The sequence below is a fragment of the Providencia sp. PROV116 genome, from assembly GCF_028482485.1.
GTDB classification, from domain to species: domain Bacteria; phylum Pseudomonadota; class Gammaproteobacteria; order Enterobacterales; family Enterobacteriaceae; genus Providencia; species Providencia rettgeri.
In genome coordinates this window covers 1-57671 of sequence record NZ_JAMPQO010000008.1, presented here as the reverse complement: position 1 = coordinate 57671, position 57671 = coordinate 1, and the positions used below count along the sequence as shown (strand labels likewise).

At 41.3% G+C, this 57671-nt stretch carries 47 protein-coding genes and 1 pseudogene (1 of these 48 running past the window's edge); 21 read left to right on the top strand and 27 right to left on the bottom strand.

Annotated elements, in window-relative coordinates; all coding sequences use genetic code 11:
• Both PSE72_RS06625 and PSE72_RS06620 read right to left on the bottom strand, forming a co-directional pair.
• Positions 1-79, bottom strand: partial view of a hypothetical protein gene (locus PSE72_RS06625; RefSeq protein ID WP_115166769.1) — the beginning only. The gene continues 818 nt to the left of window position 1, outside the view; 79 of the gene's 897 nt are visible here — the first part of the coding sequence; its start codon is at positions 77-79; its stop codon lies off the left edge, out of view.
• A gap of 164 nt (positions 80-243) precedes the next feature.
• Positions 244-1170: a LysR family transcriptional regulator gene (locus PSE72_RS06620; RefSeq protein ID WP_109912026.1), complete on the bottom strand. Its 927-nt coding sequence runs from the start codon at positions 1168-1170 to the stop codon at positions 244-246.
• 144 nt (positions 1171-1314) lie between these two features.
• On the opposite strand from PSE72_RS06620, the gene PSE72_RS06615 reads away from it, so the two are divergent.
• Positions 1315-3090: an adenine deaminase gene (locus tag PSE72_RS06615; protein WP_272690929.1), complete on the top strand. Its 1776-nt coding sequence runs from the start codon at positions 1315-1317 to the stop codon at positions 3088-3090.
• 32 nt (positions 3091-3122) lie between these two features.
• Complete coding sequence (locus tag PSE72_RS06610; RefSeq protein WP_004913815.1) at positions 3123-4466, top strand: NCS2 family permease; 1344 nt, start codon at positions 3123-3125, stop codon at positions 4464-4466.
• A gap of 158 nt (positions 4467-4624) precedes the next feature.
• Here the strand turns inward: PSE72_RS06610 and PSE72_RS06605 are convergent.
• Positions 4625-4798: pseudogene (locus PSE72_RS06605) on the bottom strand (aminoglycoside adenylyltransferase domain-containing protein); the annotation flags it as partial.
• Between the two features lie 48 nt (positions 4799-4846).
• Positions 4847-6475 carry a benzoylformate decarboxylase gene (gene mdlC, locus PSE72_RS06600; protein WP_115166767.1) on the bottom strand — a complete coding sequence of 543 codons (1629 nt, stop codon included), beginning with the start codon at positions 6473-6475 and terminating at the stop codon, positions 4847-4849.
• A gap of 857 nt (positions 6476-7332) precedes the next feature.
• On the opposite strand from mdlC, the gene gltS reads away from it, so the two are divergent.
• From gltS to PSE72_RS06575, 5 genes are all read left to right on the top strand, one after another.
• On the top strand, positions 7333-8538 hold the full coding sequence (gltS, locus tag PSE72_RS06595; RefSeq protein ID WP_004913824.1) for a sodium/glutamate symporter: 1206 nt from the start codon (positions 7333-7335) through the stop codon (positions 8536-8538).
• Between the two features lie 211 nt (positions 8539-8749).
• Entirely contained in the window at positions 8750-9658 is a 909-nt protein-coding gene (locus tag PSE72_RS06590; RefSeq protein WP_102140089.1) for a LysR family transcriptional regulator, read from the top strand.
• A 56-nt stretch (positions 9659-9714) separates the two neighbouring features.
• Positions 9715-10956 (top strand): D-amino acid dehydrogenase, encoded by a 1242-nt coding sequence (locus PSE72_RS06585; protein ID WP_198641358.1) that lies wholly within the window; start codon positions 9715-9717, stop codon positions 10954-10956.
• Positions 10957-10958: 2 nt separating this feature from the next.
• Positions 10959-11312: a RidA family protein gene (locus PSE72_RS06580; RefSeq protein ID WP_115166765.1), complete on the top strand. Its 354-nt coding sequence runs from the start codon at positions 10959-10961 to the stop codon at positions 11310-11312.
• Between the two features lie 237 nt (positions 11313-11549).
• Entirely contained in the window at positions 11550-13211 is a 1662-nt protein-coding gene (locus PSE72_RS06575; protein ID WP_115166764.1) for an alpha-keto acid decarboxylase family protein, read from the top strand.
• Positions 13212-13280: 69 nt separating this feature from the next.
• On the opposite strand, the gene PSE72_RS06570 is transcribed toward PSE72_RS06575, so the two are convergent.
• Complete coding sequence (locus tag PSE72_RS06570) at positions 13281-14291, bottom strand: XdhC family protein (RefSeq protein WP_109912020.1); 1011 nt, start codon at positions 14289-14291, stop codon at positions 13281-13283.
• A gap of 9 nt (positions 14292-14300) precedes the next feature.
• On the bottom strand, positions 14301-14864 hold the full coding sequence (locus PSE72_RS06565) for a nucleotidyltransferase family protein (protein ID WP_004913840.1): 564 nt from the start codon (positions 14862-14864) through the stop codon (positions 14301-14303).
• Between the two features lie 195 nt (positions 14865-15059).
• On the opposite strand from PSE72_RS06565, the gene PSE72_RS06560 reads away from it, so the two are divergent.
• The 11 genes from PSE72_RS06560 (at position 15060) to miaE (ending at position 33054) form a co-directional block, all read left to right on the top strand.
• Complete coding sequence (locus PSE72_RS06560; protein ID WP_004913845.1) at positions 15060-17855, top strand: xanthine dehydrogenase family protein molybdopterin-binding subunit; 2796 nt, start codon at positions 15060-15062, stop codon at positions 17853-17855.
• The gene (locus PSE72_RS06555) at positions 17852-18403 is read left to right on the top strand and encodes a (2Fe-2S)-binding protein (protein WP_109912018.1); all 552 of its coding nucleotides are present in this window, start codon (positions 17852-17854) and stop codon (positions 18401-18403) included. The genes PSE72_RS06560 and PSE72_RS06555 overlap by 4 nt, the downstream gene beginning before the upstream one ends.
• A complete protein-coding gene (locus PSE72_RS06550) occupies positions 18400-19635 on the top strand; it encodes a c-type cytochrome (RefSeq protein ID WP_115166763.1) in 1236 nt (411 codons plus the stop codon). The genes PSE72_RS06555 and PSE72_RS06550 overlap by 4 nt, the downstream gene beginning before the upstream one ends.
• Positions 19636-20062: 427 nt before the next feature.
• Positions 20063-22981 carry a xanthine dehydrogenase family protein molybdopterin-binding subunit gene (locus tag PSE72_RS06545; protein WP_115166762.1) on the top strand — a complete coding sequence of 973 codons (2919 nt, stop codon included), beginning with the start codon at positions 20063-20065 and terminating at the stop codon, positions 22979-22981.
• Entirely contained in the window at positions 22978-23544 is a 567-nt protein-coding gene (locus tag PSE72_RS06540) for a (2Fe-2S)-binding protein (RefSeq protein WP_004260707.1), read from the top strand. The genes PSE72_RS06545 and PSE72_RS06540 overlap by 4 nt, the downstream gene beginning before the upstream one ends.
• Positions 23545-23555: 11 nt before the next feature.
• Complete coding sequence (locus PSE72_RS06535) at positions 23556-24875, top strand: cytochrome c (protein ID WP_115166761.1); 1320 nt, start codon at positions 23556-23558, stop codon at positions 24873-24875.
• Between the two features lie 381 nt (positions 24876-25256).
• Positions 25257-25730, top strand: coding sequence for a (2Fe-2S)-binding protein (locus PSE72_RS06530; RefSeq protein WP_115166760.1), 474 nt, complete (start codon positions 25257-25259; stop codon positions 25728-25730).
• Positions 25727-28003 (top strand): xanthine dehydrogenase family protein molybdopterin-binding subunit, encoded by a 2277-nt coding sequence (locus PSE72_RS06525; RefSeq protein ID WP_267690400.1) that lies wholly within the window; start codon positions 25727-25729, stop codon positions 28001-28003. The genes PSE72_RS06530 and PSE72_RS06525 overlap by 4 nt, the downstream gene beginning before the upstream one ends.
• A complete protein-coding gene (locus tag PSE72_RS06520; protein WP_115166758.1) occupies positions 27996-29294 on the top strand; it encodes a c-type cytochrome in 1299 nt (432 codons plus the stop codon). Before PSE72_RS06525 ends, PSE72_RS06520 begins: the two co-directional genes overlap by 8 nt.
• A 426-nt stretch (positions 29295-29720) precedes the next feature.
• Entirely contained in the window at positions 29721-32288 is a 2568-nt protein-coding gene (mutS, locus tag PSE72_RS06515; RefSeq protein ID WP_198641351.1) for a DNA mismatch repair protein MutS, read from the top strand.
• Position 32289: 1 nt separating this feature from the next.
• Positions 32290-33054, top strand: coding sequence for a tRNA isopentenyl-2-thiomethyl-A-37 hydroxylase MiaE (gene miaE, locus PSE72_RS06510; RefSeq protein WP_115166736.1), 765 nt, complete (start codon positions 32290-32292; stop codon positions 33052-33054).
• Positions 33055-33136: 82 nt separating this feature from the next.
• Here miaE and rpoS read toward each other — a convergent pair whose 3' ends face one another.
• From rpoS to cysJ, 15 genes are all read right to left on the bottom strand, one after another.
• Complete coding sequence (rpoS, locus tag PSE72_RS06505) at positions 33137-34123, bottom strand: RNA polymerase sigma factor RpoS (RefSeq protein WP_102140104.1); 987 nt, start codon at positions 34121-34123, stop codon at positions 33137-33139.
• Positions 34124-34177: 54 nt separating this feature from the next.
• Entirely contained in the window at positions 34178-35248 is a 1071-nt protein-coding gene (nlpD, locus tag PSE72_RS06500; protein ID WP_115166735.1) for a murein hydrolase activator NlpD, read from the bottom strand.
• A gap of 307 nt (positions 35249-35555) precedes the next feature.
• Complete coding sequence (locus PSE72_RS06495) at positions 35556-36182, bottom strand: protein-L-isoaspartate(D-aspartate) O-methyltransferase (RefSeq protein ID WP_004913875.1); 627 nt, start codon at positions 36180-36182, stop codon at positions 35556-35558.
• Entirely contained in the window at positions 36179-36940 is a 762-nt protein-coding gene (surE, locus tag PSE72_RS06490; RefSeq protein WP_198641350.1) for a 5'/3'-nucleotidase SurE, read from the bottom strand. The genes PSE72_RS06495 and surE overlap by 4 nt, the downstream gene beginning before the upstream one ends.
• Complete coding sequence (gene truD, locus PSE72_RS06485) at positions 36918-37976, bottom strand: tRNA pseudouridine(13) synthase TruD (RefSeq protein WP_115166733.1); 1059 nt, start codon at positions 37974-37976, stop codon at positions 36918-36920. The genes surE and truD overlap by 23 nt, the downstream gene beginning before the upstream one ends.
• Positions 37942-38454: a 2-C-methyl-D-erythritol 2,4-cyclodiphosphate synthase gene (gene ispF, locus PSE72_RS06480; protein WP_004260732.1), complete on the bottom strand. Its 513-nt coding sequence runs from the start codon at positions 38452-38454 to the stop codon at positions 37942-37944. The genes truD and ispF overlap by 35 nt, the downstream gene beginning before the upstream one ends.
• Positions 38455-38463: 9 nt before the next feature.
• Positions 38464-39201 carry a 2-C-methyl-D-erythritol 4-phosphate cytidylyltransferase gene (gene ispD, locus PSE72_RS06475; RefSeq protein ID WP_115166732.1) on the bottom strand — a complete coding sequence of 246 codons (738 nt, stop codon included), beginning with the start codon at positions 39199-39201 and terminating at the stop codon, positions 38464-38466.
• Positions 39202-39268: 67 nt separating this feature from the next.
• Positions 39269-39556 carry a cell division protein FtsB gene (gene ftsB / locus PSE72_RS06470; RefSeq protein ID WP_115166731.1) on the bottom strand — a complete coding sequence of 96 codons (288 nt, stop codon included), beginning with the start codon at positions 39554-39556 and terminating at the stop codon, positions 39269-39271.
• A 160-nt stretch (positions 39557-39716) separates the two neighbouring features.
• On the bottom strand, positions 39717-40325 hold the full coding sequence (gene cysC, locus PSE72_RS06465) for an adenylyl-sulfate kinase (protein WP_115166730.1): 609 nt from the start codon (positions 40323-40325) through the stop codon (positions 39717-39719).
• 5 nt (positions 40326-40330) lie between these two features.
• A complete protein-coding gene (gene cysN / locus PSE72_RS06460) occupies positions 40331-41773 on the bottom strand; it encodes a sulfate adenylyltransferase subunit CysN (RefSeq protein WP_198641348.1) in 1443 nt (480 codons plus the stop codon).
• A gap of 36 nt (positions 41774-41809) precedes the next feature.
• Positions 41810-42718 carry a sulfate adenylyltransferase subunit CysD gene (gene cysD, locus PSE72_RS06455; protein WP_004913887.1) on the bottom strand — a complete coding sequence of 303 codons (909 nt, stop codon included), beginning with the start codon at positions 42716-42718 and terminating at the stop codon, positions 41810-41812.
• 13 nt (positions 42719-42731) lie between these two features.
• Positions 42732-44144, bottom strand: coding sequence for a siroheme synthase CysG (cysG, locus tag PSE72_RS06450; RefSeq protein ID WP_115166728.1), 1413 nt, complete (start codon positions 44142-44144; stop codon positions 42732-42734).
• Between the two features lie 499 nt (positions 44145-44643).
• Positions 44644-45378: a phosphoadenosine phosphosulfate reductase gene (cysH, locus tag PSE72_RS06445; RefSeq protein ID WP_217007904.1), complete on the bottom strand. Its 735-nt coding sequence runs from the start codon at positions 45376-45378 to the stop codon at positions 44644-44646.
• Positions 45375-47108, bottom strand: a complete 1734-nt coding sequence (gene cysI / locus PSE72_RS06440; RefSeq protein ID WP_115166727.1) for an assimilatory sulfite reductase (NADPH) hemoprotein subunit — start codon at positions 47106-47108, stop codon at positions 45375-45377. Before cysI ends, cysH begins: the two co-directional genes overlap by 4 nt.
• Entirely contained in the window at positions 47108-48913 is a 1806-nt protein-coding gene (gene cysJ, locus PSE72_RS06435; protein WP_272690928.1) for an NADPH-dependent assimilatory sulfite reductase flavoprotein subunit, read from the bottom strand. Before cysJ ends, cysI begins: the two co-directional genes overlap by 1 nt.
• 344 nt (positions 48914-49257) lie before the next feature.
• Between cysJ and queD the strand changes: the two genes are divergently transcribed.
• Together queD and PSE72_RS06425 are read left to right on the top strand one after the other, a co-directional pair.
• Positions 49258-49623 (top strand): 6-carboxytetrahydropterin synthase QueD, encoded by a 366-nt coding sequence (queD, locus tag PSE72_RS06430; RefSeq protein WP_004913900.1) that lies wholly within the window; start codon positions 49258-49260, stop codon positions 49621-49623.
• A 360-nt stretch (positions 49624-49983) separates the two neighbouring features.
• Positions 49984-50601 carry a YagU family protein gene (locus tag PSE72_RS06425; protein ID WP_115166725.1) on the top strand — a complete coding sequence of 206 codons (618 nt, stop codon included), beginning with the start codon at positions 49984-49986 and terminating at the stop codon, positions 50599-50601.
• A 65-nt stretch (positions 50602-50666) separates the two neighbouring features.
• On the opposite strand, the gene queE is transcribed toward PSE72_RS06425, so the two are convergent.
• A complete protein-coding gene (queE, locus tag PSE72_RS06420) occupies positions 50667-51338 on the bottom strand; it encodes a 7-carboxy-7-deazaguanine synthase QueE (RefSeq protein ID WP_004913907.1) in 672 nt (223 codons plus the stop codon).
• 178 nt (positions 51339-51516) lie between these two features.
• On the opposite strand from queE, the gene PSE72_RS06415 reads away from it, so the two are divergent.
• Positions 51517-52884, top strand: a complete 1368-nt coding sequence (locus PSE72_RS06415) for an amino acid permease (protein ID WP_109911998.1) — start codon at positions 51517-51519, stop codon at positions 52882-52884.
• Positions 52885-52960: 76 nt separating this feature from the next.
• On the opposite strand, the gene megL is transcribed toward PSE72_RS06415, so the two are convergent.
• From megL to PSE72_RS06390, 5 genes are all read right to left on the bottom strand, one after another.
• A complete protein-coding gene (megL, locus tag PSE72_RS06410) occupies positions 52961-54163 on the bottom strand; it encodes a methionine gamma-lyase (protein WP_115166724.1) in 1203 nt (400 codons plus the stop codon).
• A 15-nt stretch (positions 54164-54178) separates the two neighbouring features.
• Positions 54179-54571: a hypothetical protein gene (locus tag PSE72_RS06405; RefSeq protein ID WP_217007903.1), complete on the bottom strand. Its 393-nt coding sequence runs from the start codon at positions 54569-54571 to the stop codon at positions 54179-54181.
• Positions 54572-54584: 13 nt separating this feature from the next.
• A complete protein-coding gene (locus PSE72_RS06400) occupies positions 54585-55772 on the bottom strand; it encodes an NAD(P)/FAD-dependent oxidoreductase (RefSeq protein WP_115166722.1) in 1188 nt (395 codons plus the stop codon).
• A 215-nt stretch (positions 55773-55987) separates the two neighbouring features.
• Positions 55988-56533 carry a DUF1287 domain-containing protein gene (locus PSE72_RS06395; RefSeq protein ID WP_375372867.1) on the bottom strand — a complete coding sequence of 182 codons (546 nt, stop codon included), beginning with the start codon at positions 56531-56533 and terminating at the stop codon, positions 55988-55990.
• A 95-nt stretch (positions 56534-56628) separates the two neighbouring features.
• Positions 56629-57420 (bottom strand): endonuclease/exonuclease/phosphatase family protein, encoded by a 792-nt coding sequence (locus tag PSE72_RS06390; protein WP_004913919.1) that lies wholly within the window; start codon positions 57418-57420, stop codon positions 56629-56631.
• Positions 57421-57671: the final 251 nt, after the last annotated feature.

Here is a 57671-nt window from a genome sequence, read left to right as displayed (position 1 = left end):
TTAAAAGTTCCATATCGTCACAAGCGGAAAGTAATATAGTTACAGTTATAAAACAGCTATATTTTAGTATAGTATTCATAATGTTATTCCAAAAATCATTAACCCTGACTTATTAACTAAAAATTAGAGCTATTGTATGACGCTCTTTAAAATATTATTTTCGATATTAGAAACCATTATTCAGTTATTCGAATAAAATAACTTTACGATAAATGCGGTAGTTACCAATTTAATGGATATAACTTATGCGTTATTATCACGCAATACTTTTAACAATACCTGAAAAACCTCATCCATTAACGGCGTCGTTTGTTGGCTATTGCGAATTAAGGCTACTGTACGAGTTAACTCGGGTTGTTGTAATTGTAAAACTTTCAATTCTGGATCACGTAAATGTACAGTATAAAGCTGTGGTAAAATCGCAATCGCGAGTTTTGAGCGAACTAAGCCATATAGCGTTTCAATGTAATCCACTTGATAGCGAATCTTTAATTTTAAACGGTGACTTTCCACTGTCGCAGCGACCAAGCGTTGAATATTACCCTTCGAAAATACAGCCACATCACGGTTATTGAGTAGCTTCCATGGCATATGAAATCTATTATCCGCTACTGCGTCATCATTATGGATAACAGCCACAAAAGGGTCATCTTGTAGTGGAAAAATAGCTAAATTCTGAGGTACTGAACTATCTAACACCCCAATACCGAAATCAATTTCATGATTGATAAGTTTATTAATCAAAGCGTCATTCGTTTGGTCATAAAACTCAATATTAAGCCTCGGAAAATATTGATTTAATAGTTCAGGCACAGCAGGAAATAACAGAGAACTTACGGAAGGAACTAAGCCAATACGTAATGTTCCATCCCCTCCTTCCGCGATTATTTTTTGAATTTCACTAAATGCGCGATGAGAAACACTCAGTATTTGCTGTGCATGTGGCAAAATTGCAGCACCTAGCTCCGTTAATGTTACGGATGAAGCTGTGCGATTAATTAGCTTTCCTCCGATAACCGTCTCTATTTGCCGCAAAGCACTACTCAAAGCAGGTTGACTTACCGCTAGACGATTAGCGGTCTCGGTAAAATGACGAAGTTTCGCTAACGTCACAAAATACTGTAGCTGTTTGAGCGTGAGTGCAGGCAGCCTCTGCCAAGGTTCTATCATAATAATGTTCTTTTACTTCTATTGGATTAGCCAATATCTCGATTCATTATAACCATTTCTTATCACATGATAAATTTTATCATCTTGGCAAACGTTTGCGTTGCTCATAAAGTAACAATCATAAATTGTAGGAATGGTATCTTTATGTGCATAACAGAACAAAATAGGCGTCACGTCATTCAATCTGCTAAAGGCGAAAAGCCTTTTGACCTTTTACTCGCTAATGCCAATATTGTTGATATGGTAACCGGTGAAGTTCGCCTTGCAGATATCGGGATCACCGGCAACCTAATTGCTAGCGTTCATCCTACTGGAACCCGTACGGACGCAAATGAAACCCATGATTTATCAGGCTATTTCATTTCACCTGGCTTAATAGACACTCATGTCCATTTAGAAAGCTCACACTTACCCCCTGTACGTTATGCCGAAATAGTTCTAGCTCAAGGAACAACGGCTGTATTTTGGGATCCCCATGAGCTTGCCAATGTATTAGGCCTAGAAGGTGTACGTTATGCTATTGATTCTAGCCGAAATTTACCGCTAGATGTCATGGTTGCAGCCCCTTCGTCAGTGCCATCAACACCTGGCTTAGAAATGTCTGGAGCAGACTTTGCTGGGAATGAAATGTCAACCATGCTGAGTTGGCCGGAAGTTCGTGGCGTAGCCGAGGTCATGGATATGTTTGGTGTGCTCCATGGCAGTGACAGAATGGAAGAAATTCTAAATGCAGGAATTACATCAGGCAAGCTTATAGAAGGCCATGCAAGAGGTTTAAAAGGAGCTGATCTCCAAGCATATCTGGCTGCCGGCGTCACCTCTGATCACGAGTTAACCTCGGCTGAAGATGCCCTTGAAAAGCTACGTGCGGGCCTTACATTACAAATTCGTGGCTCACATCCTTACCTCCTTCCTGATATTGTTGCCACATTAAAATCCTTACCGCATTTGTCATCACAAATCACAGTATGCACGGATGACGTGCCTCCCGACATATTAATTGAAAAAGGTGGCATTATTGCGTTATTAAACCTGTTAATTGAGCATGGAATGCCAGCAACGGACGTACTACGCTTTGCTACATTTAATGCTGCAATACGCATGCAACGCCATGACCTTGGCCTAATTGCTGCAGGGAGAAAAGCAAATTTAGTCATCTTCGATTCATTGGAAACGTTGAAAGCACAAGCCGTGTATGTATCCGGCCAAAAAATTGCAGAAAATAACCAACTTATCAATGCATTAAGTGCACATAATGATATTTTACCACCGCGAGACACCATGCAACTCTCGCCAATCACCCCAAATGATTGCACGTTAAAAATTGATGGAATCAATAATGGTAGTGCGCGTTTACGTCATATTCGTGGGGCACGTTTTACCCAATGGGGCGAAATTGACGTACAAATCAAAAATAGCGTGGTACAAGTGCCGAATAATTTCAGCCTTATTCGAGTTCAACACCGTCACGGCCGCCACGATGCTTTACCTCAGATAGCCTTACTTGAGGGTTGGGGGGAATTACGCGGAGCCATTGCGACTAGCTATTCACACGATTCACATAACCTCGTTGTCCTTGGTCGTGACCCTGATGATATGGCCATCGCCGCTAATTTATTAATCGAGAGTGGCGGAGGTATGGCGTTAGTACAAAATGGTCAGGTTTTAGCTCATGTCGCTATGCCAATTGCCGGTATGCTATCAGATTTACCCGCAACTGAGCTGGCTGCTCAATTTCGCCAATTGCGTGAATTAAGCAGTGAAATCGCTGATTGGGAGCCACCTTATCGAGTCTTTAAGGCTATTGAAGGAACCTGTCTTGCTTGCAATGCAGGCCCACATTTAACCGATTTAGGATTAACGGATGGAACAACACGTCAAATCGTTGACGCTGTCATCCATACTGCTAAGCACGCATAGAAAATTAATAATAATGATAGGAGAGCCAATTAATGGCTGACAATTCAATAAATACGCCAACATCAGGGAGTTGGCTAGAAAGGCGCTTTGCTTTACGTGAGCGCGGCAGTTCAGTAAAAACAGAGTGTTTAGCTGGGGTGACCGGTTTTTTAGCCGCAGCTTACTTGCTCGTGGTGATCCCCGGTTTACTTGCCGTTGGAGGGATGGATAAAGGAGCCGCAACCACGGGAACAATTATTGTCTTCGTCATTGCCAGTTTATTAATGGCATTCTATGCAAACTTACCTTTTATTGTTGGCCCTGGTATTGGAGGCTCAGTCCTTGTCGGTATTACACTTGCAGGCAGTGAAGGTATTGACTGGCAAATAGGGCTCGGCATTGCTTGTTGGTCAGGGATCTTATTTTTTCTATTAACTAAATTTGGTTTGCGTGAAGTTGTTACGCGCTCTGTCCCACAATCAATTAAACTCGGATTAACTGCATCAATTGGCCTTTTCGTTGCCGTATTAGGCTTTCGAAATGCAGGATTAGTACTCGCTAACCCAAAAACAAATGCATTAATGCTTGGTGATTTTCTTTCCCCCGGAGCATTAGTTGCACTTGCTGGCTTTTTCGTTGCAATTGCACTACAAGCTCGCAAAATACCGGGCGGAATTTTATGGGCTATTTTATTTGCAACCCTCTTAGGCATTCCTTTTGGTGTCACAAAATTACCTGAAAGCTTTATTGGTATTCCACACTCTGTAGCTCCTGTATTAGGGCATGTAGACTTAATTGGCGCATTAAATATCGCGTTTCTTCCTTTCTTATTTGTCTTTTTTGCTGCTGAGTTTTTCTCAACCATGGGGACAACATTAGCGGTTGGCGGAGAAGCTGGTTTATTAGATAAAGAAGGTAATATGCCCAATATTAACCGTCCCTTTATCGTTGACTCAATTGCTGCAGCACTAGGCCCATGGGTCGGTATTCCAGCCGCAACCGCACTTATTGAGTCCTCAGCGGCGGCAGAGGCTGGAGGTAAAACAGGCATGACAGCTCTTGCTGCAGCCTTTATGTTTTTATTAATGCTGTTATTTACACCAATCGCATTAATGATCCCAGCACAAGCCACGGCTCCTGCTCTGATTTTAATTGGACTAAATATGTTCAGTGGTTTACGAAAAGTAGACTTAGGCAATTTTACCGATGGCTTACCCGTATTAATGATGGTGATGATTACGCTAATCGCTAATAGCTTTGGTACGGGTATCGCCGGTGGGTTGTTATTCTATATCTTAATTAAAGCCGTTGCTGGCAAGTGGAGAGAAATTCCAATTAGCTTGTGGATACTTGCGGTACCTCTTGTTTATTATTTCTCAACACTAGTGAAACACTAAACCATTAGTGCCAGAAAAGCCGATTTTTCCACTGTCGGCTTTTCTATTCTAATTAATAATGCAGTATAAGCCATTTGCTTTTTGATTCATTAAACATCAAGCAAACGTCATTTGATTGGTATTAAGAAAGCATCAAAAGACACATTGATTTAAGCTACCTAAGAATAAATACGAATACGCTCAGCTAAATAATTCGCGCATTGCGTGACACTCATCAACTGATTTTCCCAATCAACAGAATCCCCTGTTAAATAGGCGTTTTTTGCTACCACTAGGATCGAAGTCAGTTCCACTGGCATTAATTCAGCTGCCCAAATAGCGGCCTCACTCTTTGAAGTAAATAGCCCCTAATTAGGAGCCATTTAATCAACGATACATAGTTAAATCAGTGGAGGAATTGACGGTAAAATAGGCACTTCAATCACTGTCGGCCCATTACGCCTAAATGCCTCTTCACAGGCTTGCTTAATGTCTTCTATCGTTTCGGCTCTCACCGCAGCACAACCATATCCTTTTCCTAAAGCCACGATATCTAAATTTGGAATATCAAGCCCCGGAACCCCTGGTGTTTCCTCCAATACTGCAAATGATTTTAAAATGCCATATTCATTGTTTTTTGGAATGATAAACACAATAGGTAAGTTCTGCTGCGCTGCACTCCATAAGCCTTGAATTGAATACTGCATAGAGCCATCACCAATAATTGCCATCACTGGACGATGGCGCCCGCTGTCCCTTTCGGCTAATGCAATTCCCACACTTGCTGGTAAATTCCAGCCTAATGAACCACTTGCAAAAGTATAGAATGAATCAGGAAATTCAATTGGCCATTCACGATGAAGTTCACCGAGGTTTGAAGGGGACTCTTCCACCAAGACGGTTTCTTTTGGTGAAACTTCCCTCAAGGTGCGAAATAATTGCGTTGCACTCAGTGTTGGGCTATTACTGCTTTGTTCAGCTGCAGCTGGGTACGGTGCCATTCCATGAGGTTGTTTTTCCACCGTTTTTGTCCCAGTACGAGGCGCAACCAAGTTAATTAACCCTTCTAGTGCGAGTACAGCATCACTTAACAAGCTATCTCCAATAGGAGCTCTAGCCACTTCGATTGGGTCATCTGTAATGTGTAGTAATTTCAGTCCTTCAGGGATATAACTGCCTGCAACATAAGGGTAATACCTAAATACAGGAGCTCCAATAACAATGGCTAAATCATGTCCTTCGAGTTTTTCAGATAACGGTTTTGTCGCAAAAGGTAACCCACCTGCATACAGAGGATGAGTTTCTGGGAATGGCGGCCGTTCAGATGCAGGCGCAGCCCACACTGGAGCATTTAATTTTTCAGCAAGTTTAATGCCGATATCCCAACCTTCCCCTCTTGCAATGGCGGAACCATAAATAAGTACAGGATTCTTCGCATTCGATAGTGCTGAAGCAAACTCTTGTAGTCGAGCTGGATCATAACCAATGCGCTGCGGCACAGAACGAACAACAGCTTCTTGTGCTAGTGCGGGCTTATCCCAATCATCCAGTGGGATAGATAAAAATACTGGCCCAGCAGGTGGTTGCAGAGCCATTGCATACGCTCGCATAAAAGCAGCGGGGACGTCTTCCGCACGCACTGGTTGATAGCTCCATTTTACCCAGGGTTTTGGCAACGTTTCAGGCTCAATGTTGGTTAGCCAAGGCTCCATCAATAACATTTCTCGTGTTTGATTTCCCGCCGTAATAATTAATGGTGTTCGGTTCATATAGGCAGTCAAAATATTACTCATGGCATTACTTAACCCTGCGGAAGTATGCACATTCACCATCGCAACTTTACGCATTCCCTGCGCGTAACCATCTGCGGCGGCAACAGCAGAGGCTTCCTGTAATGTTTGGATATAACGAAAATCACTCGGAAAATCTTTTAAAAATGTTTCTTCTGTCGAACCTGGATTGCCAAAAATGGTTGTAATACCCAATTTACGTAATAAATCATAGGTGACTTGACGGATCGTTTTTTGCATTTAAAACACTCCATAAATAATCTTCAAATTATCTAATAAATAAAAAATTTAGATTTGAAACACCCTGTTAAACTTACATGCCATCTTATTATTAAATAATCAAAATATAATCTAACCCATTGTAATTAGGTACTATAGCAAAAAATTAATTAACGATATATTCAGGTGAATTTTTCTTTTATATTTCTCAAAAAGAAAGGTAATGACAATATACTTATGAAAACAAGCTATTAAATAACATCCAAATTAGACAATCTCAATAAGATGGTAAAAAAAACCAAATATAAACCTAAAACAAAATTATCAAATAGCGTTTAATGATTATATTTGTACTTATTATATTCAAAAGTAACCATCAACGATTTGCTATTGATAAAAGGTCGTATATTTAACGCTAACGGCAACGCCGTCCCCTGATCTCTGAAGATTGTCCTATCTATAGGCTAGACAATATTTTCACTCATTATCCAATAATGGATTATTTACCTCATTTTTCACTCTAATCTGTCCATTTTCTTTTATGTTGTACATCACACTTCTTATAATTACTTGGTAGCATAAGCCTTCAGTTACATGAGTTCCCAAAAAAAACAATTTTATCCTTACATGCCATCTTCAAAATGATCCCTTTCAACAAAAACCTGCTGTTCATGCTGTCTCTCGCTATTTTTAGCCAAGAAAATTTGCATATAAGACCTCGTTGTCACCCATTTAATACTCAGGCTAGGGTTAACTAAAAGTTATAGATACCCAAACAAAACTCATTGTTAAATAAAAGTTGCACAAAGTAACTTAATTTATCGCTAATGTTAAATAACAACAGTGAAAGTTCTGGTAAACTAACTTGAGGTAAAATAATGATCCTAGATGCCAGCTACACTTTATTAGTCGCTTGTTTGGCGCTGTTGATTGGTATGTTTGTTGTCAAATACACACCTTTTCTACAAAAAAACCATATCCCTGAAGCCGTTGTTGGCGGCTTTATTGTTGCTATCATTCTATTAATTGTTGATAAAACTGCAGGGTATTCATTTACTTTTGATGCTTCACTACAAAGCATTTTGATGATTACGTTCTTTTCATCAATTGGATTAAGCTCAGATTTTTCGCGTTTAATAAAAGGTGGTAAGCCACTTGTCTTATTAACGATAGCAGTGACTATATTAATTGCTATTCAAAATACCGTTGGTATGGGAATGGCTGTCATGCTTAATGAAAGTCCATTTATTGGTTTAATTGCGGGTTCAATCACACTTACGGGTGGCCACGGTAATGCAGGGGCTTGGGGACCAATATTAGCTGATAAATATGGTGTGACAGGTGCTGTTGAATTAGCTATGGCGTGTGCAACCTTAGGCTTAGTCCTCGGTGGGTTAATTGGTGGCCCTGTTGCTCGCCATTTATTGAAAAAAGTTGCGATCCCTAAAAGTACTGAACTCGAAAAAGAAACCATCGTTGAAGCTTTCGAACAACCGAGTGTTAAACGTAAAATTAATGCCAATAATGTTATTGAAACCATCTCAATGCTAATTATCTGTATTGTTGTTGGTGGCTATATTAGCGAATATTTTAAAGATACCGTCATGCAATTGCCAACCTTTGTTTGGTGCTTATTTGTCGGTATTATTATTCGCAATGTCTTAACACATATATTTAAACATGAAGTTTTTGAACCAACCGTTGATGTATTAGGTAGCGTAGCCTTGTCATTATTCTTAGCAATGGCGCTAATGTCCTTAAAATTCGGTCAACTCGCTAGTATGGCAGGCCCTGTTCTGATTATTATTGCAGTACAAACGGTGGTTATGGTTTTATTTGCAACATTTGTTACCTTTAAAATGATGGGCAAAGATTATGACGCCGTTGTTATTAGTGCCGGGCACTGTGGATTTGGAATGGGTGCAACACCAACCGCTATCGCTAACATGCAGACCGTCACTAAAGCATTCAGCCCTTCCCATAAAGCCTTTTTAGTGGTGCCTATGGTGGGTGCATTTATTGTCGATATTTCAAATAGTATCTTAATTAAAATCTTTATCGAAATCGGCACGTATTTTACCTAGTACACAACCATAAAGGCTGGGCTATAACCCAAGTATATAGTCTGGCCTTCACTTTTTATCTCTATTTAATTTAAACCACCTAATTTCCTTTCACCATTTTCAGCACAAAATGAATAGTTGTTCAGATTAATTTGTATTATTTCGGTAGAATATGCGAATTAATACCAATAGTCGGTTTCTATGAATAAAGGCAAATAATAGGTTTCTGAAAATGAAGTTAAGGCATCTCGATATTTTTTATGCGGTCATGACCTGCGGTTCTCTAACTCGTGCAGCTGAGGTTTTACATATCTCACAACCTGCTGCCAGCAAGGCCTTAAAACATGCAGAACAACAACTTGGCTTAGTATTATTCCAACGGATAAGGGGGAAGTTAATTCCTACAGCTGAGGCAAACCTACTATTTGAAGAAGCGAAGGAAGTTTATCATAATTTAGATAAACTCAGAATTTTAGCGCAAAACTTATCACGTGATCCGCAAGGCAAATTAGCCATTGGTTGCTTACCTAGCTTAGGGCTAAACTTAGTACCTGAAGTGACAGCTCAATTTATTAAAAAGCACCCCAATATCAAACTTACGATCGGTACACATCATACAACCGATATTCTGCAGTTATTAACCCAACAAGATCTCGATATTGGTATTGGCTTTAATCTTGAAATTGAAGGTGGTATTACCGTTTTACCTATTGCAGATATCCCATTAGTTTATGTGGATAGCAAATTACCATTACACTCACCTGTCTCGCTCACTGATATTGACCAAGAGCGTTGGATCCACCCTGGTTCTGATTCTTTATCTCAGCTATTACAAAAACGTCATGAGTTTGCAGAATCGAATATTAGTGTGCATACCTATCATATGGCTGCAGAATTTGTCCAGGCAGGTTTAGGTTGCAGTATTACCGATATTTTTTCAGCCGAACACACATTACCTGAATCGATGATTTACCCATTACAAGAAGGTTTACACCTTGCCGTATCCGTTTTTCATCGCGCAGATAAACCATTAACCAAAGCTGCACAGAATTATGTTAATACCTTGGCATCCACACTTGAGAAAAGAAACAAAGTAGTTAACCAAAAGTTATACTCTAGTAATGAAAACTCAATTGTTTAGTTAGCTTATTCACCGTTAAATAATAATATCTTGGTAATTATAGGTTACGGATTATTATGACTAAACATGTAGTGGTTATTGGAGCTGGTGTGATTGGTTTAAGCACCGCCTATGCATTAATTAAAGCAGGCCAAACCGTAACATTAGTTGAATCAGATACAGATGTCGGTATGCACACCAGTTTTGCTAACGGTGGGCAACTCAGCTATCGCTATGTTTCTCCCCTTGCTGATGCAGGCGTTCCTTTACAAGGCCTACGTTGGATGGGGAAAAATGACTCCCCCTTAAATTTAAAAATAACGCCTTCATTACAACAGTGGTCTTGGCTAGCGCAATTTACATTAGCTTGTAACCGTAATACCAATAAAATTAATGGTACCCATCTTTTACGTTTATCACTCCTGAGCCAAGAAATAATGAATAAATGGCGTAACAATGGTGATATTGCCGATTTTGCTTGGGAAAAATCAGGGAAATTAATTATCCATCGTGATAATAAAAGTTTTCATAAAGCCAGTGAAACGGTTGATAAACAATTTCAAAAAGTATTAACACCCACTGAAATTATTGAACTAGAGCCTTCTTTAAAAAATATACAGTCTCAACTAGTCGGGGCAATATATGCTCCTGATGATGAGAGTGCAGATTGCTATTTATTCTGCAAAAATCTATTGCAATATTTACTCATGCAACCGCAATTTAAGCTTTGTTTGCAGCACAGTGTTGAATCTTTCATTACACAAGATAACGACATTACAGGAATAGCCACTCACCAGGGAACTATCCAAGCTGATGATTTTATTGTTTGCGCAGGTAATGGTAGCCGCGAGTTATTAAAACCACTGAATATTAATGTCCCTATTTTAGGGTTAAAGGGATATAGTCTAAGTGTCGAATACCCGCAAGCTGAGCATATTGTTCCGAAAATTAACGTGACTGATTACGGCAATAAAATTGTCTATGCCAAACTTAATGAGCAATTACGCATTGCTGCGATGGTTGATATTGGTTATGACAAGCATGGTTTACGTGAAAATAGAATACAAGCTCTTAAGAAGATTATTAAACATACCTTTCCTGAACTACCTAAAATTGACGATGCTGAAAGCTGGTGTGGGTTACGTCCTTCAACACCAAAAGGCCCACCGATATTAGGAAAAACAACCTATAAAAATTTATGGCTTAATGTTGGACATGGCAGTTTAGGGTTTACTCTTGCCGCAGGCAGTGCGGAAATATTGACTCAATTAATTACAGAACAAAAAACGCCAATTTCTTTAACTGGATTAACGAGGTAATCATGTCCATCAAACGTAACAATCCGAAACCACGCTTAGCTGACAGTGTTGAATATGCAGGGATAGTTTATTTATCAGGGCAAGTACCTAATGACCTAACAGGTGATATTACCCAGCAAACTGAAGATGTTTTAGCTAAAATTGATACGTTATTAGCAGCCAGCAACAGTAATAAAACACAAATTTTATCTGCTCAAGTTTGGATTAAAAATATGGCGAGAGATTTCTCGGCCTTTAATGCAGTATGGGAAAATTGGATGCCTGTGGAAAATAGCCCAGCTCGTGCAGCAGTTGAAGCAAATATGGCTCGTGAGCAAGTTCTTGTTGAAATTATGGTGATTGCGGCTCAATTTTAATTATATGCATATTCTAAAAAGCAGTTAAACCTTAAAATAAGGCCAGCTGTTTTTTTTTGCTCTGCTATTTGTTTATTCCTAAATCTCATTATTAAAAAAACACCAGTTTAATAAAATTAATTAATCTTATTATAATTAATAACCTTTTACTCTTTACCCACTTGAATAATATTATTTCAATGAACTTTAAAATATACACATAAATATTATTACTAAATAATTTACAAGAGGTATTAAATGAAAGAAAGAGTGGTTGATTATATTTTATCAAAGTTATATGACTTAGGTATTGAAGATATTTTTGGTGTTCCTGGTGATTATTCATTTCCTATTAATGACGCTATTTGTGTTAGTTCTCAACAACGTTGGATTGGTAACTGTAACGAACTTAATGCAGCCTATGCCGCTGACGGATATGCACGAATAAAAGGCGTCGCTGCATTATCAACTACATTTGGCGTTGGCGAATTAAGCGCACTCAACGCAATAGCGGGTTCCTATGCAGAAAGGTTACCGATATTTCATCTTGTCGGAATGCCACCAAGCCAATCAAAGAAAAAACGTCTAATTAACCATCATTCTTTAGGTGATGGTGATTATGATGTTTTCTATAAAATGAGCCAGCATATTGTCTGCGCCCATGCCATTATAACCCCAGAAAATTGTATTGAAGAAACAGAGCGATTAATCACTTGTGCCTTACACGAGCGTCGCCCAGTTTATTTTGGATTACCTGCTGATTATGCTGTAAAAACTGTAGTTAAGTCACCTCATAATATGGTTCCATTAATACCAAAAACCAATCCAGAAATACTAAAAAACATTATCCATCTCATCTTAAATAAATTAATAAATAGCCAGCAACCCTGTTTATTAGCAGGGTCAATATCTCTACGTTTAGGATTACAAAAAAGCTTACAAACTATTATCGAAAAAACCAATATTCCCTATACAACCTTTTATATGGATAAGAGTGTTTTAGATGAAACTAATACACAATATATTGGAATGTATGCGGGGGAGTTCATCAATCCACAAGTGACTTCATTTGTAGAAAACTGTGATTGTGTTTTAAATATCGGCACTATAATGTCAGATTTTAATACTGCTTGTTACACCTCTAATATTGAAGAGGGAAACATAATACACATTATGGATAATTACGTTGTGATTAGTGGCCAACGCTACGATGAGATTTATATGAAGGATGTCATCTCATCGTTAAAAGATAAATTGACATCAACTTCTAATTATTATTTTTATCATAATAATTACCCTAAAGCACAATCACTTGGTACACCAATAAGTTCAAAAACACAAGAAATAACGGAAACATTCTTATACCCTCGTTTAGAAAAAATGCTCAAGCCTAACGATATTATATTTGGTGATACAGGAACATTTACCATGGGCTTATCATTTGCACTTTTACCTAAGGGGGCATCATTTCATTCTCAATCTTTATGGGGATCAATTGGCTGGGCCACTCCTGCTGCATTAGGAGCAGCTTTAGCATCTCCCTCCAGCCGTCTTATTTTAATAACTGGTGAAGGTGCTCACCAATTAACAATACAAGAAATTAGTCAATTTTCACGATTTGGGCTTAAGCCTATTATTTTTGTTCTAAATAACGACGGCTACCTTATCGAACGACTATTTTGTAAAGAACCTGAATATTATTATAACGATGTTACTCAATGGAATTATGCACAACTGCCTTCGGCATTTGGGTGCGATGATTGGTATTGCCAAAAAGTAGCAACCTGCGATGAACTCAATGATGCCTTACAACATATTGAAACTCTCGATAGCGCAGCTTACATTGAAATAATGACAGACAGGTATGACGCATCAAAGTATTTAGTAAAAATGGGAGAAGCTATTACTTCTACATACTAACTATATTGTTTGTAGCTAGCTCCGCCATCTAAAATGGCGTGAGCTATTAGAAATAAAATTACATTGTATTTAATTTATACTCACTAACTTTTTCGTTTTACATGTGATCTCTGATGAGATCACGCCATTTTTATAAGCAACAATGTCGGCCATTATCGCTAAAGCAATTTCTGGCGGTGTTTTACTACCAATTGGAATACCAATCGGAGCATGAATGCGTTCTATTTCCTCTTCCGTCATCCCACCGGATGCTATAAGCCGTTCACGACGGCGAGCACTAGTTCTTACTGACCCCATTGCACCAATGTAAAAAGCATCTGTATTAACCGACTCCATCAGTGTTAAATCATCAATACGGGGATCATGGGTTAAGGAAACAATGGCAGTATTTGGAGAGCACCCCTGTTCTTCTAAATAGCGGGCGGGAAATAAAGAAATAACCTCAACTTGAGATGGAATTTGTGGTGCAAACCGCGCTATTTCTTCTTCTCGGTGATCGCAAATAATGACCTCAAAACCCAATGTTAACGCAAAATTAGCGCAATAAGCCCCCACAGTGGAAATACCTGCAATGATTAGGCGAGGAGGAGCCGCAATGTATAACTGAATTTTATCGCCATCACGTTCTATCTGTGTTGGTTGTTCTGACTTATTAGCTATATGAATTTCACCACTCTGCGGCAATAGAACTTTTTTGATAATGGCAGAATAACCTAATAACGCATTTTGGATCTCAACGAGATAATTAAGTGATTTTTCATTATTTGGTAGATATTCAATCAAAACATCTAAACTACCATCACACGGTAAATTAACTTTAGTCTCAATCCCGCCTCTTCCATAGCGAACAACTTGGCTACTACTCACATAATTATTATTTTTTATGCGCTGAATAAAATCCTCTTCAATACATCCACCAGAAAGTGAACCTATATATTGACCGTCCTGTTTTGCAACCAACAAAGAACCCGGGCTTCTCGGCGAAGAACCATAGGTATTTAATACGGTACATAACCAAATTGGTTGCTCTTTTATCCAAGCAACGGCTTGAGAGATAACAAAAACATCTTCACGCAACATATTCATCCCTTATTCGTTATCAACACTTGGATAATCAATATCTTTCACAACATTTTCATCATTTATGTCCAGTTTATAGACAAAATTATCCTGTAATATTGATTTTGCCCCTTCATCGCCGGACAATTTAATTAAATCTGAATAATATTTTGCAGATATTCCCACTGGATGCCCCGGTAAACTATTATATACTGGCCGTACTAACGTATGTTGTTTTAATTCATTTGCTATACGTATAAATAATCTACTATTGATGTATGGCATATCTGCTAAATGAATTATCCACCCATCTAAATTTGAAGTATTTTTAACACCAAATGCGATTGAATCACCTAACCCAGTACTATTTATCAATGAGTATGGAATATTAAATTGTAAACAATTATTAATGACGCCTTCATTCTCAGGCCGAGTTACTACATGAATAGGAATTCCGCTATCTATTGAATTAAAAAGTGTTTTTTCAAATACCGTGCTTTTCCCTAGCCCAAAATTTAATTTACTGCCTTTACCTCCAGCGTTTTGAAAACGCTCACTTTTTCCTGCTGCCAATATCAAAATACAAATATTCATGGTTTTTATTCTAAATCGATATACTGATTGCGTATCTCATAAATAAAGTATATTCAGTAAGATCACAAGAACTACCTATCATTAATTTGAAAATTATTAAGAGAAGTATAATATTAACGTGATACAAATAATTTTTTCGATATGACTATAAAAATAAAAATACCGATGTAATAAAAATAAGTGTAAGGGTGTATTATGAGCAAAAGCAATGTCGAACTCTCCCGCAGACACTTTCTAAAATGTGCCGTTATAGCGGGAATATCTGTTTATTTAGCCCCTTTGTATAGCCGTGCTTTTGATGTGCTATTCGAAGAAAAAATCCTTCAATCTCCTGACTGGAATCCAGTCGATAAACAAATCAAATTTCGTATTGATGGGTTTGCCAAAGTCCAAGGGGAGAAAGTCTTTGCCAGAGACATTCGCGCACGCGATATTCCTCACTGGCCAAAACAGCAAGGTCATGCATTTTTACTACGCGTAACTCAAGCCGATAAAATTTACCAAGGCTTTAATCTTGATCTGCTGAAAGATGGCCTCATGCCTGACCGCATCGTAACCGCGAGCGACTTAGAAAAAGATGGTGTCGCTTTCCCTGAATTTTATGGCGATGATTTATTGCTTCCGGAAGGGAAAACCCCCGCTTACCTTGGCCAAGCCGTTGCATTATTGATTTACCATGATTTTGCTAAATTCCGCTTTGCCAAAGAAACCCTAAAATTCCGTGACGATGTTATCCAATACGGTGCATTTACCGGCCCACTGGAACGGGACCCATGGGGAAGCTACCGTGGCGTGCGAATTGGCAGTGAAAATCCTTATGATCCTGATATTTACTCAAGCCTAAAAGATATGCCAATCTCCCCTATTGGCATGAAAAAACACTTGCCCGTTTGGCCAGAAGGCCGTGAAGGTGGGAAATTAGATCAACAAGGCATGCTATATGCTGATGAACTCGCCAAACAGTTGGAAAATCCGCCAGAAGACTGGCTCGTAATCAAACGAAAATACTTTTCTCAATCGATTGATACTGCTGCCTTAGAGCCTGATAACGCTAACGGTTGGTACGACGCTAAAACACAGTCATTCCATCTGGTTATTCCTACGCAGTCCCCTCAGGAAGTGGCGGAATCATTACCCGAGATGCTGGCAAAATCGCATTTCCCAATTAAACAAATTTTCCTACACCCTTGTTTTACCGTTGGTTATGGTTCTAAAGACCATACCCCATTCCCGTATTATGGTGCGATGGCAACGTTATATGGTGACGGAGTTCCTATTCGTCTGGCTAATGACCGCTATGAACAATTTCAATCCACCATCAAACGCCATGCTTTTGATATGGATTACACCTTAGCGGTGAATAAGAAAACACAGAAAATCGAAGCCCTTTCAGCGTCTTTTATTGGTGATGGCGGTGGTCGCTGTAATTTCACACCTTCCGTTGTCATGGTTGGCGCAACAGGCGCCCAAGCTATCTATTACATTCCGCGTAGTGATTTATCTGCGGTCGGTATTGCATCACGAGCCGTGGATGCGGGTTCAGCCCGCGGTTATGGCACCTTACAAGCCATGGCAGCAACCGATATGTTGATGGAAGAAGCTGCAAAACTACTCAAAGCCGACCCCATTGAGTTCCGTCTTAAAAATATCATAAAGTCTGGGATGAAAAATACCCAAGGGGCAATCCCTGGCGGTGCAATTCGTGCCGATGAAGTGTTAACCCGCTGCGCTGCCCATCCAATGTGGACTGACAGAACCAAGCGTAAAGCTGATTTTGAAGCAAAAAATAGCGGTAAACTATTCGGTACTGGGATTTCTTGTGTGCAAAAAGACTTCGGGACAGGTGCGGAATCCTCCTTTGCTCGTGTAGAACTTACCCCTGAGGGTAAAATTGCTATTTACCATAGTGGTGCAGAAATTGGTACGGGCATGTCCACGTCCCAATCGGTGGTTTGCGCTAAATGGTTAGGAAAACCTGCGGAACAAGCTCATTTTTCGGTTGTAGATTGGTCAATTTTACCTATGGTGTCGACAGGTAACCCGTTTGCCATGTCACAAGATGAGCAAAACCACCTCGCGCAAAACCCATTATGGACACCGAATTACTGCTCACCGGCAAGCGCCAGTAATTCAGCCTATTATTTCACTCACAGTACAGACGCAGCCGCACGCCTTATATTTGAGCATGGGTTATGGCCCGCTGCCATGTCAATTTGGCAAGAAGGCATTGGTGGCGGACAAGCTGCCCCTCTAGTTGTTCGCCGTGAAGATGCACGTTGGGTTGCTGAAGGCTTAACGGCTGATGGGCTTGAGGTGCTTAGCTTACCGCGCTTAATTGAACGTACTTTTGCAATGGGCGGGGTAACTGGCGCAGTGTGCCACGTATTTAACCGCTGGCAATGGGCTGAAGCCGATTTCCCTATTCAAGGTGAAACTCGCCGTTTACCGATTGACGGGCTATCACTACGATTTGCCGATAAAGAATACCAAGTTTGCCACCGTGAAAAAGCCTATTACCCTGATACCCAAAGAAATAATGCCGGAGTCACTTACTACAGTGCAGTCGCTACCGTGAGTGAACTATCCATTGATAAGGCAACTGGACAAGTCGAATTGCTGAATCACCATAGCGTAGTGGAGTGCGGTAATCTTATCGTGCCACAACTGGTTTCAGGGCAAATTCAAGGTGGTTTAGCAATGGGGATAGGTCATGCCCTCCATGAATATTTACCTCTCTACGAAGATGGTCCCGGTAATGGGACGTGGAACTTCAACCGTTATCATCTCCCTCTAGCCAGCGACGTTGCCGTTTGGCAGCAAACCAATGAAGTCCTACCAGGACTTTCGGATACAGACCCGCCAAAAGGCGTTGCTGAGGTTGTTATGATCCCGGTGGTTTCATCCATCGTCAATGCCATTGCAGATGCAACTGGTCATCATTTCTTGCATTTGCCTGTACGCGCAAAAGACATTTTAGAGGTAATATCATGAGCCTAAATTTCCTTCCCCTCACTTTAACCATTAATGGCCAACAGTATGGACCAATGGACGTGCCTGAAGGCCTCATGATGATCGACTTCCTTCATGAATATGTTGACCTAACGGGTTCTCGTCTAGGCTGTGGCCAAGGGATCTGCCATGCTTGCGTCGTTATCTTAGATAACCCATCCGGTACCAGCGAAGAGATCCGCACCTGTATTACTGGCGCGCATTTTTTCAATAATAAAAGTATTCGAACTATCGAAGGGGCTGCCACCAAAGAAGAAAACGGGGAAGTAAAATTATCCCCAGTTCAGCAAGCTTTTGTTGAACATTTTAGTTTTCAGTGTGGCTACTGTACCCCAGGGTTTGTGAATGCGGCTACCGTGTTTATTGAAGAACTTCAGCGAAACCCCATTGCAGAAGCGGACTTAGAAGATGCTATCAAGCAAGCCCTAAATAACCATATTTGCCGCTGCACAGGCTATGTACGCTATTATGAAGCGGTACGTGACGTTGTTCTGGCGACTCCTGGTCTTATCAAGGAGGCAATAAAATGATCAAACGAATTATTTTATGGTTGATAGCCATCGCTATCATCGTTTGGGCGGTGCTGTATTGGTATGAAAGCCGTACCTTAGATGGTCCGGTACAAAAAGTGACAGCAACATCTCAGGAAATTGAGCGAGGCCGTTATCTCACCCTTGCCAGTGACTGCGCTGCGTGCCACACCAGTGCTGATGGCGCGCCATTAGCCGGTGGTTTTCCACTCGATACCCCATTTGGTACTATCTACAGCAGTAACTTAACCCCTTCAGCCGACTTTGGTATCGGTCGCTGGACAAAAGATGATTTTTATAAAGCACTGACCCAAGGTATCTCTCCACCGAGTAAAAATCTTTATCCGGCAATGCCTTATACGTCTTACAAAGGGATCACTCGTGAAGATTCTGACGCTATTTACAGTTATTTGATGAGCCAACCAGCGGTTGATGTCGCACCACCTGAAAATTCATTGCCATTCCCACTAAACCAACGTATGGCCATGATTGGCTGGAATTTATTGTTTTTTAATGATAAACCACTCCCAAATAGCTCACAAGGTAGCTCTCCTGAATGGTTACGTGGTCGGTATTTAGTTAACGTATTAGAGCATTGTGCTGAATGCCATACGCCAAGAGGAAAACTGGGTGAAATGGATTTAGATAACTTTATGCAAGGCGGTGCTTTAGGTCGTTTTGTGGCGCCGGATATTACCCCAAAAGCGCTTGCAGAACGAGGATGGACAAAAGAAGATTTACAGCAGTTTTTCATGACTGGGCTCGCACCACAAGGTTCCGCCTACAGTGATATGCACCCTGTAATTTATCTGAGTTCACAACATTTAACCCCAGAGGATAATAGCGCTATAGCCACCTATTTAATGGGCGATAACCCACCAGCAACTTCGCCATTAAGAATGGGGGAAGGTAACGCTCAAGGACGCCAAATTTATTTAGAAACCTGCTCAGGTTGCCACTCCTATGATGGCAGTGGTAAACCGAATGTGGCGGTGGCAATGAAAGGAAATTCGACATTGCGTGATGCGGATAGCACTAACCTAATTAATGCGATTTTAGATGGTTTGCCTGAACAACCATTCCCTAATAACCAAAACATGCAAAGTATGCCCGGGTTTGCCAATAAGCTAAATGACCAACAAATTAGCGACTTAGTGAACTTCCTTCGCGTTCAATGGGGAGGACAACCTGCGGATGTCACCCCAGAGCAGATTAAATCTTTGCGTCAATAATGACGAAAAATGAACTATCTGGCTTGTTAATATTTAACGAGCCAGATAATTCTCTAATTAATGTCCATATAATAATATGCTTTATATAATAAAATACATATTGATTTAATTATTCATTAATAAGAACTACTATCATTTAAATAAATTACATTTGAATAAAACTCAGTTATTTTATTCAATACTGTCATATTAAGATGACTCCAACAGTATTATTCACTTTCTTGTCTAAATCCCTTTACTCGTTCTTGATATATCAATACAGATACCCATACTATTTATGTAACTTACTGAGCTATCTGATATTAGTCATCGAATTGTGAGCCAATTTAATCGAAATAAAACAATCTTACAGTGCATGGCTAAAAAGTATTATTTATCTCCATTGTTCATAATAAAAAACCCTAAAAATATAATCAGGGAGCACACTATGTCGGGACATATATCTAGACGCAATTTTATCAAATTAGGCACTATTGCGGGCATTGCAGTGATGGTCGGCAAACTCCCTTTTGCGATAGCAATGGAGCTCGATTCTGACTCTCCATCAACTGATTGGATTGGTCAAAATGGTAAAGCACGTTTTCGCTGGGATGGCGTTGAAAAGGTCACTGGCCGTAAAAATTTTGCTCGTGATTACCGCGCTAAAGACATCCCTGGCTGGCCTAAAAAACAAAGCTATGCCTTTATGTTAAAAGCAACAGAGGCAGATAAAACCTTTGAAGGCATTGATATTTCAATGTTAGGTCCAAATTTACAGCCTGATAAAGTTGTTTTACAAGAAGACCTTATCCGTGATGGCTTAAATATCCCTCAAGACACCAGTATGGGAAAAGGCTTCTATGGCACTAATATTCTAGTGCCTCTAGGGGATACCCCGCCAATTATTGGCCACCCAGTTGCTATCTTGATTTATCATGATTTCGATAAATACAGTGCAGCGCAGCGGATGTTACGCTTTGCGACAAATACCGTAAAATATGGAACGGTGACAGGGCCAAAACCGCCCGCTAACTACGGTGCAGCGCGATATGTGCGTATTGGTGGTGACACCCCACTTTCGCCTTCTATCTTTTCCCCTTATCAAGATTCAGGTATTAAAGGCGGATTCGATGGCAATACGCCTATTTGGCCACCTTATGACCCAAAACACGCCATTTCTATTCCGCCAGTGATCCGTAAAGATCGTGGTGGTGGTTTTATTCAAGCCCTTCATCAGGCAGAAAAAAGTCCTGATAAACAAGAAAAAGCGATGGATTACGCACGACAAATTGAGCAAGAAATCGCAGCCGCTCGTCAGGATCCCGATAAGTTTGTGATTGAGCGCCATGGTTTTTCACAATCCATTGACCCTTGTGCAATGGAGCCTGATAACTGTAATACTTGGTATGACGCTCAAACCAAAACACTGCATATCTTAACCGCGACACAGTCTCCTGCAGGCGTCGTCAACGCCGCTGCTGAGTTATCGAAGCACAACAAACATTTTTCCGTCGAGAACATTGTGCTATTAACTGGTTCGACCGTCGGTTATGGCTCAAAAGATTATTCGGTTTTTCCTTTCTATTCCATGGTCGCCAGTTTCTACGCTGATGGCTTGCCTGTTCGCATGGCAAATGACCGTTATGAACAATTCCAGATGGGAATGAAACGCCACTCCATTGAAATGGATGTCACCATCATTGGTGATAAAAAAACGGGTAAATTTGATGTATTAAAAGGCACTTATAACTGTAATGGTGGCGGCCGTGAAAACCTCTCCGTTGCCGTATCACACGTTGCGGTACGTGGCGCCCAATCTATTTATTATTTCCCTAAATCTGACCTTACCGCTCTCGCCATGGCCACTCCGGCTGTCGAAGCGGGCTCAATGCGTGGCTTTGGTTCCTTACAATCGATGGCAGTCACTGAATTGATGGTCGATGAAATCGCTCATAACCTCAATATTGACCCGATTGAACTGCGCCGCCGTAATGCCATTTTAGAAGGTTACCCGAATACACAAGGGGGTGTAATAGCCGGTGACCCACGCAATGTCGAAATGTTAAATCTTGCGGAAAAACACCCAATTTGGGTCGATCGTGAGAAAAACAAAGTCGATTATGAAGCGAAAAACCCCGGTAAGTTATACGGCGTTGGCTTTGCACAAGTGCAGCAAGTTTATGGTTCTAGCGGTGTTCCAACGATTCTTTCTCTTGAATTTGATACCAATGGTAAACTCACTATGCGCCATTGCATGCAAGAGATTGGTACAGGTGGTACAACCGCACAGCAAGTGATGGTGTGGCAAGCACTCAGCAAAGCCCCTGATGTGGTTGAGTTTGGGGTCACTGAATTTGCAGAACTGCCACTCAAAACCAGTTGGGCAGACCAGAAAAAACAAGACGAACTGTCAAAAACGGATCCCTATTGGACACCTGCTCTGATCCCTGACATGAGTTCATCGAGTGGTGTTTATTATATTGGGTTTGGTACACGCCAAGCGGGCCATTTCTTATTGGAAAATACCCTATGGCCTGCAGCCAAAAGCATTTGGAGCGAAGGCCCTGGTGGCGGTGCTTTCAACGGCTTAAATGTTGAATTTGCAGACATTCGTGTCGGGCCAGATGGTATTGGTGGCGGCGGAATGAAACCCATTCCTTTTGACATTTTAGCCAAAAGAGCCCATGAGATGGGACTCATCACCGGGGTTGCTGTTCATGGCTATTCAAGCTGGCAGTGGGCTCGCGCAGAGTTCGATATCCCAACTGTCGGTTTGAAAAACCTCCCTCTTGATGCAATATCCGTTCGTTATGGTGACGGTGCGCCGCAGGAACTGAAAAAACAGATGACCACTGGCGGTTACCATTTTATTAAACGTAAAATTGCCTATTACCCACCAACACAACGCGCAAAAGCGGACCCAACAACGGTCACACCCGCTTCTTGCCTAGTCGAGCTCAATGTCAACACCATGACGGGTGAGGTCGATGTCATGCGCCATCATATGATTATGGACCCCGGTACGATGATTGTCCCTGAATTGGTTTCAGGCCAAATTCAAGGGGGGACCGCGATGGGTATTGGCCACGCATTGATGGAAGAATTACCACTGTATGAAGATGGGCCAGGTAACGGAACATGGAACTTTAATCGCTATGTCCTGCCGCGAGCAAAAGATGTTGCGGTTTGGCAGCAAACCATTGATTACTTACCTCCGCTATCAGAAACTTCACCACCAAAAGGCATGGCTGAACTGGGCATGATCCCAATCTTACCTGCGACGAGTAACGCATTAACCCATGCGACAGGCAAGCGTTTCTATGAATTCCCTATTACGGTAGATAAAATTAAAAAGGCACTCTCATGAAAATCAACAATGCCGTTCCGATTATTGAGCGCAAGCCACTCACACTGACTATTAACGGCCAAAAAATTGGTCCTATTGATGTCCCTGTTGGGATGCCAATGATTGAGTTTCTACATGAATACCTTGACCTCACCGGCACTCACTTTGGTTGCGGCCAAGGGATCTGCCATGCTTGCACCATTATGGAAATTCAGCCCGATGGCACAACGGTTGAAAGTCGCACTTGTATTTTTGGTGCCCATTATTTCAACAATAAAAATATTGTTACCATCGAAGGGCAAGCCAAACTGGATGAACAAGGCAAAGTCGTTGAGTTAACGCCAATTCAACAAGCTTTCATCGAAAACTTTTCATTCCAGTGTGGCTATTGTGCTCCCGGTTTCGTCACAGGTGCGACAGTATTTCTTGATAAACTGAAGAAAAACCCAGTGAAGCGAGACCAACTCGAACATGCGATTGAAGAAGCCCTCAATGAGCATATTTGCCGTTGTACAGGTTATGTACGCTATTATGAAGCTGTGAGGAAAGTCGCTCTCGACACTCCCGGCTGCGTGATCGACTAGGGAGAAACATCATGGCTAAATCCAGCTCTCTACGTAAAAGCATTTATATTATTATCTTATTATTTATCGTATTAATGCTTGCGATCCTATTTGGTGCTTTTCGTACTTCCAGTATCGGCCCTAATTTAGATAAACCACTGACTTCAGAAGAAGTCGCCAAATTACTGCCAAGAGGGCAAGAATTGGCCACCGCTGGAGATTGCTTTGGTTGCCACTCATTACCTGAAGGGCCATTGGCTGCGGGCGGGCGCGCTATCGGAACCCCTTTCGGCACCATTTACTCCACAAATATAACGCCTGATAAGCAATTTGGTATCGGTAACTATACCCGTGCTGATTTCCATCGTGCTTTGAAAGACGGAATTGGTAAAGAAAGAGGTAATCTCTACCCTGCCATGCCGTTTGTATTTACCCATATGACGACATCGGATGATATTGATGCCCTGTATGCTTATGTGATGTCACTTCCGCCAATCAATGTGCCAAACAAAGAAAATACAGGTGTATTTGTCCTACCCGTTCGCCCATTTATGAACTTCTGGACTTTGCTCAATTTCCCTAAACAAAATGCGCCTCATGACCCACAACGTTCTGCCGAGTGGAACCGAGGTGCTTATATTGTTGAAGGTCTAGCGCACTGCGGCGCTTGTCACTCACCACGTAACTTAATGATGGGTGTCGAGTTTTCACGGTCACTTCAAGGAGGGGAAGAAGCCGGCTTAGCGATCCCTGATATCACGGCCGAAGCGCTTTCCAAACATGGATACAATACCGCCTCCTTGAGCCAGTTTTTACTTACAGGTAATGCCCCGCAAGGCTCTGCATTTGCAGATATGAGCACAGTGACTCATTTTTCGACTAGTCAGATGAAAAAAAGCGATGTTGATGACATGGCGATTTATTTAATGACGGATAAACAAGGAAAAATACTTGGCGCCAAAGCTTCGCCTGCTCCATTGCCAGAGGCAAACTCATCAGAAGTGGGTGATGTCAGTCAAATCATGGAAACTGGCCGCTTAATGTATATGTCTACCTGCGCAGGCTGCCACGGGATCACCGGAGAAGGTGTACCTAATGGCATTCCAGCGTTAAAAGGTAACGCCATCTTAGCGATGGACAGCCCTGAAACCTTTATCAGTGTAGTGTTAACGGGTATTCCAACCACCACTTTCCCAAATGGGCAACGTATGTATGCGATGCCAAGTTTTGCTGATGATTTAACGCCACAAGAAATGGCAGATTTAATATCATGGGCGCGCGCCGAATGGGGGGGACAAGGTAAACCCGTCACCGCCGAACAAGTTGAGAAACTGAAAAAAGCGGCGCAGTAATCATTCGTCGCTTCTCTTCAAATAACTTATTTATTGAAGGGAAGCGACATTATTATTTTCATTGATACATTCAAGTGAAATATATCAACGCACCCCACATTAAATAAGAATTTCAAATTAAAGATATCCGCTTATTTCTATTAAAAGAAAACCAATATATAAACTGGGTTTCCTCTCACTTCGCCTGACTCAAACATTCACGCAATCCATGAGTATTTTCCAATATTAACCTTCATTAATAAGTACTTACTAAATACCTAACAAAAATTTCCCTTAGCACATACAGTCACAATTCAAATTAATAACCTATGTTATAGTTAACATACAAATAATAACATTAGATTATCATTTATTGTAATTAGCAATGTGAAAGGAAAATATATGCAACTAAATATCAATGGAAGATGGATTGAACTAAGCAATATTTCTCCATCAACACCACTTCTTTACGTATTACGTAATGATTTAAAACTCAATGGCCCTAAATATGGCTGCGGTTTAGGCGAATGTGGCGCTTGTAGTGTACTTATCGATGGCAAAGTCGTTCGCTCGTGTTCAACACCGGTATCAACAGTAGAAAATAGAAAAATTACCACGCTTGAAGGCATTAGTGATAGCGAGACACTCCATCCTGTGCAACAAGGATTTATTGATGAGCAAGCAGCACAATGTGGTTATTGTACGAATGGCATGATAATGACATTGGTTGCTCTGTTTAAACGTAACCCTAATGCAAGTGAAGAAGAGATAAAAAAAGAACTCGCTTTTAATTTATGCCGTTGTGGAACCCATGTAGAAATATTAAAAGCAGCTAAAAAAGCTAAAATGATCATCGCACAAGGTGGTAAAGCATGAGCATTTTAGATATCACTCGACGCCGTTTGCTGCAAGCTGGTGGGCTCATCGTTGTCAGTAACATGTTGCCTTCCATTTCATTTGCAGCAGAAAAGATACCAAACAAAAATGCGGCTATTCCTCTGAATTATGTCGATAGTTTTATTGCTCTTGCCGCTGATGGTTCGGTGACTGCATTTAATGGTCACGTGGATTTAGGTACAGGAATTCGTACCTCACTTGCACAAATTGTCGCTGATGAAATTGGTGTCTCTTTTGAATCAGTAACAATGATACTTGGGGATCCACAAAGTACACCGGATCAAGGGCCGACTATCGCCAGTGCGACCATTCAGGTCACGTCTATCCCCTTACGCCATGCTGCTGCTCAAGTTCGCATGCAGCTAACATCTCTTGCTGCCAAAGCGTTAAATGTGCCAATGGAAGCCGTTCGAGCACAGCATGGATATGTTTTTGTCACCGCCCAACCTGAACGTCGTTTGAGTTATGCGCAATTGGCAAAAGGACAAGATCTCCATTTTGAATTAGATGAAAACGTAACCTTAAAACCCGCTTCTGAGGCTATTTATGTCGGAAAGCCGATTCAACGCGTAGATATTCGTGCAAAAGTAACGGGTGAGTTGACTTGGGTACATGATATGCGAGTACCTGATATGTTACATGGCAGAGTTATTCGCCCCCCTTATGCAGGTGCAGACAGTAGCGCACCACTTGGAAATAGTTTGCTTTCGATTGATGAAAGTTCTATTGCTCACCTAAAAGGCATTGTAAAAATTGTACGCATTAATGACTTTGTTGGTGTCGTTGCCGAACGTGAAGAACAAGCGATAAACGCTATGCGTCAGTTAAAAATTCAATGGAAAGAATGGCAAGGATTACCCGATTTAACCCTCGATAAGCTTCATGACACCCTTGATGCATTACCCAGCCAAGATAGGATATTGCGAGATGATGACGGTGTTGACAGCGCCTTAGCCAATTTACATAAAACCGTAAATGCAGACTATGTTTGGCCATACCATTTACACGCATCAATTGGGCCATCTTGCGCTATCGCGGATGTCCGCGGCGATAAAGTCGATGTCTGGTCAGGCACACAAAACCCTCATGACCTGCGAAAAGATTTAGCACTACAACTCGATAGAGAGCTATATCAAATACACATTCATCGCATGGAAGCATCAGGGTGCTATGGTCGTAACTGTGCTGATGACGTGGCAGCCGATGCCGTTTTACTGTCTCAAGCGACAGGACGACCTGTGCGAGTGCAATTAATGCGAGAACAAGAAGCGGGTTGGGAGCCAAAAGGCACCGGGCAATTGATTAAAATTCGAGGGGGAGTTGATCAAAATAATGATGTCAGCGCTTACGAACTCAGCACTCGTTATCCATCAAATAATGCCACTACTTTATCGTTGATTTTAACTGGGAAAAAAGAAAATAAACCGGATATTCAACAGATGGGAGACCGCACGGCTATCCCTCAATATCGATACCCACATATGCGCGTTATCGCTAAAGATACCGCGCCTGTTGTTAGGGCATCATGGATGCGCGGAGTTTCAGCACTTCCAAATGTATTTGCTCATGAATCTTGGATTGATGAAGTTGCTTATTTAGCACAGCAAGATCCTATAGCATACCGCTTAAAATATTTAGATGATCCTCGAGCTATCGCTTTAATTAGTGCCGTGAAAAAACAGGCGAATTGGGTTGATGGGCCGATGCATCAAAGACCATCCCCTGTCACCGAAGAAATTGTGAGTGGTCGAGGGTTTGCCTGGGCGCGTTATTTCCACAGTAAATTTCCGGGTTTTGGTGCTGCATGGGCAGCTTGGGTCTGCGACTTAACTGTTAATCGCCGAACAGGACAAGTACTTATCAAAAAAGTCTATGTCGCCCATGATTGTGGCCAAATGGTTAACCCAGATGGCGTTAAACACCAAGTCCATGGAAACATTATTCAATCCTGTAGCCGGGTATTAAAAGAGTTTGCCACCTTTGATAAATCAGGCACAACCTCCCTTGAATGGGGCGGATACCCTATTCTACGTTTCGATGAGTTACCCGAAATTGATATTCAATTAATGGAATATCCCAATGAACCCCCTATGGGAGCGGGCGAATCTGCATCAGTACCAAGCGCTGCCGCGGTAGCAAATGCGCTATTTGATGCATTAGGTGTGCGTATGCGAGAAGTTCCATTTACCCCTGAACGTATTCTGCGAGCAGTAGGTATGGCAGCCAAGAACCAAGGAGTGGCTCATGAGTAAGGCAAAAAAAATATTTGGCTACAGTGCGCTTGCTATCGTTATTGTTGCGGTGGGGGGACTCGCACTGAGTTGGCAATCTGCCATTGAGCCATTACACACCAATTCAACACAAAGTTTTACTGACGCTCAAATTACCCGTGGTGAAAAATTAGCGGCACTAGGCGATTGTGCCGTTTGCCATACGCGGCCTGGCGGTGAAACAAATACCGGGGGCTTTGCGATGGAGATCCCCTTCGGCACGATTTACACCACAAATATAACACCTGATATAGAAACAGGCATTGGCAGCTGGTCATATGAAGCGTTTGAACGGGCTATGCGTTATGGTGTTGATCGTGAGGGGAATTATTTATACCCTGCGTTCCCTTACACGGCTTTTACTCATACTTCCGATGATGATTTATATGACCTCTATGCATGGTTAATGAGCCAAAAACCTGTTCGTTATCAACCTCCAAAGACATCATTAAACTTTCCCTTTAATATCCGCCAAGGAATTTGGGCATGGAATCAGCTGTATTTAACCGCTGGGCCAATAAAACCAAACAATTCACAAACTGATGAGTGGAACCGAGGTGCATACCTTGCCGAAGGGCTCGGCCATTGCAGCGCTTGCCACTCCCCACGTGATATATTATTTGGTGAAAAAGGCGGAGATAGCCACTTGATGGGTGGAGATGCTGAAGGATGGAGTGCACCAGCGCTGCGAGGTGACCAAGCCTCACCTGTTGCTTGGAGCCATCAGGATATGGCGGAGTTTTTGCGTACGGGATTCTCAGCTAACCATGGTGTCGCAGCAGGCCCGATGGCACCAGTCATCAGAGAAGGAACCTCTCAACTAACCGAAGAAGATAGACAAGCTATTGCAACTTATTTGACTTCTGAAGTTGAGCATCCGCAGGTCACATCGCAAGCCGTAACAATCGTACAGCAAACAGAAGATAAAATTGAACCTCTCTCTTCTGAAGGGGCAAGGTTGTATTCAGGGGCTTGTATGGCATGCCACGCTCAAACGAAAGGTGCGCAAATGTCAGGTGTACGACCCGCTTTAGCCTTAAATACGAATCTTTATGCAGATACCCCAGATAATGCCATTCGCGTTGTATTAAATGGAATTGAGTATGAGGCAACAGAAGGGCTCGGCAGCATGCCTGCTTTTCGTCATAATTTAAGTGATCAGCAAATAGCAGTACTCTTAAATTATCTAAGAACAACGTTTACTGACAAGTCACCATGGCCTAATTTGAAACAACAAGTTAGCCAACTACGCGCGGAAACAGCAGCTAAATAATCCGTTCATCTTTAGCGTAAATAACGGTCATATCTATGACTGTTATTTACGCTATTTATATCTACTCAAGAAAATGAGATATTCCATCTCAAAAAAGAAATAACTAAAAGCACGACTTATTATTTTCCGTAATGCCTAAATAACTCTCAAGCTAAGCAGATATCTACCAATTATTATTTAGTGGTTATCGTGAACCTATTTTCTAGATGAGGAAAAAACATACACTCTACTTAACAATATTTCAGACTATTAATGACCAAACACACATTGTCCCTGTGATAATCACGTCATACTATAGAGAATTGCATGGCTAACACGTTTGCCTACTCTCATTTGTTGCGATTTGTGGTATTTTAGTCTCTGAAAATAATCGTCAAATACACTCACAGAATTTAGTTAACTCAATACGTTAGAACAGACAACATTATGACTGATAAGCAAAGCTTCGAATCCCACACACCAATGATGCAGCAGTATCTAAAACTAAAAGCACAACATTCAGACATACTGCTATTTTATCGCATGGGTGACTTCTACGAACTGTTTTTTGATGACGCTAAAAAAGCTTCTCAATTATTGGATATTTCCCTCACTAAGCGGGGGCAATCTGCAGGGCAACCGATCCCTATGGCCGGTGTTCCCCACCATGCTGCCGAGGGTTACTTAGCCAAATTAGTACAAATGGGGGAATCCGTCGCCATTTGTGAGCAAATTGGCGACCCAGCCACCAGCAAAGGGCCGGTTGAGCGCCAAGTAGTACGTATTGTCACCCCGGGAACTATCACCGATGAAGCGCTATTAAATGAAAGGCAAGACAACCTGTTAGCCGCAGTATGGCAAGACCAACAAGGTTTTGGTTTCGCAACGTTAGATATCACCTCAGGGCGTTTTATTATTAGTGAAATCGCCGATGAAGAAGCACTGCAAGCTGAGCTGCAACGCACCCGCCCGGCTGAACTTCTGTATCCAGAAGACTTCGCCAGTATGGCATTAATTGAACACAATAAAGGCTTGCGCCGCCGCCCATTGTGGGAATATGAGCTTGATACGGCAAAACAACAGCTCGGTTTACAGTTTGGTACGAAAGATTTAATCGGTTTTGGGGTTGAAGATGCCCATAAAGCGCTCAGAGCTGCGGGTTGCTTATTACAATATGTGAAAGACACACAACGCACATCACTGCCCCATATTCGCAGCATTGTGATGGAAAAACAAAATGATAATGTCATTTTAGATGCAGCAACTCGTCGCAATTTAGAGATCACCCAAAACCTTGCAGGTGGCACAGAAAACACACTCGCCGCCATTTTAGATAGGTGTGTGACTCCGATGGGTAGCCGTATGCTAAAACGTTGGTTACATACCCCATTACGTAACATTCAAATATTAAATAACCGCCAACAAGCTATCAGTGCACTGCAAGAATGCGGCTTTGAATTACAACCATTTTTACGTCAAATCGGCGATTTAGAACGGGTATTAGCGCGCTTAGCGCTGCGTTCCGCTCGCCCACGTGACTTAACCCGTATGCGTTACGCATTCCAGCAATACCAAGATATTCATCAAATACTGAGCCAATCAAGTAGTTCGTATTTACAAGCCCTTCAAAATCGTATTGGCCAATTTGATGAGCTACAAGACTTACTTGAAAAAGCCATTATTGATGCACCACCTGTGTTGGTACGTGATGGCGGTGTTATCGCCCCAGGTTATAATAGTGAGCTTGATGAATGGCGCGCCCTTGCTGATGGGGCAACTGACTACCTCGATAGGCTCGAAATACGCGAAAGAGAAAAATTGGGGATCGATACCCTAAAAGTTGGTTATAACGCTGTTCATGGCTACTATATTCAAGTTAGCCGAGGACAAAGCCATTTAACGCCTATCCATTACGTCCGTCGCCAAACGTTAAAAAATGCGGAACGCTATATCATTCCTGAACTCAAAGAGTATGAAGATAAAGTATTGACATCAAAAGGAAAAGCGTTAGCCATTGAAAAAGCACTGTATGACGAATTATTTGACATGCTATTGCCTCATCTTGCTGCGCTGCAAACTAGTGCCGAAGCTCTCGCTGAGTTAGATGTCCTAGCCAACCTAGCTGAAAGGGCACAAACTCTAGGTTATGCTTGTCCACAACTCACTGAAAAGCCAGGTATTCAAATTACTGAAGGTCGCCACCCTGTGGTTGAACAAGTCCTTAGTGAGCCGTTTATTTCCAACCCGTTATCACTATCGCCACAACGTCGTTTATTGATCATCACAGGTCCAAATATGGGCGGTAAAAGTACTTATATGCGCCAAACAGCATTGATTACCCTGTTAGCGTATATCGGTAGTTTTGTCCCTGCAAGCAAAGCGGTGATAGGCCCAATCGACCGTATTTTTACCCGTGTAGGGGCCTCTGACGACCTTGCATCTGGCCGTTCAACCTTCATGGTCGAAATGACCGAAACTGCAAATATTCTTCATAATGCGACAGAGCATAGCTTAGTGCTGATGGATGAAATTGGTCGCGGAACGTCAACCTATGATGGTCTTTCTCTTGCTTGGGCTTGCGCCGAAAACTTAGTAAATAAAATCAAGGCAATGACGTTATTTGCAACGCATTATTTTGAATTAACAACACTACCTGAAAAACTCGAAGGTGCGGTCAATATTCACCTCGATGCTATTGAACACGGTGATACCATTGCCTTTATGCATAATGTTCAAGATGGTGCCGCCAGCAAAAGCTATGGCCTTGCTGTCGCTTCCCTTGCGGGTGTACCAAAAGATGTGATTAAACGCGCAAAACAAAAGCTTAAAGAACTCGAAGTTATCTCAAACAATGCCAATGCGAGTCATGTAGATAGCGCTCAGCTTAGTTTTTTAACCACCGAAGACACTGAGCCATCGCCAGTATTAACCGCGCTAGCTGAAATTGATCCCGATAAACTCACACCCCGCCAAGCTCTAGATTGGATTTATCGGTTAAAAGATATGGATAACTAAGATGGATGAGTATACACAATTACTCGCACCAATCAGGCAGTTTTTGCAATGTGAAACGCCTGATTTGTGGGTAGAAAAAGCCAGTTTGCCTGAAAACTTGCCCATTATTTTAAAAGATCATCTGTTATGTGAATTAAAAGCTGCGCAAAGTGCCATGTTTTTAATTCGCAAGTATGCTGTCGATAAAGAAAGTGCAGCAGTGCTCCTTGAATGGTTTAAACCTTATGAATCATTTGCTTATGACAGGGTTGGTGACATCCATACATTAAGAAACAAAAATCAGGTTTCTAAACAAATATTGGCGAAAAAACAATCACCTTATAGCCAAGATTTAATTGATAAAATGGTCTTGCTGATCAAAGAAGAACTTCATCATTTTTACCAAGTTTTAGAGATTATGCATGAACGTAATATTCCATACGATGGCATCACTGCAGGCCGTTATGCAAAAGGGCTGTTAAGTCATATCGACCCTCACGATCCAAAAACCTTAGTTGATAAACTAATTATTGGTGCTTATATCGAAGCACGTTCTTGTGAGCGCTTTGCTAAACTAGCCCCATTTCTTGATGAACAGCTGGCAAATTTTTATATTTCGTTATTACGCTCAGAAGCTCGCCACTATCAAGATTATTTACACTTAGCGCAATTAATTAGCAAACAAGATATTACTGAGCGAGTTAATTATTTTGGCATTATAGAAGCAGAATTAATTTCGACGCCTGATGATGATTTTAAATTTCATAGTGGAGTCCCCACTAACTAAGCTCCCTCTCTAGGATTTACAAATATAATAAAACCCCTATAAACCTTAGCTTATAGGGGCTTTTAGCTATCTAATAAACACTCTACATATTAAATAGCGACTCTAGGGTCAACTCTTCACCATGTAAAATATCCTTTAATCGCTTTAAACCTTCAACTTGGATCTGGCGAACACGTTCTCTTGTTAACCCAATTTCACGGCCAACTTCTTCCAGAGTTTCAGCTTCATAGCCTAAAAGCCCAAAACGTCGTGCTAAAACCTCCCTCTGTTTTGGGTTCAATTCATATAACCACTTAACAATATTATCTTTTAAGTCATTATCTTGAATTGTATTTTCTGGACCTGAATCATTATCATCAGACAATACCTCAAGCAAAGATTTCTCTGAGTCCCCTGCAATTGGTGTATCAACAGATGTGATACGTTCATTTAAACGTAACATCCTACTGACATCTTCGACAGGTTTATCTAGCTGCTCAGCGATCTCCTCAGGGCTTGGCTCATGGTCCAACTTTTGGGCTAATTCACGTGCAGTACGAAGGTAAATATTGAGTTCTTTAACGATATGAATAGGAAGGCGAATGGTTCGAGTTTGGTTCATGATAGCGCGTTCGATCGTTTGACGGATCCACCACGTTGCATACGTTGAGAAGCGAAATCCTTTTTCAGGATCAAACTTTTCAACTGCGCGAATCAACCCAAGGTTCCCTTCTTCAATCAAATCGAGTAATGCAAGGCCTCGATTATTGTAACGACGTGATATTTTTACAACGAGACGAAGGTTGCTTTCTATCATACGCTGTCGTGATGCAATATCACCACGCAATGCACGTCTTGCATAGAAAACTTCTTCTTCTGCTGTAAGGAGTGGTGAGAACCCAATTTCACTAAGATAAATTTGAGTGGCATCCAGAACACGTTGATTCGTGTTCTGGAGTAAATCCATTTCGTCATCTAGCTCAGTAACCAGATCCTCTTCTTTAAACTGACTCTCGTCAAAAGTGTCATTTAAATTACTTTCATCGAGGTCATTATATAACTCGTTAACTTTCAGCGAACTTTGGCTCATCAGTGACTCCTACCCTAGATAATGCGGACAGAATGTCAAAGCACTCTGCCCAGTTTATCGTTGCGGCAAATAGCGCAACGGGTTTACTGATTTTCCCTTGTAACGAATTTCAAAGTGTAATCTAACTGAACTGGTTCCAGTACTACCCATAGTAGCTATTTTTTGACCTGCAGTGACGTCCTGCTGATCACGCACAAGCAATGTGTCATTGTGGGCATAAGCACTTAGGTAGTCATCGTTATGTTTTATAATTATTAGATTTCCGTATCCACGCAAAGCATTACCTGCGTAAACGACTTTTCCTGGCGCAGCAGCGAGCACAGCTTGACCACGAGAACCGGCTATGTCTACCCCTTTGTTCCCGCCTTGAGCGTCAGAGAAACCTTCAATCATTTTCCCATCAGCTGGCCAACGCCATTTTATTGACGAATTATTCGTGCTACTGACTGCGGTAGAAGCGGTTGTTGTCGAGGTTGTTGTTGTCGTTGAAACTTGCGTTGCAGGTTTCTTATTATTAGGCAACATTTTACCTGAAGTTTGACCACCACTGTTTGCAGGATACTCATTAGTTGTTCGAAGATCAACCGCTTGCTGATGACTATTTGATGAATTTGCAGCTAATTGAGTGTTCGAGTTCACATTTGTGTTACCAATATTAATAACCTGCCCTACATTGAGGCTGTATGGTTCTGGAATATTGTTTCGCGATGCTAACTCACGGAAATCATTACCTGTTAAGTATGCAATATAGAATAGTGTGTCACCACGCTGCACCGTATAACTATTACCGCTATAACTACCTTTTGGAATACTGCCATAGTCACGGTTATAGACAATGCGCCCTTCACCATTGGTTGTTACTGGTGCTGAACTACGACTTACAGGCTGTGTATTTGAATTATTCGATATATTAGGACGAGACGACGGCATTGCCGTGCTCATACCCATATTTGGTGACGAGGCCGGTGTCGTCCTTTGCACCGTTGGCTGGCTAGATTGGCTATCATTCACACTCGAAATAGGTGCCGCGGTATGATACGGTGTAGAACAACCTGCCAATAGCGCTCCGCTAAATGAAAAGATGACGGCCCATCGAATTCTGCTTATAGGGCTAACAATTTTCATGCTTCTTCTCCCGTGAAGAAAAATCTGACGCGACAATTCAAAACAATGTCAGCAATAGAGTTATCATAAAATATTTCACTTATTAAAGCAGAAATACAAAATAGTGAACAAGTTAAATATATTAAAAATATAATAAATTGAGAGTATGACCTAACGGTTTAAGCTATTCTCTCAAATTCAGTTGGGTAAAGTATCATATTTGGAATGGTTTTACTGCTATTTGAGTTAATGAAACCTTTGCAATGATATTTTATTTAAACCCATTATAAAAATAGTCAGGCTTTTATTAAATATCATTGCAAGTAGATTAAAGAAGATCACCCGCGATCAATGGGACAAAACGAACTTTTTCGATAACATTAGTATGGTAATCATTACCTCGTCGGGTAATTAGCTTTAGTGCTTGTTCTTTATCACCGACAGGTAGAACCATTCGCCCACCATCTTTTAATTGCCCTAATAGTAGAGTTGGTATTTCTGTTGGTGCTGCAGTAACAATGATGGCATCAAAGGGGCCTTTTGATTGCCAACCTTCCCAACCATCACCATGACGAGTTGAAACATTATGTAAATCAAGCTGTTTCAAGCGTCGTTTTGCGGCCCATTGCAAGCTCTTCACCCGCTCAACAGAAAAAACATGCTTAACCAAGTGAGCCAATACTGCGGTTTGATACCCTGAACCAGTTCCTATCTCAAGAACGTGATCATCCGGTGCTAAAGCCAATAGCGCTGTCATTTTAGCAACAATATAGGGCTGTGAAATAGTTTGCCCATGACCAATAGGTAATGGGATATTGTCATAGGCTTTATGGGAGAGCGCTTCATCCACAAACCGTTCCCGAGGAACAAGTGAAATGGCATCTAATAGGCGCTCATCGTGAATTCCCTGTTGGCGTAATTGAGCCAAAAGTTCTTTCATGAGCCCTGTTTTCATTTTACTGACACTCCTGATTTTTCGAGCCACTCTTCCACTAGTGAGTGTGCTTTATAAGCGGTTAGGTCAACTTGTAATGGCGTAATCGAAACGTACCCATTTTGTACAGCCTCAAAATCCGTTCCAGGACTGGCATCACGGATCTCCCCAACTGGCCCTAGCCAATACAATGTATTCCCTTTTGGGTCCTCTAGGCTATACACCTCAGAAGCGGCATGACGACTGCCACAGCGAGTGACTTTGATACCTTTAATTTCTTCGTACGGGATATCCGGTACATTTATATTCAAGATATTCCCTGCTCGCAATGGGTTCTTCTGTAAGAGCGCAAGAATATCGCATGTCACTTTAGCCGCACTTTCGTAATGCGTTTCCCCATCTAACGATACCGCAATTGAAGGTAAACCTAAATGGCGGCCTTCAGTTGCTGCTGCAACAGTACCTGAATAAATAACATCATCCCCTAAATTAGGGCCACAGTTAATACCAGAGACAACAATATCAGGACGTGGACGTACTACTTTATTAACCCCAATATAGACGCAATCTGTTGGTGTGCCATCTTGTACAGCAAGATCACCATTACTTAGCGTTTGAATTTTAAGTGGTTTATCTAATGTTAATGCATTAGAAGCCCCACTACGATTGCGATCAGGCGCAATCACCTGAACATGATAATATTGGCGTAGCGCTGCCGCGAGGGTTTGAATCCCGGGCGCATTTACCCCATCGTCATTACTCAATAAAATCTTTAGCATCGACATTATCCTGCCCATTTTGATTAATAATTTCTCTCACAACACTGGTTGCAAAACAACCTGAGTTTAAGAAAAAATTCAGTTTTACCGTCGAGTCGTCCAACCATTCCCACTGTAAGTTTTTAGGTTTAGTTATCACCGCTCGTCTAGCTGGAGAAACTCGTTCACGCTGCATTAAAGAGATAAAGGGTTGATAATCCGCTAAACACTGAGTTTCAAATGCCAGTGCTTCATCCTGAGTTCCCAACTCCCCATCACCCGGTAATGGCGCGGTAATGCTTAATTCGTTGGATTCCAAGCGAGGTTGCAATGTGGCAAACTCATCTTGTGTCGCGACAAACCAACTCCCTCTACCAGTTAATTGCAATGCGTCTCCCAACATCACGTGTTGAGCGATATTATTTGCAATACGTTCGCTTGCCACATGGTTAAACATTGCACTACGAGCAGCAGAAAGATAGAAGCTACGTTTGTTGCGTTCACGTACGTTAATTTCTTGGTTTGCCCAACGTAACGCTTGCGTTAAATTTTGTCCATCACGCCCAAAACGTTGTTCACCAAAGTAATTAGGCACCCCTGTTAATGCAACTTTCTGTAAACGCTGTTCAACATCTTTTGCATCCGAAATATCACGCAACGTTATTTCAAACTGGTTTCCTTTCAAGGAACCAATACGTAATTTGCGTTTTTGCCGAGTGACAGCCAGTATTCGGCAGCCTTCGAGTTGCCAAGTCGAAAAAACAGGTGTTTCTTTACCCGGCATTTGCAGGCAAAACCACTGCTCTGTCACTGCATGCCTATCTTTTAAACCTGCGTAACTGACAGCTCTCGCTGAAATTTTAGCAAATTTTGCTAGTTGTTCAGCAACAAACACGGTATTACAGCCTGTTTTTTCCACACGAACCATAACATGTTCGCCTTCGCCATCTAGCTCAAAGCCTAAATCTTCTTTGACGATAAAATCTTCAGGGACACTTTTTAACGTGCCAGAAGATAATGGCTTACCATGCAGGTACTGAACATTCATTACTTTCATTACTATTATCTTTTATTAAAAGAACAACCGCAGCACAGGCAATGCCTTCTTTACGCCCCACAAAACCGAGTTGCTCTGTTGTGGTCGCTTTCGCATTCACATCATCCATGTGGCACTCAAGATCTTCGGCAATATTCACACGCATCTGAGCGATATGAGGCAACATTTTTGGCGCCTGAGCCATGATAGTAATATCAATGTTACCAATGCGATACCCTTTGGCACGCACATGGCAAAATGCGTCTCTCAATAAGACTCGGCTATCCGCCCCTTTATATGCAGGGTCCGTATCAGGGAATAATTTACCAATATCCCCCAGTGCAGCAGCGCCGAGAATTGCATCGGTTAACGCGTGTAAGACCACATCACCGTCAGAATGCGCGAGCAAACCTTGTTCATAAGGGATACGCACGCCACCAATGATGATAGGGCCTTCGCCACCAAATTTGTGTACGTCAAAACCGTGTCCGATTCTCATTTTTTTTCCTTAGTTGTTCATTCTTGAAAGATAAAATTCCGCTAAAGTGAGGTCTTCTGGGCGCGTCACTTTTAAATTATCAGCACGGCCAGCAACTAACACAGGTTGGTGGCCGCAATATTCTAGCGCAGAAGCTTCATCGGTGATCACTGCGTTTTCTTTCAAGGCTTTACTTAGACAATCCCGTAATAATATTAACGGAAAAAATTGTGGTGTAAGGGCATGCCATAACGCTTCACGTTCAACGGTATGGTCAATTAATTGGTTGGCTGTTGAACTACGTTTCATGGTATCACGCACTGGGGCAGCGAGGATCCCACCACAACAATTTTGTTCCGCTGCTAATTGAATAATTTCATTTAAATCTGATTGATGAAGGCAGGGACGCGCTGCATCGTGCACTAATACCCAGCAATCTGAAAATTGGGGATTAGCAATTAAAAAATCCAGCCCCGCTAATACTGAATCGGCGCGTTCTTTGCCACCAATAACCGTCGTCACTCGAGGGTCATTAGAAATTTCAAGTTGTTGAAAATAATCATCTTCCGCACTCAACGCAACCACAATTTCTTGCACTTTATCATTTTCTATCAATGCGCTGATGGTGTGCTCAATGATTGTTTTACCTGCAACCTGCAAGTATTGTTTTGGGCACTCTGCATTCATACGGCTACCTACCCCAGCAGCAGGAATCAGTGCAACAATTCGCGGAAGATTATTTTGTGGGGCATGGTTTGGATTTGTCATTGTTGAATTCTTACATCAGAAATTATCAGGCTAATGGGTATACTATTTTGACATCATATTATTGTGTCTATTTCTGGTTATTACTTTCTTTAACCATTCGATAAAATGACTCTCCAGGTTTGATCATCCCAAGCTCTGTTCGGGCTCGTTCCTCAATCGCATCTTGGCCATCATTTAAGTCGTTGATTTCAGCGAATAGCTGTTCATTACGCATTTTTAAGCGCGAATTTACAATTTCCTGAGCGGCGACATCATCTTTGACTCGTACGTAGTCATGTATGCCATTTTTGCCTAACCATAAGGAATACTGTAACCAAGCTAATATCGCAATTAATAGTAGCGTTAATTTACCCATCTTGCCCCCTGAAATGATTTGCTAATCATCCCATAACTCAACGATTGACGCTACTGTGATACTAAAATTGTGATAAAAAGTCAGATTAAGTCGGGTTTGAATACGCAAAATACCGCCTTATTTTACCATCAGATAAAATAAAGGAGGTATTTAAGCTGTATTAATAATCTAGCTGAATGACATGATTGCGCAATAAAAGCGCAATGATTTGGGAAAGGGAATCCGAAATGGGTTGTTGTCCATCCAGACGCAGCTCAGGGTGTTGAGGTATTTCATAAGGGGAATCAATCCCCGTGAATTGTTTTATTTTTCCTTCCCGCGCTTGTTGATATAACCCTTTGGGGTCTCGCTGTTCACAGATACTTACGGGTGTATCCACATACAACTCAAAAAATTGCTCGGGTTCAAACAAGTCACGAACTTTCTGTCTATCCGCTTGGAAAGGTGAAATAAATGCGGTCGCAACAATTAATCCTGCATCGACCATTAACTTTGCCACCTCACCTACTCGACGAATATTTTCTTGCCTATCGGCCTCATTAAAACCTAAGTCACGGCATAAACCATGGCGAATATTATCACCATCTAACAAATAGGTTTTCATTCCCATGGACGTCAGTTGGTGCTCTATTGCCCCTGCTAATGTCGATTTCCCAGAACCAGATAACCCAGTGAACCACAACACAGCACCTTTATGGCCATTATTACTCTCACGTAATTGGCGAGTTACTGCGTGTTGGTGCCAAACAATATGGTTTTCTTTTGTCATCCGTATTATTTCCCACCCAAGACATCACGCGCACCCCAATGTGGGAAATGGCGGCGCACTAATTTGTTTAGCTCAATTTCAAATTCACTAAAATCACTGGATTGTTCAAAGATAGGAGCTTGTGTTTCGCGGACTAAACCCGCGCCAACCGTCACATTTGTGAGCCTATCAATAAAAATCATTCCGCCAGTGTCTGCATTGCATTGGTAGTTTTCCAGTAACAATGGCTCATCAAAAGAAAACTCCACTAAACCAATCCCATTCAACGGCAGCGCTGTCGCCACTTTCTGGGTTAAATTATTGATATCAACTTGGTATTGAATATTTTCCACTTTCGCCCGACTGCGTTTTCCCGCAATTTTAATATCAAGTTGTTGGCCTTGAACTAACGGCTGTTCAGACATCCACACGACATCGACAGAGGCATGCTGCGTCGTTTGTAAGGTTTCATCTTGCGCAACAATTAAGTCGCCACGACTAATATCAATTTCATCCTCAAGCACTAATGTAATCGCTTCCCCCGGTACAGCAAAATCTTGTGCCCCTGAAAAAGTTACAATTTCTTTAATTGTTGAGGTGGCGCCTGATGGCAACACTTTGACCTTTTGGCCCACTTCCACGATCCCTGCTGATAATGTCCCGCTGTATCCGCGAAAGTCTAAATTTGGGCGGTTCACATATTGCACAGGGAAACGCAAAGCTTGCTCCGAAGCTTTTTGTTCCACTTGAACATTTTCCAATATCGATAATAGCGTATCACCTTGATACCACTTAAAATTATCGCTAGCATTTACGATATTATCGCCATCTAGGGCTGAGATCGGTACAAACCAGACCTTTAAATCCACAGGCAATTCCATTGCAAACTTTTGGTAATCCTGCTTTATTTTTTCAAAAATGGCTTCACTGTAATCCACCAGATCCATTTTATTGACGGCAACAATAAGATGGCGGATCCCAAGCAATGTACTAATAAAACTATGGCGACGCGTTTGTTCCTGTACCCCTTTTCGAGCATCGATCAACAAAATAGAAAGTGAGCAAGTTGATGCCCCTGTCGCCATATTGCGCGTATATTGCTCATGGCCGGGGGTGTCCGCAATAATAAATTTACGTTTTTCTGTTGAAAAATAACGATAAGCCACATCGATGGTGATCCCCTGCTCACGTTCAGCAGCAAGGCCATCCACCAGCAGAGCAAGATCAAGTTTTTCCCCTTGAGTCCCTATCCGCTTACTATCACTTTGCAAAGTTGACAGTTGGTCTTGGTAAATTTGGCGAGTATCATGCAGTAAACGGCCGATTAAGGTACTTTTACCATCATCCACATTACCGCAGGTTAAAAAGCGTAATAATCCTTTATGTTGCTGCGCCAATAAATAAGGTTCTACACCACCTTGCTGTTCGATTTGATGAGCGATTGATTCATTATAAACGGCTTGTGCCATGATTTTTCTCCTGACTTTGCGTATTAACCTTGCCCACTAAAAATAACCTTGGCGCTTTTTCAACTCCATCGAAGCGGATTGGTCGCTATCAATCAGCCGGCCCTGTCGCTCACTCGTCGTAGAAATCAACATTTCTTCTATAATCTCAGGCAGCGTTTGTGCTTCTGATGGCACAGCTCCCGTCAGTGGCCAACAACCTAATGTTCTAAAACGCACTTTTTGCTGACTAATGACTTCACCCGCTTGTAGATCAATACGGTTATCATCCACCATTAACAAAGTACCGTCCCGCTGAATAACTGGCCGTTCTTTTGCAAAATACAGGGGAACAATATCGATGTTTTCCAAATAGATATATTGCCAAATATCGAGTTCTGTCCAATTTGATAGTGGGAAAACACGAATACTTTCCCCTTTATTGACCTGCCCATTATAGTTATGCCACAGCTCAGGCCGCTGGTTTTTAGGGTCCCAACGATGAGATCGGTCACGAAAAGAGTAGATCCGCTCTTTTGCGCGTGATTTCTCTTCATCACGACGAGCACCGCCAAATGCAGCATCAAAACCATATTTATCCAAAGCCTGCTTTAAGCCTTCGGTTTTCATAATATCGGTGTGCTTAGCACTGCCATGTACAAACGGATTGATCCCCAGCTTTTCTCCTTCAGGATTACGATGAACAAGTAGCTCAAAACCGTATTTTTCTGCTGTTGCATCACGAAACTCGTACATTTCACGAAATTTCCACCCCGTATCAACATGTAAGAGAGGAAATGGCAGTTTTCCCGGATAAAATGCCTTGCGTGCTAAATGGAGCATCACAGAGGAATCTTTACCAATAGAGTACAGCATGACTGGGTTAGCAAATTCGGCGGCAACTTCACGAATAATATGAATACTTTCTGCCTCTAACTGCTGTAAATGAGTCAATTTTTTGTCGTTCACGATAGCCCCTTACTTAAGCCAGTTCCAATACGGCACTGCGCCATCTGATGTCTTCGGTTTGAGAACCAAACCACGCGAGTTGTTGGTGCAATGCAGCTACTTCACCAACCACTATCAAAGCAGGAGCGGGTGCCTGCTGTGCTAATACTTCAAGCTCGTTTAATTTGCCAGTCACTACTTTTTGTTCACGCCTTGTACCACAGCCGATAACAGCAACAGGGGTATTTTCAGCACGGCCGAATTGAATCAACTGTTCGCTGATTTTTGCGGCCTTTACGGTGCCCATATAGATAGCTAGCGTTTGGTTCCCTCGAGCAAGCGCCTGCCAATCAAGTTCCATTCCATTTTCACGACAATGACCTGTAATAAACGTAATACTCTGTGAGTGCTCGCGGTGAGTCAGCGGAACCCCCGCGTAAGCGGCTGCACCAATCGCCGCTGTTACACCAGGAACCACTTGAAATGGGATCCCCGCTTGTGCCGCAACTTGTAGCTCTTCTCCCCCTCGCCCAAACACAAAAGGATCGCCACCTTTCAGGCGCACCACTTTTTTACCTTGTTGAGCAAATTTCACGATCAAAGCATTGGTTTCTTCTTGGGAAACACTGTGATTTCCTGCGCGTTTCCCAACACAAATTTTGTCAGCATCGCGACGAACCAATTCGAGTATTTCTTCACTTACCAGATGGTCATACAAAACCACCTCTGCACTTTGTAAAACTCGTAACCCTTTTAATGTGAGTAGCCCTGCATCACCCGGCCCAGCACCGACTAAGGTTAATTCGCCATGGTTATCCGGCTCATACAATTGACGTTCCAATTGTTGTTCCGCTTCACTGAATTGCCCTTTTTCAACTAGCGAAGCAAAACGCCCACTGAAGCTTTTTTCCCAGAAGCGCTTTCTTTCACGCATACTCGTTAGTGTTTCTTTGACTTTATGACGCCAGCGGCTGGCTATTTTTGCCATTTTTCCCAAGGAAGTTGGTAGCATCGTTTCCAGTTTTTCTCTAAGTAAACGAGCCAAAACAGGTGCCGTCCCTCCTGAAGAGATCGCCACAATCACCGGGGAACGATCAATAATAGAAGGTACAATAAATGAACATAACGGCTGGTCATCAACCACGTTAACGAATATTTTCCGTTCATTAGCGTCATAGAAAACGGTTTCATTGAGTAACGCATCATCTGTTGCAGCGATAACTAAAAAAGCATCATCTAAATGAATGGATTGGTAATCCTCAGCTAACCAAACAAATTTATTTTGTTGGTGTTCAGCTTGTAATTGCATACATAACGTCGGTGAGATGACCACTAAGTCAGCTTGTGCTTTTATTAGCAATTCTGCTTTTCGTGCTGCGACAACACCGCCGCCAATTAATACGACCTTTCGCGTGCGGACATCGACAAATAATGGTAAATAATCCATCTTGCTCACCCATCGTTATATAAACTGATTATAAGAAATATAAAATTGACTATATGGCTTCAAACAATAGGTTTGAAATGACAAAAAGCTCTTTCTTGTAACTGAAAGGAATAAGCCAAATAATCATCACAATCCTGATAGAAAATCGATAAATACAAATAAAAAACAAAACTTAGATTAAATTTAACAAGTTAACTAATTACTGATTTAATTTAATGATTAGCTTGAAATACTTTTTTAAATACAAAAGCATTCCTTTGTAATTAAACAAATATTTTGTTTATTTAGTTATTATTTGCTTAACTATTCAATACCCTAAATAATTCGAGTTGCACGTAGCCAACAACGCTGCGGCTTGAATTATGACTAAATTAATACTCTAAATAATTCACGTTGCAGCTAGGCGGCAAGTAAATGAGTCACTAGGAGCATACACCAGTATGTGACTAGTGCGAATGCACGTAGCCAACAACGCTGCGGCTTGAATTATGACGAGTATTTAGTTTTCATGCAGCCCGCATTCACGCTTTAATCCAAAAAAACGAGTATCTTCTTCATTCATTCCCTCTTCCCATTTGCGAGTTGTATGGGTATCACCAACCGATAAATACCCTTGCTCCCACAGAGGATGATAGGGTAAATCATATTTTGTTAGATATTCATAAACTTGCTTATTATTCCAATCAATCACTGGTAAAACTTTAAAAATGCCTTTTCCGATACCTAGCACAGACAAATTTGCGCGGCTTACTGATTGCTCTCGCCGTAAACCTGAAAACCAAGTTTGTGCCTGTAATTCATGTAACGCGCGCTCCATTGGCTCAACTTTATTCAATTGGTTATAACGCTCAATACCATCAAGCCCTTGCGTCCAAAGTTGACCATATAGCGCCTCTTGCCAAGCAGGTGACTGCTTTGCTCGATACACCTGTAAATTTAAATTCAACTTATCTGTTAACGCCTCAATAAATTGATAGGTCTCTGGGAACAAATAACCGGTATCCGTTAAAATAACTGGGATATTTGGCACAATTTGCGTCACCATATGCAATGTTAGTGCCGCTTGGATACCAAAGCTGGAAGACAACACAAACTCTGCGGGTAAATATTCAACCGCCCACTCAACCCGTTGCAATGCATTCATAGCTTCTAACTGGGAATTAAACTCCGCGAGATAAGCGACTTGTTGGGGCTTATCGAGTGCGGTGAGTGTTGCTAGCTCAAGTCGACTCATACCGCCTCCTTTACCTCATAAAAATCGATGGCTGAATTCAATACCGGTTTTACGACATTGGTGCGAATAAGAAAATCGCCAAACCCTTCGTCAGGCAAGCGTGCCTTTGCCCAGTCGCCAATTAATTCATCTAAAATGGTTAGAATTTCCGCACTGCTAATGTTTTCACGATACATGCGTGGAATACGAGTACCAATGCGATTTCCACCTAAATGTAAGTTATATCTATCAATAGCTTTACCGACCAGCCCAACCTCTGCCAACATCGCTCGCCCACAGCCATTAGGGCAACCCGTTATCCGCAAAACGATATGTTCATTGGCCACTTGATGAGAGGCCATAATACTTTCCACCTGACTAATAAATTCAGGTAAAAAGCGTTCGGCTTCCGCCATCGCGAGCGGGCAAGTTGGAAATGATACACAAGCCATGGAATTTTCACGTTGCGCCGTTATGTCATCACTCATTAACCCATGAGATCTGGCAATCGCTTCAATTGCCGCTTTTTCACTTTCAGGCACCCCCGCGACAATTAAGTTTTGGTTTGCCGTTAAACGAAAATCACCTTGATGAATACGCGCAATTTCGGCCACACCGGTTTTTAATGGCTTATTTTCTAAATCAATTAATCGACCATTTTCAATAAACAATGTTAAGTGCCAGCGATTATCAATCCCTTTGAGCCAGCCAATTTTGTCACCACGTTCAGTGAATTGATAAGGCCGAATGGGCTCAAAAGTTACACCAGAGCGCCTTTCGACCTCTGCTTTGAAAGTATCGACTCCTACACGTTCAAGGGTATATTTGGTTTTTGCATTTTTACGTTCAGTTCGATTGCCCCAATCCCGTTGAGTGGTGACTATCGCTTCTGCAATGGCTAATGTTTTGTCTAATGGAATAAACCCAAACTCACTGGCTAAGCGAGGAAATGTTGCGGTATCCCCATGAGTCATAGCAAGGCCCCCACCCACCAGCACGTTAAAACCAATCAACTCACCGTTTTGGGCAATTGCGACAAAGTTCATATCATTTGCATGCAAGTCCACATCATTTAGTGGTGGGATCACGACTGAGGTTTTAAATTTTCGTGGCAAATAAGTTTGCCCTAAAATTGGCTCTTCATCCGTTGTCACTATCTTTTCTTTATCTAACCAAATTTCCGCGTAAGCACTAGTGCGCGGTAATAAATGTTCAGATATTTTCTTTGCCCATTCATAGGCTTGTTGGTGCAATTCGGATTGCACAGGGTTAGAAGTGCATAACACGTTACGGTTAACATCATTCGCCGTTGCAAGGGCATCTAAACCAACATGACTTAGCATTTGATGGGCAGGCTTTACATCCCCTTTGAGGATGCCATGAAACTGAAATGTTTGCCGATTCGTAATACGCACACTGCCATACAGCGTATGCTCCGTGGCAAACTTATCAATATCAAGCCATTGCTTGGGCGTAATTATGCCGCCCGGCAAACGACAACGCAGCATCATTGCATGGCGAGGCTCGAGTTTTTGTTCTGCCCGCTCGGCACGAATATCACGGTCATCTTGTTGATACATACCGTGAAAACGAATCAACAGGAAATTATCACCCTCAAAACCTCCCGTTAACCCATTTTTTAAGTCATCCTTAATGGTTCCACGCAAGTAATTACTGTTTTGCTTCATGCGTTCACTGTCAGCAAGTTTACCTTCGACAATTAAGGGCTTTTGTTGTTGTTCATTGCTCATTAATAAACATCCCTCTGATAACGGCGCATTACGCGCAGCTCACTTAAAAATTCATCAGCTTCTTCACTATCCATGTTCCCGTATTGGCTGGCGATATCTAATAATGCCTGTTCGACATCTTTGGCCATCCGGTTTGCATCACCACATACATAGATGTGCGCACCTTCTTGTAACCATTGCCATACTTCTTCACCTTGTTCGCGAAGTTTATCTTGTACATAGATTTTTTCTTGCTGGTCGCGGGACCATGCTAATGAAATATGGGTTAATAAACCGTCTTTGACATAGCGCTGCCATTCCACTTGGTAGAGAAAGTCATCAACAAAATGTGGGTTACCAAAAAATAACCAGTTTTTCCCTGTCGCACCGTCATTGTCACGCTGCTGTAAGAAAGCGCGAAATGGCGCTATTCCCGTTCCTGGACCAATCATGATCACCGGCGTATTTGGATCTTGTGGTAGACGGAAGTTATCATTGTGTTCAATGAATATGCGAAGTTCATCATCCTCATTTAAGCGGTCAGCTAAGAAACCTGATGCACCACCAGTACGTGCCTTACCATCAATCTCATAGCGGACAACCCCAACCGTTGCATGAACTTCATTTTCTACCTCAGATTGGGAAGAAGAAATCGAGTACAAACGAGGGGTTAGCGGACGCAGTAGGTCAACAAATTCTTGGGCAGTAGGCTGAGATGCCGCTTGGCGTACCATATCGACGATTGGCGTATTTTGTGCGTAGTGCAAAATAGCGGCTTTATCGCTAATCAATGACAACAACGCATCATCTTTTGACAACTGAGCGTATTTTTCAACAATTACTGGGGTATTTTGTGTCAGTTCTAATTGATAAATTAGCGCATCGCGTAATGAATGGCGCTGTGAACCAATAAAGACTTCTTCGTCACCTTGCAACCACAACAAAGCCACCAGCTCATCAACTAAAGCAGGGTCATTATCGAACCAAATACCTAGCGCGTCACCAGGTTGATAACGTAAACCAGAGTCACCGAGATCAATTTCAATATGGCGAACATCTTTTTGCGAGTCTCGACTGGTGATCTTTTGATTGCTCAGAAGTGACGCAGTTAATGGCGCAGTTTTACTATAAGGTGATGAATGAATTTCATTCACACTTCCTGTTTGAGTCGCCAATAATTGGCTATCACTTTGAGCAGGAAGGCGAGCTTTTAAAATTTGTGTCAGGTTTTCAACCCACTCACTCGCAATCGCTTGATACTCAACATCGGCATCAATTCGCTCGGTTAACGATACGGCCCCTAATGATGCAAGTTGCGAATCGAAATCTTTACCCGCTTGGCAAAATTTTTCGTAAGAAGAATCTCCCAGCGCGAAAACCGCATAGCTGGTTTGTGATAAATTAGGGGCTTTTTTAGAATGAAGGTATTTATACAGTGCAACCGCTTCTTCGGCGGGCTCCCCTTCACCTTGTGTTGACGCTACAATAACCAACACTTTCTCTTGGTTGATTTGCTTGAATTTATAATCCCCTGCATTCACTAAGTTCACACTAATTTTTTCAGCAACCAAGCGCTCTCTGAGCTGCTCTGATAGGCGACGTGCATTTCCTGTCTGTGAAGCTGAGATAATTGTGATAGTGTCTTGCGTAACTGCAGGCGTACTGACCGATGCATCAACTTGCGTATTTTGATTTACCACTCCCCACAAATACCCAGAAAGCCATGCGAGTTGATGAGATGAAAAATCATCAACGGCCGTCTGTAAACGTGTTAATTGCTCAACAGATATTGGCAGCGCCGCTAATGGCGGCTGTTTTTTTGTCATTATCTTGTAACCCCAGCGTTATTCATCTTTGATTTAAAAAAACGATGCCATGTCATTACCCCAGAAAAGACCGACAACCTAATACCTGCCCATTCCCCCAAATAATTAGGGTAATAAAGCAAAAAATACCGCAGTACCTGAAACATATAGGGTATGCCGTTAGGTTATAACAACCCTAGATAATGGGATAAGAAACGATAGCCATAATTAATAACTAAAAAGCCTAAAGCAATTAACTGATGGATCATATTGATAAAAGCGGTTAACGCTATTTTAGTAATTAAAGATATTTTCACCTAAAAATGCAGTACAATACGCTGTTTATTCACAACAAGGAGCCACATATGAGCACAACAATCTATAAAGATTTCACTTTCGAAGCCGCCCACAAACTTCCTCATGTACCAGAGGGTCATAAGTGTGGCCGACTCCATGGCCATTCTTTCATGGTGCGTTTAGAAATCACCGGTGAAGTCGACTCACATAGTGGTTGGATTATTGATTTCTCCGATGTAAAAGCCGCTTTTAAGCCTATTTGGGAACGCTTAGACCATCACTATTTAAATGATATAGAAGGGTTAGAAAACCCAACTAGTGAGGTGTTAGCCCAGTGGATTTGGCAACAAACTAAGCCTTTACTACCATTATTAAGTGCGGTTACTGTAAAAGAAACCTGCAATGCAGGCTGCGTCTATCGCGGAGAAGCTTAAAAGCTAATGCACTAAAAAAGCCATTTATCATAGGGATACACGCTCCTCAGACTGCTGACTTAGCGGCAAGCCTAATAGGTTTTAAACATAAATGAGGAGCTAAATCCCTATATCCTTACTTTCGACTTATCACTCATCACCAATATCAATGCCCAACGCTGTATAGAAAGCTTCCTGACTGCCTTTTACAGGCTAAATCCTAAAGATCCATACGTTATTAAGTCGAGATTAAGGCAATAAATCAGTGGCTGATATTCCCCCCTTAACATTAAGGATATAAAAACATTTATTTGACATAGTGCATCAAATTATAACCTGATCTATTATTTATCATTATTTACTTTTAATAAGGCAGGGAAAATGAATCTATTTCAACAAACACCTAAGTCCAGAAGGCGCTATGGGCTGGCAGCATTTATCGGTTTAATTGCAGGTATTGTCTCTTCGTTTGTCAAGTGGGGCGCTGAAGTTCCATTACCCCCAAGAAGTCCAACGGATATGTTTAGTACCGCTTGTTCACCTGAAACACTGATTCGTGCAGCAGAACAAATTGACTGCTCACGCAATTTCCTCAATCCACCTTATATTTTCTTAAGAGATTGGTTAGGAATTGCAGATCCTAACTCTGCAGTTTATACCTTTGCTGGGCACGTTTTTAACTCTGTGGGTGTTACTCACATCATATTTTCTATCGTGTTTGCGGTCGGATATTGCATTGTTGCTGAAATATTCCCTAAAATTAAGCTATGGCAAGGGTTGTTAGCAGGTGCACTGGCGCAATTATTTGTCCACATGATTTCATTCCCTCTAATGGGGCTCACCCCTCCACTTTTCGACCTGCCATGGTATGAGAATGTGTCAGAAATATTTGGCCATTTAATTTGGTTTTGGTCTATTGAAATTATTCGCCGTGACTTACGTAACCGTATTACTCACGAGCCAGATCCTGAAGTACCATTAACCCAACCATTTAGATAATTTAAAGCCCCCCAATAAGCGTTTTCCAGTTATTGGGGGTTACTGCTAGGTTATCGCTATTTTTATTATTGAATATCCAAATACTTATGTGTCTGAATCGATAACCGCCAGTTACGTTGAATGCAGGTTGCAATACACAATTTTGTTGCTGCCGCCTTTTGGCTAATTGGCTGCAATGCCACTGATGGAGAGGGCTCGACAGTACGTAATGCTAAAATTTTCTCAAGAGCCTCAATATCTTTTTCGCGAGCAACAGGATGCTTAATTTCATTAGCACGATTTACTGCTTGGCTGATCACCTGTAACCCTCCTTTCATACCGACTTTTGGTGATACGGTAACCCATGTGTTATCTGTGCATTGAATAGGGTATGTGCCGCTAGTTTCAATTTGGCATTGATATCCGTGTTGTTCTAATATCCCAGTCAGTGGCTGTAAATCATAAATACAAGGCTCACCGCCGGTAATAACAATATGCTGTGCGCTAAAGTGTTTTTCTTTCATTAATTGAATCAATTCCTCACCGCTCGCCATAGCCCATACATCTGAATCAATCGTTTTAAGTGCGATATCCCCTAGGGTCGATTCTTTATCTTGTTCTTTTTCCCATGTTTGTTTGGTATCACACCAGCTACATCCAACTGGGCAGCCCTGTAAACGAATAAACACAGCTGGAACACCAGTAAAAACCCCCTCTCCCTGAATGGTTTGGAAAATTTCATTAATTGGGTATTTCATATCACTCCTAAAATAGTTAGCTAAGCACGCATTATATTGCAGATATCTATCTCACGAACAAGGAAGTTTGTGATAATGTAGCCACCTTAGGGTTCAATAAAGTACGTCCGACTGAATAAACAATACCGAAAGCATATTCGGAACAACATATCGAACGAAGAAAAAGACAGGAAAAGACATGCAAAGTAGTGAACAAAATCAACTCAGAAAGGGGCTGAGTGTTCGGCACATTCGCTTTATGGCTCTAGGGTCAGCGATTGGTACCGGCTTATTTTATGGTTCTGCTTCTGCCATTCAAGCGGCAGGTCCAGCAGTTTTACTCGCTTATATGGTCGGTGGTGCCGCTGTATTTATGGTCATGCGAGCCTTAGGCGAGATGGCAGTACATCACCCAGTACCCGGTTCATTCTCTCACTACGCTAGCCATTACATGGGCCCCCTCGCTGGTTTTTTGACTGGCTGGAACTACGTATTTGAAATGTTAGTCGTGTGCTTGGCTGATATTACCGCTTTCGGGATGTACATGGGGTTCTGGTTTCCACATGTTGACCAATGGGTATGGGTATTAAGTATCGTGCTATTTATTGGTGCGCTCAATTTATGCCATGTTAAAATTTTCGGTGAAATGGAATTTTGGCTGTCTATCGTGAAAGTCTCCGCAATCATCGCAATGATTGTTGGTGGTACCTTCTTAATGTTCTACGGTTTCGGCCAAGAAACTGACCATGCGGTAGGTATCCAAAATCTCTGGGAACACGGTGGCTTTATGCCTAACGGTATTGAAGGTGTTATTGCATCCTTAGCTATCGTAATGTTCGCCTTTGGGGGTATCGAAGTGATCGGTATTACCGCCAGTGAAGCACAAAATCCAGAAAAAACTATTCCTAAAGCAATCAATGCAGTACCCATTCGTATTTTATTATTCTATGGGTTAACACTTTTTATTCTGATGTGCATCTATCCGTGGAATCAAATTGGTCAGAATGGCAGCCCATTCGTCCAAATTTTTGATAGCTTAGGTATTCAATCAGCGGCAAATATCTTAAATATCGTGGTGATCACAGCAGCTGTCTCAGCTATCAATAGTGATATTTTTGGTGCTGGTCGTATGATGTATGGTATGGCACAAGACAAGCAGGCACCTAAAGTCTTTACCAAGTTAACGAAAAGTGGGGTGCCTTGGGTCACTGTGATGGTGATGTCCGTGGTAATGTTACTCGGAGTGTATTTGAACTACCTACTTCCAGAAAAAATCTTTGTGATTATTGCATCAATCGCAACCTTTGCAACTGTTTGGGTCTGGTTAATGATCCTACTTTCTCATGTCGCAATGCGTCGCCAAATGAGCGCTGAAGAAGTTAAAAAACTCAAATTCCCAGTTCCATTTTGGCCGATTGGCCCTGCAATTACTATTGCATTTATGGTCTTTGTTATCGCGCTACTTGGCTTCTTTAAAGATACACAAGTTGCCCTTCTCGTCGGGTTTGCATGGGTCGCTATATTGAGCGTCACCTTCTTTGTAATGCGTAAATTTCAAAAATCTTAATCGACTAAAGTATTCGTAAAGTGAATTTAGGCCCTATATTTATATGATATAGGGCCTTTTGTTACCTATTGTGGTATCAAAAGAGCGCTTGCTTAATATCGGCAATCAAATCATTAGCGCTTTCTAACCCAACTGATAAACGAATAAGCCCATCACTAATCCCATACTGTTTTCGTTCCTCAGCAGTGTAAGTAGAATGGGTCATACTTGCAGGGTGCTGAGCCAATGACTCACAATCACCGAGGCTAACCGCACAAGAAAATAGCTGTAGACGGTTCAGAAACTGCTTACCCGCCTCAAGTCCCCCTTTAAGTTCAAAAGCAATCATTCCCCCGGGTAGCTTCATCTGCTTTTGAGCTAATGAGTATTGCGGAAAACTCGGTAAACCTGGATACATAACCTGAGAAACTTCAGATAACGAAGCCAAATATTCTGCAACTTTCTGTGCATTTTTAACCACCCTTTCCATTCTGATTGGCAGTGTTTTCATTCCTCGCAATATCAGGTTTGCATCATGAGGGGATAAACATGCTCCAGTCATATCTTTCAGGCCAACCAATCTGATTTGCTTCGCTAATTCCTCAGTTGTTATAACAGCGCCAGCCATCACATCACCATGCCCATTCATATATTTCGTTAATGAATGAACAACGATATCCGCCCCAAGCTCAAGTGGTTTTTGAATGTAAGGAGTACAATAGGTATTATCTACTGTCACCAATATTTCTTGGTTATTTGCAAGGTTATATTGATGAACGATATTACTCACAGCATTAATATCAACTAAGCGCATATTTGGGTTTGCAGGTGACTCGTAAAATATCATCTTTGTTTTTTCAGTGAGTTCCTGTGCCACATTATTTGGGTCACTCATATCAATGTGACGAACTTTGACACCAAATTTAGCTAACCCATGATGAAAGAATGCATATGTACAGCCATAAACCGTCATATCAACTAACAGCTCATCTCCTGGGCTCAGTAAGGTCCAAAGAGTCGATGTTATTGCCCCCATCCCTGAAGAAAATACAATTGCTGCATCTCCCTCTTCTAAATCAGCCAATCGCTTTTCTAGCAAACTCAATGTTGGATTATTTATTCGAGTATAAATATAACCATTCAATTCACCGCTAAAACAGGCAGCTCCTTCTTCGACATTGTTAAATACGTAAGTTGACGTTTGATAAATAGGAGAAGCGAGTGATCCTAAATTTTCGGCTGCATCATAGTAATTATGTATCACACGCGTATCAAAAGAATACAATTTATCTAATATCATACCACCTCCGAAATATTATCCCTCTTGGGGGGAAGACAATCGAGAACCCATTATTTGCAAGGTTCGTAAAACGGTACTAATTCCACGTAATGTATTTGGATCTTTTAATAAAACATACACCGAACGAAAATTTGGACTTTTACTATTATATCTCTCTTCCATTTTGGCCATATTATAAGCAGTACCTAGCTCCCAGACTGGCGCTAAAGTATCCTCAAATGAGTTTGCCAGTTTCTCTACAGTGTTATTATCGGTAATATCAATAAGGTCAGAAATTAAAGAAAGTAAATCAACAATATTATCTAAACGATTCAACTGTAATAAAGGGGCTAATTTTTCGGCGAAATGATCACCTGATTCAGAATTAAGAAGTTCAATTAGTTTACTTTGATTCTCATTATTCGACATTTTGATTTCCTCCTTAAACTAAACCACGAATAGCAGCCCAATAAATACCTCTATTAAAGCCATTTCTTAGTAATCCTCCTAATTTAGTTGGAGGCGTAGGAATAACGTCGTGTTTATAATCGTATTGCAAAGGCATCCCTGCCGTTAATCCCATTTGGGCAACAGCTTGAACTCGGCCATCATAAATAGCGGCAGGATAACCATAAATTAATTCTCCGCAAATATTATCAGCTATAATTGCAGCTTGATTATGGCAACTTCCACCTGCTTTACTGATCGGTAAATCAACGGTATCACCTATAACATAAACGCTATCAACACCATAAACTTGCATAGTTTCATGGTCGGTAGGTAACCAACCTTCACCATTATTATGCTCACTTAATCCGGTATTAATAACTGCCTCAACCGCGGTAATTGGCGGAGTACTGATCAATAAGTCGAAATTTTGCTCATCCCCTTCTTTCGAATAAGCTACCTTCTTATCTGGATCAACTTTATCTAAAGTAAACCCTCTTTGTGCTTTAATATTTTTAGCAGTAAATACTTCGGGAATAACTTCACAAACAGGTTGTTGCATAAATAAACAATTACGTAATAATTGTGAAACTGTTGGATAGGTATAAACAATTTCAATATTATCCCTAACTCGGCGTTTACGTAAAAACTCATCAATCATTAATGTTGTTTCCATCGGTGCGATACCACACTGATGAGGTACATTAGGCGTTTCAGGGAATGATACGGTAATAAAAACTCTACCTTTTTCAATCTTAGCCAGTTGGTCAGCTAACTTTCTTGATGCTTCATAAGCATAAAAATGGTTACCAATATCCTTTAAACCTTCAATGCGCTCAGGTTTCGGCACGCAACCTGTCGCAATAACAAGAAAATCATAATTATATTTTTTTCCATCCTTTGAGTTTAGCGCTTTATTTTTAAAATCAAAGGACTCAATTTTATCAATGGCTAACTCTATTTCAGGTCTTAGCAATTCTCTTTCAGGGCGACTCAGTTCATCCTTAAAAAATAAATTAAAAGCAACATACATAAATGCAGGTTTATAATAATGGATTGGATTATCAGTAATTAATGTTATTTTTATTTTCTTCGAAAAAATTTCTTTACTCAATTTTCTGGCAAGTGTATTCGCTAGCATCGTTCCACCAGTCCCACCGCCTACAATAATTATATTTTTCATTACATTAACCACCGTATATATAATTAATTAAGTTTTATACGCTATGCCTACCAGTTATAAATATAGCCCATGGAAAATTAATTCCAATACAATAATTAGGGTATAGTTTAAAAAACAACAAATAAAACTAATCACTTATATATATATAACCTGACGAATAAGTTAATTATGGAAATTATAATTATGAGAATTATATTACATAAAAACAATTTCATTTAATAAGAATAATGTCCAACAATATCCCAACGAAATAAAACATCTTCAGCAACTTGGCCATATCCTATATTGTGCATAACTAAATAACTTTGTGTACTTGGTGACTTTATCGAAGTTACAACACCGATATGTGGCCGACCATTATCTAAACGCCATGAGACAATATCGCCAGGTACATAATCACTGGCACTCTTTGAAATAGGCTTATTTTTCCCTTTACGTGAAAAAAAAGCCTCTAAATTAGGCACGCGACGATGATCAATATTTGTATCTGGCTTACGTAATCCCCATATACGTTGGCTGGGATATTGGCTAAAGTTTGCTTTCATGTCTTCATGTACTAATTTTTGTAAATCAATACCAATTTTTCGGTAGCTTCGTATAACTACATCAGAACAAACACCATATTGTTCGGGCACATCACCATTTGGATAAGAAATTTGTCGATAAGATGAGTCATAAATAACTAAACGAGGCAACTGTTCAGCATGTTTTGCCAACAATAAGCTAGACCCATTAGCTATTTGTGCAAAAAAGAAAAGAATGTATAAAAACGATGATTTCAATCTGATATTCCCTATAAAAGTAGTTCATCGAATCTACAATTAAATACGAGGGAAAATAAGGGAGATAATCTTAATTACTTAGAAAGCGTAAATTTGGTCATAATAGGGTTATGATCAGAAGCATCTGTTGGTAGTACAATGCTGTTTTTAACCTTCAATCCACGATAAAATACGTAATCTAAAGGGCGCCCAAAGGCCTTAGTACGGTAATCATCATTAAATGCAATTTCTTTTAAACCAACACTACGAATAAACCGTTTTAATGCATTTACTCGTTGCCTGCTCCATGCATTAAAATCACCCGCAAGGATCACTGGGCCAACATGTTTAGCAATATGAATTCCCAGCTTACTTAATTGCCGAGTATAAACATCCACACCAAAGCTGAAGTTAATTGCATGCACATTTGCTACCATCAAGTGTTTTCCATTTGGTAACGGATAAACCGTAATCAGTGCAGATTTAGCTAGCCGTAAAAGTGGCTCTTTTTCTCGTAAAGGACAGCAGTATATCGGATGTGAAGCTGCAAGAGTCATCACTCCAGCAGGGTGAGGCGAGAAAGGTAATGCAGGTACTTGATCAGCGATTAATTTATGTGATGCCGCAAAAGATATTAGCTCAGGTGACATTTGAGCCTCTTGCAGCAAGATTAGTTTTCTATCTTTCACTAATTCGTTAAGGGTGTGTTTCCAATTTGGACGTTGCTGTTTGTAAATATTCCATGTAACCACATCTAGAGTTTCGCCCGCTGCAAATAGTGGTAAACCGATTGGAAGTGATTCACCTAACATATGAACAGGCATCGGCTGAATACGTTTAGCGGGCTCACCTGCAATATACCGAACAGAATAGGTTCTTTTCGCCAAATTTGAAGTCCCTATATCACAGAAAAATAATGAAAATCTTACACTTTTTGATTAGTTACTACAGGTAGTATATCAAATTTGAGGTGTTATAGCTTATCAAATTTAACACACCCACCAACTTAACCATAAGGTATCTAAGTTTTACACTAAAACTATAAAATGGATAATATTGAATTAGGTGGCTATTCATAACACTTACCTTCTTTTATCCTCACCCTCTAAATAATACGTGAGTTGTTACTCACTACTTT

Excerpts from the sequence above, each read along its gene's own strand:
- PSE72_RS06565 (WP_004913840.1), bottom strand. The coding sequence starts at position 14,864 with ATGAATATTTGTATTTTGATATTGGCAGCAGGAAAAAGTGAGCGTTTT.
- cysC (WP_115166730.1), bottom strand. The coding sequence starts at position 40,325 with ATGACAAAAGAAAACCATATTGTTTGGCACCAACACGCAGTAACTCGC.
- cysG (WP_115166728.1), bottom strand. The coding sequence starts at position 44,144 with ATGGATTATTTACCATTATTTGTCGATGTCCGCACGCGAAAGGTCGTA.
- PSE72_RS06580 (WP_115166765.1), top strand. The coding sequence starts at position 10,959 with ATGTCCATCAAACGTAACAATCCGAAACCACGCTTAGCTGACAGTGTT.
- mutS (WP_198641351.1), top strand. The coding sequence starts at position 29,721 with ATGACTGATAAGCAAAGCTTCGAATCCCACACACCAATGATGCAGCAG.
- ispD (WP_115166732.1), bottom strand. The coding sequence starts at position 39,201 with ATGACAAATCCAAACCATGCCCCACAAAATAATCTTCCGCGAATTGTT.
- megL (WP_115166724.1), bottom strand. The coding sequence starts at position 54,163 with ATGATATTAGATAAATTGTATTCTTTTGATACGCGTGTGATACATAAT.
- gltS (WP_004913824.1), top strand. The coding sequence starts at position 7,333 with ATGATCCTAGATGCCAGCTACACTTTATTAGTCGCTTGTTTGGCGCTG.
- PSE72_RS06560 (WP_004913845.1), top strand. The coding sequence starts at position 15,060 with ATGAGCAAAAGCAATGTCGAACTCTCCCGCAGACACTTTCTAAAATGT.
- PSE72_RS06540 (WP_004260707.1), top strand. The coding sequence starts at position 22,978 with ATGAAAATCAACAATGCCGTTCCGATTATTGAGCGCAAGCCACTCACA.
- PSE72_RS06495 (WP_004913875.1), bottom strand. The coding sequence starts at position 36,182 with ATGAAAACAGGGCTCATGAAAGAACTTTTGGCTCAATTACGCCAACAG.
- PSE72_RS06550 (WP_115166763.1), top strand. The coding sequence starts at position 18,400 with ATGATCAAACGAATTATTTTATGGTTGATAGCCATCGCTATCATCGTT.
- PSE72_RS06545 (WP_115166762.1), top strand. The coding sequence starts at position 20,063 with ATGTCGGGACATATATCTAGACGCAATTTTATCAAATTAGGCACTATT.
- queD (WP_004913900.1), top strand. The coding sequence starts at position 49,258 with ATGAGCACAACAATCTATAAAGATTTCACTTTCGAAGCCGCCCACAAA.
- cysH (WP_217007904.1), bottom strand. The coding sequence starts at position 45,378 with ATGAGTCGACTTGAGCTAGCAACACTCACCGCACTCGATAAGCCCCAA.
- surE (WP_198641350.1), bottom strand. The coding sequence starts at position 36,940 with ATGCTAAAGATTTTATTGAGTAATGACGATGGGGTAAATGCGCCCGGG.
- PSE72_RS06415 (WP_109911998.1), top strand. The coding sequence starts at position 51,517 with ATGCAAAGTAGTGAACAAAATCAACTCAGAAAGGGGCTGAGTGTTCGG.
- PSE72_RS06555 (WP_109912018.1), top strand. The coding sequence starts at position 17,852 with ATGAGCCTAAATTTCCTTCCCCTCACTTTAACCATTAATGGCCAACAG.
- PSE72_RS06620 (WP_109912026.1), bottom strand. The coding sequence starts at position 1,170 with ATGATAGAACCTTGGCAGAGGCTGCCTGCACTCACGCTCAAACAGCTA.
- PSE72_RS06405 (WP_217007903.1), bottom strand. The coding sequence starts at position 54,571 with ATGTCGAATAATGAGAATCAAAGTAAACTAATTGAACTTCTTAATTCT.
- cysI (WP_115166727.1), bottom strand. The coding sequence starts at position 47,108 with ATGAGCAATGAACAACAACAAAAGCCCTTAATTGTCGAAGGTAAACTT.
- cysN (WP_198641348.1), bottom strand. The coding sequence starts at position 41,773 with ATGGCACAAGCCGTTTATAATGAATCAATCGCTCATCAAATCGAACAG.
- PSE72_RS06585 (WP_198641358.1), top strand. The coding sequence starts at position 9,715 with ATGACTAAACATGTAGTGGTTATTGGAGCTGGTGTGATTGGTTTAAGC.
- cysJ (WP_272690928.1), bottom strand. The coding sequence starts at position 48,913 with ATGACAAAAAAACAGCCGCCATTAGCGGCGCTGCCAATATCTGTTGAG.
- ispF (WP_004260732.1), bottom strand. The coding sequence starts at position 38,454 with ATGAGAATCGGACACGGTTTTGACGTACACAAATTTGGTGGCGAAGGC.
- PSE72_RS06520 (WP_115166758.1), top strand. The coding sequence starts at position 27,996 with ATGAGTAAGGCAAAAAAAATATTTGGCTACAGTGCGCTTGCTATCGTT.
- PSE72_RS06590 (WP_102140089.1), top strand. The coding sequence starts at position 8,750 with ATGAAGTTAAGGCATCTCGATATTTTTTATGCGGTCATGACCTGCGGT.
- PSE72_RS06610 (WP_004913815.1), top strand. The coding sequence starts at position 3,123 with ATGGCTGACAATTCAATAAATACGCCAACATCAGGGAGTTGGCTAGAA.
- PSE72_RS06615 (WP_272690929.1), top strand. The coding sequence starts at position 1,315 with ATGTGCATAACAGAACAAAATAGGCGTCACGTCATTCAATCTGCTAAA.
- rpoS (WP_102140104.1), bottom strand. The coding sequence starts at position 34,123 with ATGAGCCAAAGTTCGCTGAAAGTTAACGAGTTATATAATGACCTCGAT.
- PSE72_RS06400 (WP_115166722.1), bottom strand. The coding sequence starts at position 55,772 with ATGAAAAATATAATTATTGTAGGCGGTGGGACTGGTGGAACGATGCTA.
- ftsB (WP_115166731.1), bottom strand. The coding sequence starts at position 39,556 with ATGGGTAAATTAACGCTACTATTAATTGCGATATTAGCTTGGTTACAG.
- PSE72_RS06570 (WP_109912020.1), bottom strand. The coding sequence starts at position 14,291 with ATGTTGCGTGAAGATGTTTTTGTTATCTCTCAAGCCGTTGCTTGGATA.
- nlpD (WP_115166735.1), bottom strand. The coding sequence starts at position 35,248 with ATGAAAATTGTTAGCCCTATAAGCAGAATTCGATGGGCCGTCATCTTT.
- PSE72_RS06525 (WP_267690400.1), top strand. The coding sequence starts at position 25,727 with ATGAGCATTTTAGATATCACTCGACGCCGTTTGCTGCAAGCTGGTGGG.
- PSE72_RS06575 (WP_115166764.1), top strand. The coding sequence starts at position 11,550 with ATGAAAGAAAGAGTGGTTGATTATATTTTATCAAAGTTATATGACTTA.
- mdlC (WP_115166767.1), bottom strand. The coding sequence starts at position 6,475 with ATGCAAAAAACGATCCGTCAAGTCACCTATGATTTATTACGTAAATTG.
- queE (WP_004913907.1), bottom strand. The coding sequence starts at position 51,338 with ATGAAATACCCAATTAATGAAATTTTCCAAACCATTCAGGGAGAGGGG.
- miaE (WP_115166736.1), top strand. The coding sequence starts at position 32,290 with ATGGATGAGTATACACAATTACTCGCACCAATCAGGCAGTTTTTGCAA.
- PSE72_RS06425 (WP_115166725.1), top strand. The coding sequence starts at position 49,984 with ATGAATCTATTTCAACAAACACCTAAGTCCAGAAGGCGCTATGGGCTG.
- truD (WP_115166733.1), bottom strand. The coding sequence starts at position 37,976 with ATGAAAGTAATGAATGTTCAGTACCTGCATGGTAAGCCATTATCTTCT.
- PSE72_RS06530 (WP_115166760.1), top strand. The coding sequence starts at position 25,257 with ATGCAACTAAATATCAATGGAAGATGGATTGAACTAAGCAATATTTCT.
- PSE72_RS06535 (WP_115166761.1), top strand. The coding sequence starts at position 23,556 with ATGGCTAAATCCAGCTCTCTACGTAAAAGCATTTATATTATTATCTTA.